Below are 57,195 nucleotides of genomic sequence, written 5' to 3'. Positions count from 1 at the left end.
CGAGCTGCTTGACCAGGGGCATGCTCAGCCGCCGGCCCTGCATCAGGTAGTACGGCCCGCGCTCCACACGGGTGTGCCTCGTCAACTCCGCGCCGTCCCGAAGAGCTCGAAGGACACGTGCCTCCGCCTGTGTCAGCACACGGCTCATCAGTCGAGGCCAGCGTGAGCAAGCAACCGCATCGAAGCATGCATTTTCATTGGCCCGGCACCTGCAGGCACAGAAGCCTGAAGAGCACACGCCATACCGGCCGGAAGAGTTCAGGAACTCTTCTTGTTGCCGTCCTTGCCTCCGCCGCTCTCACTGCCATTGCGCCGGCCGTCTCCGTTCTTTTCGTCGGCACTGCCTTTGTTGCCGCCAGGGTGACGTGTACCCTGGCCCTTGCCGTCGTTGGAGGTGCTGTGGTCCTGCGGCTTCGTGTTCCGGGTCATGTCCCAGAGTGAGCGTTGGCTGCCAGGAGCGCGTGAGAGCACGTTCAAGGAGCGTCACGAGCAACCAGATGAACACGCCAGACGTCGTGCATCGACTGCACACCCAGACGTCACGCTCAGGGTGCTGCGTCCTGGCCACAGTAGTAAGTCACCCCGCCGCACAGTCCCTCCTGGGTGTCCGCCACCTGTTGAGTCCGAGTCCAGACGCTGTGCCAGATGCCCCTTGGCCGTACAGCGGTGCTCTGCCGTCTGATCGAGTGGCGGTTTGCTTTTCGTTCGGGACGGCTTGAAGGGCACGAGCGACGCCCGATTCGCCCCGGCTCGGGCGCTCGAACGTGACGCGGGCTCAGGAATTAAGCAGCCACAACCAGGTCTTGAGGCCCAGCGTGAGCGGCATCCAGACCAGGTACGGCAGCAACCACCACAGGGCCCGCTTCTCGTGGCGGGTGTACAGCCAAGCCATCGCGTACGCGCCGATGAGGCCGTTGGCGTCAAGCAGCGTCAGCACCGCCGGGCTGTTTGCGGTGAGGTTGCTCAGCGGCAGGAAGAAGAGGGCGCCCAGGACGTTGAGAGCGTACAGCACGAGTGGGCCGCGCACGTCCGTTTCGCGGCGCCGCCGCCACACCACAAACGTGGCGACGCCCCACGCCGGGTAGATCACGATCCACACCGCCCAGAACACCCACGCGGGCGGCCACAGCGCCGGCAGGATCCCGGCGGGCTCGGCCGCGGTGTGCGCCCCGGCCGTCGCGAAGCTCAGGACCGCAGAGACCATGCCGGACAGCAGGGTGCCGAGGGCAAACACGAGGGCCATCCACGTGGGCGAGGAGGGGTCACGGGTCGGTCGGTCGATCAGGGTCATGGTCGGCTCCGGAGTGGGGAGGGTGGCTGCTCGCGAGGCGGGTGAGGAGGGCGTGGAGGGTGCGGCGCTCGTCGGGCGCGAGGGGGGCGAAGAAGCGGTCGGTGACGTCAGCGTTGACGCGCTCGGCCTGCGCGAGCTTGTCGCGGCCGGTGAGCGTGAGGTGCACTTCGAAGGCGCGGCGATCAGTGGGGTGAGGGCGGCGCTCAACGAGGCCCGACGTCTCCAGGACGTTGAGATGGCCGACGAGGGGGGCCTTGTCGATGCGGGTGCGGGCTGCGAGGCGGTTTTGGTTCATCGGGCCCTCGTCGGCGAGGATCTGGAGGATGGCGACGTGGGGCGGTTGAAGGCCGATGGCTGCCATACCGGTGGCGTAGAGCTGCCCGGCGAGGTCGGTCACCCAGTACAGGGCGTAGCCGGTCCAACGCGCGAGGCTGGGCGGAAGGGGTTCCCAGGCGGGGTCGACGGTCGGGCGCCGGAGACTCGGAGTGGGAGGAGGGCGGGAAGGGTCGCGACGCTTCATGCCACAGAATAGTCCGCAAAACGTTTTTTGTCAAAACGTTTTAAAGGATAATTAAACCGAGATCGCCGCGCAGCGCGCCAGGGCCGCACATCGGCCATGGCCTCAGATCCGCCCTCCACCAGCCGGACCAGCAGCGGTTGGAGCACCTCCCCGGTTTGGGTGAACGACGCGAGCCAGGGCACCCTCGTCAAAGGCGCGCCGCTGCTGAAGCGCCGAGGAACGCCACTCGCCCTCCCGCAGCGTGCCTGCCGGCTGCGGCTGGGTGACGGACGTCATGGTCCCCAGCAGGCCCTCCAGGCTGCTCAGCCGGACCGTCCGGTTCTTCCTGCCAGTCCTTCGCGCAGCTCCGGCAAGGCCGCCATCCAGGGCGTCAGTCGCAGGGCGTTCTCATAAACCGGGCTACCGACGGGCTTCCGGGCAGGTTGCTGTCGAAGAGACCGCTACGCGGTCAGGCACCGGCTCGGCCAGCGGATTCAGGTGCGCGTTCAGGCTCTCCAGCATTTCACGGTCGCGCCCGGCACCGGCGGTCTGGATCGAGGAACCGTACGCGAATGCCAGATTCCCTCACATCAGCCAGGCTCGCCGCACCGTTTGGCTCGGCGCAGACAGTGCAACGCTGGGGAGCCTCAGACGGCATGCTCTGGCTGTCTCACCAAAGTAGACAGTGACCAGATGCCGCGGACGGAACGAACCGGCTGCCCCCGCCCGCACGGCCTGGAATCTGGCGTCACTGAGGCGCCGGGGCAGGGCAGCCGGAGTGTGACCATTCGGGCCGCTGAACAACGAGACGTTCAACGGCCCGGTTCGGACTCCTGCTCTATGCTCGGGCCATGCCCGCCCGCCCACTGATCGGCCTGAGCACCTCGCAGCCCACCGAGGCGTCTGGACTGGGCCGCCGCTTCAGCGGCACGTCTCAGACCTACGCCGAGGGTCTGGCGGCGGTCGGCGCCCTGCCCATCCTGCTTCCACCGCTTCCCGAACTGGCCGGGGACCACGCCCGCATCGTGGACGCCGTTCTTCTGACCGGGGGCGTGGACGTGCACCCCCGGCACTTCGGTGCCCACCCGGTGCGCGGCCTGGGCGAGGTGGACGAGGGCCGCGACCACTACGAGACCGAGCTGTACCGCGCGGCGCGGACGCTGGGCAAACCGGTATTCGGCATCTGCCGGGGCGTGCAGATGATCAACGTGCTGGAAGGCGGCACGTTGTGGCAGCACCTGCCGGATCACGCCCAATTCTGGGTGGACCACGCCCAGGTGGCCCGGCCACCCGCCCTGGGCCACGAGGTGACCTTCGTTCCCGGCAGCACGCTGCACACCACGCACGGCGAGCGTGCCCTGGTGAACTCGTACCACCATCAGGGGATCGACCTCCTGGCGCCCACGCTGCGCGCCGCCGCCCACGCTCCGGATGGTCTGGTCGAGGCGGTCGAGGGCGACGGTCTGGTCGCCGTGCAGTGGCACCCGGAACTGCTGTTCGCAGCCCACCCTCACGCCCTGGGCACCTTTCACGCGTTCATGGCCAAGATGCACGGTCGCAACGCCGTCCAGCCGACGCCGGCCCATTAGCCGCCACATCCAATCAGACCAGCACCTAACCCGATGCCGTGTACTGCACGGCGGCTTGAATGATGTGGCCCGGCACTCGGCGTCACGACCATGGAGAATGCCAAGTTGCGAGTCGTTCCTCCGTTCAAGCTCGATCGCCCGTCAGATTCGTCAGGAACATGGCAAAACGGTGACCGTTCGGCCAACACTGCAGGCTCACTTTAGGCATCTGGGCTGACGCCTGAGGGTCATGCTCAGGGCACAGACCAACGCGTTGTGCCAAGGAGCCGAGATGAATGCACCACACCGTCCGCTGGCCCTCCTCGCCGCCCCCTTCCTCCTCTTCGCCTGCAGTCAGCAGCCGTCACCGGCGGAAAGCGACCCGTACGCGGGTGGGGCCAGTTACCCCTGGTCGTACACCCGGCCCGACGATCAACTCACCGGCCAATCCCTGACCGCCGGCGTCAACACGCTGTACTACGAGCCCATCCTGGCCGCCACCAACGCCTGGGGACCCATCGAGATCAACCGCTCCAACGGCGAGCAGGGCGCCGGGGACGGCCGCACCCTCACCATCGGCGGCGCTCCCTACGCCAAAGGCTATGGTGTCCACGCCAACAGCGAGATGCGCTTCAGCCTCAAGGGCACAAACGCCACCTGCACCCGCTTCACGGTGGATGCTGGGGTGGACGACGAGGTGGGCTCGCTGGGCAGAGTGGTCTTCCAGGTGTACCTCGACGGCGTCAAAGCGTACGACAGCGGCCCCCAGACGGGCAGTGACCCGGCCAGGCGCGTTGACCTGAACATCACTGGAAAACAGGAACTGCGGCTGGTGGTGACCGATGGCGGGGACGGCATCAATTACGACCACGCGGACTGGGCAAACCCGCAGGTGTACTGCCAGGCCACGCAGAACCAACCCCTGACAATGACGGTGGACCCCAGTACGGTGTCGATCTACCACAAGCACACGGCGACGGTGAAGGCCACGTTCAGCGGGACGTTCAACGGCCCAGTGAACCTCAGCCTGCCGCTGGTCAGCCCGGCGACAGGCTCGAAGTTGGTGCTGAAGACGACGCAGGTCTCGCTGCCCGCGAGTGGCACGGGGACGGTGACGCGCGACGTGGTGATTGACGCGCCCGGACTGCCGGACTCGGGGTATGACACGTCTCTGCTCACCGCGAACTACCGGCTGGTGGCGAGCCAGAACGGGCAGGAGACAACCAGTGCGCCGCTCACTGTGACGGAATTGCTACTGAGGGTCGTTCCGGCCTTCACGCCGTCGACCGTGTCGGGACGCTTCGGGGAGACGCGGCGGGTAACCCTGAGCCTCACGGTGTCTCCACCCCTCGCTCAGCCGATTCCGATCGGATTATTTGCGACAACACAAGGAACGGATGAGCAATTCAAGGCGGTGCCGGTCGGCCCGGTGTATGGCGATGGCGGCACGATGAAGCAGGACTACGACATCACGTTAGATCCCAAGTACCTTGGTCAGCCATACACCCGTACGGCCTCGTATGGCGTAAATGGTGGTGATTTCCTGGGGTACCGCACGCCGTATTACGGCACCATTACGGTCGATCTGACCTGGAACGTGGTGCCGTAGCGTCGGCGTCCAACCGCCCCGCCCTGGCTGATGCCGGGAGCGGGGCGGTTCGTCGTTGGGGTCAGTGTGGTCACACCAGCGTTGGCCGGGGCCCGGAGCACCCACGATGAGCAACGACGCTCTGGCAGGGCCGAGGACGTCACGTGCGGCAGGATCGCCGGCGACCCCACAGTACAGTCCAGGCATGCGCCGTCTCTCGCTCCTGCTCGTTCCGCTGCTCCTGACGGCGTGCCCCAGGCTGCCGACCTACGACTACCCGGACCCCCCGGCCACCCTCGACTATGGCCCGCATCCGGCCTTCCTGGGCTCCGCGGTGACCATCACGGGTCCGGCGACGGAATTCGGCAAGGTGGGCGCGCCCATCTACGACGACAAGAACCCGGGCCACGCGCCCTACGGCGAGATGCTCGCGGGCCGGCGCGCCCGGGTCACCTTGCCGGCCACCCCGCCGCCAAACTGGACCACCGGGCCGGTGCGGACGCTGATCCCGAACGTCCTGCCGATCTTTATTTCGGACTTCTGCTCACTGAACACCATTACCGCCAGCGTGGACGCCACCTACGCCGTGCCGAGCTTTTCCACCGCGTCGGCGTCGTACACCGGGCAGCTCAGGGCGCAGATGAGCCCAGGCTCCCCGTACACGCGGGCCTTCCCGGCGACGATCGGCAGCAGCGCCTCGGGCTACCTGCTCACCGGGCGTCTGGTGTATGTCGATCAGGACGTCACGCTCACCGGCAAGATGGTGTGCACCTACCAGGACCCCTCGAACCAGACGCTGGAGGTCAACGTCGAGCTCAGAGCCGGGTGGAACGTGCTCCGGGAGCAGGGACAGGTGGTGGGGAGCCGGGGCGACGCCTACGCCATCACTGGGGGAGCCGCCGACTACACGGTTGAACCCTAAGCCAGTCGTGACCGACGCCAGAGCACCCCAGCCCCCGGCCAGTGCCGGCCGCGAGGGCGTCTGTTGTATCGGTCAGCAGCTGGGAGATGGCCGTCTGGACCGGTCTTTCTCGGGCAGGTGTCGCCTGCCTCGGCCAACCCGGTGTGGGCGATCACGAACCGCTGCGCTGGTTCCGCCGTCCGGGGCCGCTCTGAAGGCGGCGACTGGGTGCCCGAGACGGTACCCTGGTGGCATCCACATGACTTCCGAAACCCGCTCCCCGTTCGACCCGCTGTTCCGTGAGGGCGGTGAAGTGGGCGCCCTCATGCGTGAGCATGACTGGGCCGCCACCGCCCTCGGGCCATCCCACACCTGGCCGGAGGCGCTGCGCACCTCGGTGCGGCTCATGCTCGCGTCCAAACAGCCCATGTACCTCGCGTGGACGTCCGACCTGATCGCGCTGTACAACGACGCCTACCGCCCCATCCTGGGTGCCGACAAGCACCCGGCCGCCCTGGGTGCCCGCACGGCCGACATCTTCGGCCACGACGGCTACCCCGGCCTCAAGGCGGTGTTCGACGCCGCGCTGCGCGGGGAGAGCGCCGCGTTCGAGAACCTGCTGGTCCCCCTGGTGCGCCACGGCTACCTGGAGGAGTGCTACTTCGACGTCAGTTACACCCCGGTGTACGTGGATCAGCACGTTGAAGGCGTGTTCTCCTCCGTGACCGAGACCACCGAGCGGGTGCTCTCCGCGCGCCGCACCCGCACCCTCGCGGCCCTCACCGCCGACCTGCTCGGCGTCAACGACCCTCGGCAGGTCGTTCAGGCAGCCCAGCGTGTCGCCGAGCACAACCCCCACGACCTGCCGTGTCTGCTGCTGTATGTGCCCACCGCCGGGGGAGACCTGCACCTCGGCGGCGTGGCCGGGCTGAGCGACGAGCAGCTGGCGTTCTGGCGTCACACGCCCCACCCGTGGCCGGACGCGCGTGAGGAGCGCATCATTCCGGTGCCGCCCCTGGCCGCCGGGCCGTGGCCACAACCTGTCACGCAGCTGGCGGTCCTGCCGCTCACCCTGTCAGGAGAGGCCCGGCCGCTGGGGGTGCTCGCGGTCGGCCTCAATCCGCGCAAGCATCTCGACGACGCGTACCGGGACTTTCTGCACCTGTGCTGCGGGCAGCTCACGTCGGCCCTGCACACGGCCCGGCTCGCGGCGGACGTGCAGCGCCAGCATGCCGAGCTCGACGCGCGCAGCCGGGCCCTGGAGGCCTTCGAGGAGTGGACGCGCGACCTCACCATCGACCTGAACCCCGACGACCTGATCGGGCGGGCGCAGGCGCGGATCGGGAGCCTGATTCCGCTGGACGCCGCCGTGTACTACGAATTGGAGGGCGAGCGCTGGTTCGTGAAGCGGATGCGGGGCGAGTACGGCGATGCAGAGCTCCAGCGCGCGCACGAGGAGGGCCTGCCGCACGCCAGCACTGGAAATCTGCGCACGCCGTTAGAGACAGGTGAACCCTACTACCAGGACGTGTACGACGAGACCACCGACCACATGGCGCCCTACATGACGCACGTGACCGCCACGGCCATGGTCCCGCTGCGGACCACCCGGGGGGTGCGGGGCATCTTTGGGTTGGCGGCCTTCGGTCGCGTCGGCTGGTCGGCCGTGGACCGAGCTGTCATCGAGACCGTGGGGCGCAGCCTGAGCCTGGCGCTTGACCGGGCGGAGCAGGTGGCGGATCTGGCGCTGGAACGCGAACGGCTCGCCGGTCAGACCGCGGCGCTCGCGAGCGCCAACGAGGAACTCGAGGCGTTCGCGTACAGCGTCTCGCACGACCTGCGCACCCCGGTACGCCACATCCAGGGGTTCACCGACCTGCTGCGCAAATCCTTCGGCGCCGGCCTGGACCCCAAGGCGACCCGCCACCTCGAGGTGATCGGTGACGCGGCGGCGCGGATGAACACCCTGATCGACGCGATGCTCGACCTGTCGCGCACGTCCCGCCATCCCTTACGCGTGGGGGTGGTCGATCTCGGGGCGCTGGTGGCGTCTGTGCGTGGCGAGGTGGAGATGGACGTTCTGGACCGGCGCGTCACCTGGCACGTGCAGCCGTTGCCGCTGGTCATGGGCGATCACGCCCTGCTGCGCCAGGTGATGGTGAACCTGCTCTCCAACGCGCTGAAGTACACGCGTGGTCGGGAGGAGGCGGTGATCGAGGTGTGGGCAGAAGGGCGCCCGGACGGGTGGGCGGTGTTCGTGCGGGACAACGGCGTGGGCTTTGATCCCCGGTATCAGGACAAGCTGTTCAGCATCTTCCAGCGGCTGCACCGCGCCGAGGAATTCGAGGGCACCGGAGTGGGCCTCGCGAACGTCCGCCGGATCATCACCCGGCATGGCGGGCAGGTCTCGGCAAACGGAGCCCTGGATCAGGGGGCAACATTCGGGTTCACGCTGCCCAGCGTCCGCTGATCCCTCTGGCGTCGTGGTCTCCAGAACGGAGTGCTGATGTCGATGCAAACCAGTCAGGTTGGGGAGACCCGCAGGCTGACGGGCCGCAAACTGGCAAGCGCGGCCTCACACGGCTGATGCGTGGGCGCGTCCAGGTCATTGATCTGAAGTGGCGCTGACATACGGAGCCAGCTTTGACGTGGTCACCAGCTCGATGGGCGCGATGTTCGGGGACCTGTTCTGACGTCTGAACGTCATTGAATGGGTGGCAGGTCGCCTGAAGCGCTCTCGGAGAATCGCCACCCGGTTTGTGAAGCGGACGTGCCGCTGCAGAGTGATGGTCAGGAGCGCTGTTGTGAGTGCGTTGCGCTGAGGGGTTGCCGGCACTCCCTCGGCCCAGCACTCCCCATGCGGCCACGCCTCCTGCTTCCTTACAGTTCTACCCGTCTGCCTTCCCGCGCGGAATGCAGCAGCGCGTCCAGCACCCTGGCCTGCTGCACCGCGTCTTCCGGTGGATACAGCGCCGCTTCCTCCCCCCGCGCCACCCGCTGAAAATGGGCGGCCATCAGCGCGTAGCCGTTGCCGGGGTCGATGGCCTCCCGCTGACCGTCGCGGGTCAGGATGAACTCAGGCTCATCGCTGAAAAACGCCCGATCCAGTTCCATCACCCCGCCCGTCCCCAGCACCTGCGAGCGGCCGATCCGGCCTCCGGACAGCCAGTCAAAGCCGCAATCGATCGTGGCCAGCGCCCCACGGCCGACATGGCTGTAATCCAGGACAGCGGACATGGAAACGTCCACGCCGTCGGGCGTCCAGCGCGCCTGGGCGGTGACGGCCAGGGGTTCACCCAGCAGCATCCGGGCCTCGTTGACTGGATAACAGCCGATGTCGTAGAGCGCACCGCCCCCCAGCGCGGGATGCAGGCGAATATCTCCGGCATTGCGCACGGTGAAGCCGAAGGCCCCCCGGTAGGCCCGGACCTCACCGAGGTCACCGCCACGGACCGCGTCCAGCAGGGCGCGGTGCTGCGGCGTGAAGCGGTAGGCGAAGCCTTCGAGCAGGGTCCGCCCGCTGGCCTCGGCGACCCCGGCCAACTCGCGCGCCTCCTGGGCCGTCAGGGTCAGCGGTTTCTCGGTCAGCACATGTTTGCCGGCCCGAAGGCCGGCGGCACTCCAGGGAAGGTGCAGGGCGTTGGGAAGCGCGATGTACACCGCGTCCAGGTCGGCATCGATGACGTCCTGGTAACTGCCGGTGGCGGGGACCCGCCAGTCACTGGCGAAGGTGTGCACGCGGGCCGACTGCGGCTCCCGGGCGCCGAGCATCGTGACCTCACCTCCAGCGGCGCGGATGGCTGGAATGAAGGCCCGGGCGATGCGGGCCGCGCCAAGAATGCCCCAGCGAAAGGTCATGTCCGTACCATAGCGAGTGCGCGTTCTCCACGGCCACCGCTGCTGTCGTCACCTCAGAGCATGGAGTGAACCGGCAGCGCGCAGTGACCAGCGAACCTCCCGGTGGTTCACGGAACGGAGCAGTCCCGGCATCAGAGCCGCCGTATTCCTGTGCCGCGAGCTCGCCACTCTGGACCAGTGCGGCGCCATGTGACAATGCCCCATGCCCTCCTCGCGCGCAATGGCCCTGCTCAAGGTGGACTGCCTCCAGATTCCTGTTCCGGATCTGGACGCGGGTCTGCGCTTCTACCGCGACCAGTTGGGGCATGACCTGATCTGGCGAACGGCGAGCGCCGCAGGCTTACGACTGCCCGAGACAGACACCGAGCTGGTGCTCCAGACCCAGCGGCCGGAACTGGAGGTGAACCTTCTGGTGTCATCGGTGGACAGCGCCATTGCAACCATCGTGCAGGCGGGCGGGAGCGTCGCTGAGCCGCCCTTCGATCTTCAGGTGGGCCGCGGCGCCGTCGTGCAGGACCCCTGGGGGAACCGGCTGGTCATCCTGGACCTGAGCAAGGGCCTGCTGTCCACGGATGACCACGGCAACGTGATCGAGTCCGCAGACCCCTGGAGCCCGGCGCCGCCCTATGATTGACCGTCAGCGAGGCTCAGCAGTACGGGTCCACGATCGTCCCCACCGGAGTGATCACGTCACGGCTCGCCACCTCGCTGTTGACCTGCTTGAGCGACCGGAGCCGTGGGAAAAACTCCCCGGGCCCGACGCGCGAGCAGCTCGTGTGAACGTCGGGGTCGTACAGGAACCCGGGCCTATAGGTGAACCCAGTGATCACCGAAAGCGGCATCGCCGCCCACGACCCGAACTGTCCGTCGTCCTCCACGCCCACCGTGCTCCAGCAGCCCCAACCACGCCATCGGGAAACGGTGCAGGAAGACCTGCATCAGCGCATATCACACCTGCCACCTCCAGCGTCCATCCCCCCACACCACGCCGTGAAGCGGGATGGGCGCTACTCCGGGAGTCTTGCCTCACTTCACCGAGACGACCACCTTGACGACCGCCGGGATGCGCGAGGCGTTCTGGCCAGCGATGTACAGGTTCTGTCCATCCGAGAACAGGTTCGCTGCGCTCGGCAGGTTGCTCAGCTTGGCCGGCGCGGTGGCCCACACGTCCTTCACCAGGTCGTAGATGTACACGGTCTCACCCTGCAGGATGTACAGGTCGTCGCCGAGAACCGCGGTGTAAATGCTGTCGTACGACGCGTTGACCGTGAACGGCGTATCTGCCAGTGGCGTCCAGGTGTTGGTGCTGGTCGAGAAGGAGGCCATTTTCTTGGCGGCATTCGTGCCGCCGAGGACGTAGATTCGGTCCTTGTACACGGCCATCTGACTTCTGTTCGTGGCGTAGAGGTAATTGGGGGCGGTGAACCACGAGTTCTGAGCGATGCTGTAGTACTTGAACAGGTTGCTCGGGGTCCGCCCACCGAGATAGTAGATGTTGCCGTTGTAGTACGTCACGCCCGCTTCGCCCGCATTGTCCCTGGCGGTCGTCGGGTAATTGATGGTCGTCCAGGTGTTTGATGACGCCGTGTACTTGGTGGCGTCGTTGGCGATGTAGAAGATGTTGACGCCGTCGCTGACGAGTTTGCTGCTGTAGCCGCAGAAGCAGACGTTGGTCGAAACGGCCAGGGGCGACGAGAACGTATTGGAGGACAGGTCGTACCGGGTGAGGAACTGAGTCGTTCCCGAGTTCGATCCGTTCCCGAAGTAAATGCTGGCCCCGACCAGCACGGACATCAAGGGGTAGGTGCCGGCATCGAACGTGGTCAAGGGCAGACTCAGCTGGGTCGGGGTGAGCACGATGTCGTTCACCGTCTTCGTGGGCGTCGGTGTCGGCGTGGGAGACGAACTTCCACAGGCAGTCAGGCCCAGCAGCAACGCACCGGTAAGCAGGTTCTTCACCGCAGATCACTCCCCCTGATGTACGTGACGACGAGATGGTCACTGGCCACAGCTGGTGGGCCGCCGCCACCAGCATTACCCGTCATGGCGATCAAGACAAGGCCACAGGTGATATCAGGTCAGATTCAGCGGCACGGCCTATCGGCTGGCGTCCCACCAGTTCAAGGGCGGCATTCATTCGTGATGCGACCCGGGTGCGTGAGGGCAGTCCAATGGAACGCGTGGATTCGGTCCGGAGTGGACTGATGCCTTCGGGGCCCAGACAGAACGTGCAGCGCTGCTGAGCGCTGACGCACTACACGGAGCAGGACTTGGCCTGATCCAGTCTTCGGGCAAGGGTGATGAGAGCCCGACTCGGCCGAATCTCGCTCCTCCGGTACTGTCCAAGAAACTATACACAATTCCAGTTATGGATAGTTTCGGAAGGAGTCGCCAACGTGAGGCCGGTTCACGGACCAACTGGTCCTGACACTCTCTCCTATTCACGCCGAACCCTGCGACGCTGAAGAACTGGTCACTGACCACGGGCGAGTTCAATGACAGCGGTCGCCGAGATGCGGCGCCGTGGCTGCAACCGGGGCAATCACGGTGTCCAGCAGATGCCACCCGATCTCCTCACACCGGCCGGGCGCACGCACCGCGACCACACCTATATATAAGGTGGGCACCTCACATGGTGTCAGCCCAACCTGGGCGTCCAGGTTTGGCGGTTTAACCAGCTGTGGCCCGATCCTAAGACTCAAGACAGCGCTGACGTCGTCGCCGCGCGTCAGTTCTTGCTGCGCCCGCAGACCCTGTCGGTTTGCCTGGGCTTCATGCTGGACTCCCGTGTCGACCAAGTGGACCTCCGCCACGGGGACCCCAGCCTGCACGCTCTCAGCGGTCAGTGGGTCGAGTGGGGTGACGCACCCTTCAGCGCGAGCCCACATCCGCGAGCAGCGCGCGTCGTCTTCCCAGGACTGCGGCTGCTCGCGGCGCAGGTATGCGTTGGCGGCTTCAGGGCGAGGCCAAACGGCAGGCCGGCACCAGATCCGGCAGCTCGAACGGCCTCGTCAGCCGTAGACGCCAACGTGCTCGGGACGCTTCAAGACATCAAGGTCGCCCTCGGACGCGATCCGTTCAACGATGACGATGCTCAAAGTTCCACGCCCGGGTATGTGCTCATCTCGCCGTCCGATTCAACTGGGTGAAGGCCAGCACCGCGCCGAGAAGCGCCAGGACCGCTCCGATCCCCAGCGTGACGTCCACGCCCGTGAGGAAGGCACTTCGCGCCCGCTCCAGGAGAGCGCCGCCATCCGCTCCGGCCGTCGCGGCCACGGATTGCGCCTGGGCAAAACTTTCCCGCGCGGCCCGCCACGCTGCCGGCAGATCCCGGAGGGCGCTGGTGTATCCGGCACCCAGGGCACTGCCCAGCACCGCAACACCGAGGACGTTCCCCAGTTCGACGGCCGTCTCGTTCACGCTGGACGCACTCCCCGCGTGCTCGGCCGGGGCCGCAGACAGCACCGCCGCCGTTGCGGCGGTGTAAGCCAGGCCAATCCCGGCCGCCACGAGGCTCACCACGAGCGCCACGGGCAGGTAGCCCACGGCTGGCGTCAGCATGGTGAACAGAACGAGCCCCAGGGCGGTGAGCCCCAGCCCGCCGGTGACCACAGCCCGTGTCCCCAAGCGCGTCGTCAGTGGCCCAGCCAGGACGCTGGCGATCAGTACCGTCACCGCCAGCGGCAGGGTCGCCGCGCCCGCCTGGAAGGGCGTGTAGTTCAGCACGTACTGGAAGTACTGCGTGAGGATCAGCGCGAAGCCGGCCATGGCGATGAACGCGACCGCCACAGCCACGCTGCCGCCCCGGAAGGCGGGCCGGGTGAAGAGCCGAAGGTCCAGCATCGGGTGCGGGGTCCGGCGTTCCCAGCCCACGAACGCCAGCAGGAGCGCGAGGCCGCCGAGCACGACGGCGAGGGTGGCAGGGCTGGTCCAGCCCCACTTGGGTCCTTCGATGATGCCCAACACGACCCCACCGATGCCGCAAAGAGACAGCAGGGTGCCCACCACGTCAACGGGCGTGCGTCGGCGGGCCTGGGTGACCGGGATCAGGACGGGGGCCGCCAGGAGGCCAAGAACAACGATCGGCACGTTGACGAGAAAAATTGCCCCCCAGGACGCGTGTTCCAGGAGGTAACCGCCCAGGAGGGGGCCGGCGGCGACCCCCACGCTGCTGGTGGCGCCCCAGAGGCCAATGGCGAGGGGGCGCTCACGGTCGTCGAAGAGGTGCTTGATGAGGCCCAGGGTGCCGGGCATGATCAGCGCTCCACCCACCCCCATCGCGGCGCGCGCCGCGATCAGGAGCGCGGCATTCGGCGCGAATGCGCCGGCCAGTGACGCGAGCCCGAAGAGGCCCAGGCCCCACAGCAGGGCGGCGCGGATGCCGAGCCGGTCCGTCAGGGCGCCGCCGGTGAGCAGCAGGGCGGCAAACATCAGGGAGTACGCTTCGACCATCCACAGGGTGGTGCTGGCGCTGGTGCCAAACACGCGGGCCAGGGTGGGCAGCGCCACATTGAGAATGAGGTTGTCCAGCGTCACGACGAACAGGGCGAGGCAGGCAACCGCGAGCGCCCACCAGCGGCCAGGGTGTCCGGCCTCAGCAGGGGTCATGGCCGGCTCCCCAGCCCCTCGATAAAGGTCAAGCGCAGGACGCGCGGGGCGTCCAGCCGGGCCAGGTGGCCGGCGTGGACGGCGTTCCACGTGGCCCAGAGGAGCATGCCGTAGGTTTCGAGGTACCACGCGGCGGGCACGTCGGCGCGCAACGTGCCGTCATCCCGCGCACGGGTCAGGAGGGCGTGGAGGGAGGCTTCCAGTGCGGCGCCGCGGGGCTGGAGGTCGGGGTCCCGGTCGAGGGTGGGTTCGGTGAGGAGAAAGTGGTAGCGGTGGCCGAGGGGAAGGAGTGCAAGGGTCACCCGGTCCAGGGCCTCGAGCGCCGGGCCCTCGTCGGGCTGGGCGGCGTGGAGGGCTCGTTCGGTGAGCGTGAGGGCCTCCTCGGCAATGGCGTGGATCAGGGCGTCGCGGGTGGGGTAGTGGCGGTGGAGGGTGGCCCGGCCAATACCGAGAGTGCTGGCGAGGCCAGCTTGGGTGAGGGTACGGTCGTGGTTGAGGGCCTGGGTGGCATCGTTCAGCAGGTCGGGGGTCGCCATAGTCTCTCCTGAGACAATATTGTCTCATATGAGACTGTGTAGTTTCAACAGGCCAGGCATTCAGCAGCGATGACCATTGCCCCCTGGCTCGCCGTTCCATACGCACGCCGCGCTGAGGAGACCAGCCGACGACCCGACCGTCCCACCTGGACCGGGCTCAGTCCGACTGGGAGGTCGCACCCCGCGCCCCGGTGGGCGGCTTGAACCCAGAGACGCCGCTGTGGTCCCCGTGTCCTGGAGGCTTCTCCCGGGTTCGCTGGACTGGCCTCCTCAGCGGATACGCTCCCAATACTCAGGGTCAGGGACGGTATCAAGCGTCGGGACGGCGCTCCGAAGCCGGCTCACGTCCGGGACACCCAGGTCAACGCCTGCTGGCCCGCCTGAACGTACTCGCGGCGCTCGTGTGCGAGGCCGTAAGCAACGTCACCCACCGCCCGGCACGCCGCGAACCAGTGCGCCCGCCGAAGGCACGCGTCATCCACGGGTCCGTACCTGGGGAGGGCAGCCTGCAGCAGGGCCTCCCCACCCCAGTGCAGCAGGCCAGCCAGGTCACGGGCTGGGTCCCCCACCGCGGCGTCACTCCAGTCGATCACCCCCGTCGGTCGACCCCGATCGTCGGTCAGGACATGCTCAGCGGCAAAGTCACCGTGGATGACGCAGCGAACGCCGTGCGCAGGAGCAGGGGGAGTGCGCAGGTAGTGTTCCCAGTGGCTCCTGGCCGCTTCAGCAAGTCCGCCGCCGGTGATGGACACGGACAGGTCATCGACCGCTGACCGGGCCCACTCCTCCAGCAGAGGGTCGTCGTCGTCCGGAAGCCCCAGCGCGCGGGCATCGTCGACCCCCGCGCCGTGCACCTGCTTCAGGAACGTCCCCAGTGTGGACGCTCCTGCGAGGACCTGGTCGTTCTGGAGTGGAGCGAGCAGTGCCGGAACGCCGGGAAGCAGCGGGTACCCGGCAACCGTCACACGGGCGTTCAGTCGCGCGTCACCGAGCACGGTGGAAGCGGGAACAGCGAGGGAGAGCTGCGGCGCGAGCCACGCCAGCAGTCTGGCTTCCGTGTGGACGGCGGCAGCCGCCTCACCCCGCCGTGCCACGCGGACGACGTACTGGCCGCCCACGTCCAGGGCAAGGTGGTCGCTGCCTTCACCCAGAAGGGTGATGTCAAGGTGGCCGAACTGGGGGAGCGCCGCGCGGATGACGGTGACGGCGCTCGCGAAGTCGACATCGCTCGGCAGCGGGATCACACGGTCAGCGTACCGCTCGGAGGGCTGAGCCAGTCGGCCGGTGGTCAGGGACCCCACTACGCTGTGATGGAGTTCGGGTGCAACCGGTCCAGCGTCCCACGACATGCGACGTCACTGTGCTAAGCCAGCCGAACATGTACGCAATGAGGTGCGCGGCGCGCTCGCTGACTGACCAGCTCACCCACCGGCAAGTGCGGCCGCGTGTTCTTCAGTCCATCTGATGTTTCCAGCCAGTTCGTCCACCGCCCCTCGCCGGTCCATCTCCACTTCCCACTCGGAGCCCTCAGTGACGAGTCGGCGGACGTGATCCAACAAGCCCTGCATTCGCTCGATGCCCGCCTGAATCACATCCACGCCCGACTCGAGCCCATACGCATCGAGCAGCAACCGGAACCGACGGGCCTTCTCGGCCACGCCGGTCGGCAGCCCGGCAAGCTGACACACCGCATCCGGCCAGAACGGCACCCACACGCAGGCAATGAGCCCAAGGTCGCATGCACGCGGACCCGGTGCGGCCGTATCCCAGTCGATGAACGCGACTGGGACGCCGTCCCGAAAGACCGTGTTCCACGGGAACACCTCGTTGTGGCAGATCGTCTCGACTGGCTGGCGGGTCTCAAGCAACCATGTCCTTCCCTCCCACGGGAAGTTCGCTGCGGCATCGTGGTATGACCGGATGAGCTTGCCGAGGTGGACGAGCACGTCGTCGTGCCAGACATGGTGTGGGAGGTCACCCCCTCCGAGCTGACCGGGCCGGAGCGGTGCGGCGACCTCACCCTCGACAAACGACAGGATCTCCCGCCCCTGATCGTCAAATCCCAGGGCACGAGGAGCGCCGCTGAACCCGGCCTGCCCTATATGCGTCAGCAGATCGAACACGGACACGGAGATAGCCCGGTCCCGGCTCAGGCGCCGGACGGTCTGGCCTATCCGCACAACCTTCGAGTGAGAACCACCGCTGAGGGCAATTTCAAGGTCATCCAACGCCTCTTCTCCTGTTGACGGGTAGATCAGCTGACCCACCACACCCATCCACCGTACACCGAGGTCAGTGGGGCGCGGCGGCTGGCACGACCCCCTGGCGCCGCACGGTGTCAGGTCAGTGGTGCGGGTCCGCGCCCCTGCGGAACTGGCCCAGGCCTTCTCCGGACTCCACCTGCACGTCCTTCCCTGTCAGCACCTGGCGGGGCCGGACAGGCGGGTTGACCTGCCGCAGCGCCGCTCACGGGAACCTGGGCGGACGGGCGATCACGGCTACAGTTGCAACCCTGACGAGCGACCCCACAGCCGCCGCGTTGGCGTGCGGGTCGCGTGGCGAGAAGTGGCGGCGTCCAGCAGCACCGGGGCCAGATACAGCTCGGGCGGCAGGTCCACGCAGGGCGCGCCCAGCAGGAGGGCAACCAGCGTGCCCCACCACCGGGAGGGTGGGATAGGAAATGTCCGGCTGCTGGGCGACCGTCGGTTGCGTGGCCGCGCCCGGGCGGGGCGGTGGTTCGTCGGCTTCGTACGCTCAGGTGGAGCGGACCGGCCTGGACAGCGTGCGGTTGAACCGCCGGAACGTCACCTGCGCCCGCCTCCGCCCAACTAGCCTTCAGATGCCGTACATAACCGCCTGGGCGGCGAGAACGAGCGGGCGGTGGTGGATTGACGGAAAGGACGGAGCGCCCTCAATTCAAGCCAGAGCGGTGTGGGGGGCGGTGCCTGTGACAGGGGCCGGCTCGACATTGTCTCGCCCGACCGTCCGCTCGAGATCATCGAAGATGACCCGCTCAGCCACCGACAGCGTGACGTCGTTCATGCTGACCACAACGGAGCCCTTGAGGTAGAGCGCGGCGGGCGAGTGGGGTTTGAGGAAGCTGATCTTCGCCAGGGACACGACGAATGTCCGACCCCACAGGGTGAACTGAACCGTGTGCATGGTGCCGGGCACCCAACGTAAGGTGACCGAAACCGGACGACGCGTGGGACTGGGCATACACCCTCCAGAGGGAAAAAACAGGGCACCACATCCGTTGTAGTGAGTCTGCTCAGCGTACTCCCGCCTGATGTGGCCTGGGTGTGCATCTCCTGTCGGACGTCTGCTGGGACCTCCGGCCCCCCCGCGCTGCACCGGAGCGGCCAAGTGTCGAGGAACAGCCGGTGGTGGTTTCGAGGGCGCGGTACGCTTGAGGGATGACCCACCCCCGCAAGCTGGATCAGATCGGCATCACCCTGGTCGATGCCACCATCTCCGCCGTCCACATCCGGAAAGGTGATCAGAAGCCGGCTGAACACAGCGTGACCGAGATCATCGGATATCCCGGCACCTACCGGCTCGGCAAGACGTACTTTGACGATCAGGGACGGCGCTGCGTGAAGGTCACGCGCCTGCACTGAGCCTGCACACAGCCGATCGACCGCCCCGCTCCCGGCATCAGCCAAGGCAGGGCGGTGTGGCTTCAGGTGCAGGCCACCGCGGCCACAGGTCCGCTCTGTGGTCGGCCGATCTCCCGGTCATCACCCGAACCCGGCCACTCCAGGGGCGCTGGGCGGCCGAACAGATATCCCTGCAGGTAGGTGCATCCCACCTCACGCAACAGTTCGGCCTGCACGCTGGTTTCCACGCCCTCGGCCACCGTCGGCAGTCCGTAGGCGTCGGCCACCATCACCATGCCCCGCAGCGCCTTGAAGGCGCGCGCTCCCGCCGGGCCACGCGCTTCAAGCGGGGCGATAAAACTCCGGTCGATCTTGAGCAGCTGAATCGGCAGGCTCGCCAGGGCCGTCAGGCTGCTGTAGCCGGTGCCAAAATCGTCGAGCGCCACAGCGACGCCCAGCTGCGCAATGTCTTCCAGGACGGTGGTCAACCGGTGTGGATCCAGCAGAGTGCTTTCCGTCAACTCCAGGACGAGGCTGTGGGGATGGATGCCCGTGTCGGCCAGCACGCGGGCGAGCGCCGGGACGTAGTCCGGCTGCTGAAGCTCAAGGCCACTGACATTGATCGATACGCGTTTGAGGACGCCGCGCCGCACCGCGTCGGCGGCCTTGCCCAACACCCACCGGCCAATTGGGACGATCAGCCCGGCCGTTTCCGCCAGGGCGATGAAGTCCGTGGGCGGGACCAGCCCGGACGGCCGCCTCCAGCGCAGCAGCGCTTCATGGCCCACGACCGACGTCGTGCCCGCGTCGACGACGGGCTGAAAGTGGAGTTCAAGTTCCCCGCGGGGGATGGCGTGATGAAGCGCTGCGAGCAGTTCCACATCCTGAACGGGCAGGTCATCGAGCTGCGCGTTGAACACCGCGTATCCGCCGCCGGTGCGCTTGGCCCGGTACATGGCCTGATCCGCGTGCCTGAGCAGCGTGGCGACGTCATGCGTCGCCGGTTCACCACCGCTCAGCCCCAGGCTGCACGGCACGTACACCTCATGCCCTTCCAGAACGAACGGCTCCTGAAATGCCCGGCAGATGCGCTCAGCGACGCGTTCCGCGTCACCTGCTGCCGTGACATCGGCGAGCAGCACCGTGAACTCGTCACCGCCCATGCGGGCCACAATGTCGCCCGTGGACGTCACGTGCCTGAGACGCTCGGCGGCCAGTTGCAGGAGGTGATCTCCCGCGGCGTGACCGAGCGTGTCGTTCACCAGCTTGAACCGGTCGAGGTCCAGCAGTCCAAGCACCAGGCGCTCGCCGGCGTGCTGGGCATGGGTCAACGCCTGGCCGAGCAGTTGCCGGAACTGGAGTCGGTTGGGCAGGCCTGTCAGACTGTCGTGCAGGGCCAGGCGGCCGAGACGATCTGTGGCCTGGCGCAGCGCGAGTTCGTCCATGACGAGCGTCGCGAGCAACGTGAGGGCCCGTTCGTCCTTGTGGCCGAAGTCCCGTGGTCGGGTGTCGAGGACACAGAGCGCGCCGACCTTGAAGCCGTCGGGAGTGACGAGCGGCGCTCCTGCGTAGAACCGGGCCTGTTCGGTGCCGAGTGCGCCTACGTGGTCTCGGGTGCGCGGATCACAGGCAGCATCCTGGATCACCAGGACGTTGTCCTGGGCAATGGTGTGGGTGCAGTAGGACTCGTTTCGTGGCACCTCGGGGTGTGCCATACCGTAGGCGGCTTTCACCCATTGACGCTTGTGGTCCAGAAAAGTGATCAGGGCGCCAGGCGTATCGAAGTACTGCGCGGCCAGTTCAACGATCCGGTCGAATTGAGGTTCGGGCACAGAATCGAGGATGTCGAGCCTGTCCAGGGCGTCCAGCCGCAACGCTTCGCCCGCCGGGATGGTCGTCGGCCTGCTCTGGCGGAGAGTCATACGGTCAAGGTAAGCAGCGCCTGTCACAGGGCTCTAACGTTAAACTCATAATAGGTACGGACCACTGTCCGCCGTTCAGGACAGCAGCGAGATGACCGAGGGTTACCGTCCTGACCGCGATATACGGGACGGTGTAGGGTGTCCAGAACGGCCTGACAGCGAGCGTTGAGGTTTGGTGGCTTGCGGTCGAGCGGCGAGGCACTTGAATGGCTGAACTGCAGCAGCTGCCAGTCAGCGCACGCGGTACAGGCCCGGCTCAGCACGCAGGACGTCCAGGTGCCCGTACCGTGTCAGGAACGCGGCGGCATCTCGGGTGACCGGCAGACCATCGCCTGCGCCGACGTGAGGTGCGGGCTCATCGATGAGCTGTGCGATTACGTGATCGCTCAGCTCCGTTCCCAGCGCCAGACCGAGGACGATGCGGAGCGCGGTAGCCTTGATCATGCTCCCAGTCACACGGCCGCTGTGTGAAGCCGGCCTGTGCCCTGCGCGTGAATTCCTGACATTCAAAGCATGAATGGCGAACAGATGAACATCATCCGGTCAGCGTAAGCACTTCCTCACCTTGTCAGCGCGCGCCTGCACCACACCAAGGGGAGTCATACCAGGTGGGGCGCGAACCTCACGTCGTCCATGTGTCACCGCCTTGACGGAGGTCAAGCACCCCTGAGCGCTTGACCCGGCTGTGGGCTGTTGAGAACAGCGCGACGGTCTGAAGCCCGGCGACCTGTCGGCGACGTCCGGCCGGTGCTCGAGGTGCTGTGGCACCGAGATGGAGCTTCAGGGCGGAGTGACGATGTCACGGAGAGGATCCGGTCCTAAGAGAACGGAATGAACGCGGGTCGAGCACCCATATTTGCCCGCGCAACGGTCATGGAGCCAGGTAATGGATCTCCAGACCAGGAGCACGGGCCGCGTCCTCGGCCGTGGCGAACTCGGCGAAGCCGTAATTGCCCTCAGGCTGATCCTTCGGGAACCGCAGACGGAACTGGGCCCGGTTCCCCCGGTCGGCCCGGTTGGCGAGGTCGTTACGAATCTGGGCCAGCACATCCGCACTTCGCCGGGTGTAGGTGGCGTCGGTCGAGAAGGAGGAGGTGACCAGATCCAGCGCCGGGGTGCCGAAATCCGACGTGGTGAGCTGAGCGCCGTAGTTCACGTGTTCGAGAATCAGATGTTCGGCCGCCGTGCTCATATTGGCGTAGGCGGTCGCCGGATACACGTTGACCTGCTCCAGGCTCAGCGTGGCGGCCGAGATGTCGTCCGGAGCAACGCTGAGTGGCACCCCAGACAGATCGAAACTGTAGAACGCCCGCACTGAGACCGTGGCGCTTCCAACGTCCGGCAGCATGTCCGTCATGCCTCCGGTCCGGGCTGGGCTGAATCCGACCACGTTGTTCGAATACGCCGCCTCGTGACCGGAGGTGTACCCGTCCAGGGCGGCCTGGCTGCCCAGCGTGGCCGTGAAGCGCCGGGCCGTCTTGAAACTGGCCTCGGTCTCGTTCAGGGTCTTCCCGGACTGGCCAGCGGCGCTCGCCCCCACCAGGAACGCGTAGGTGATCGGGGCGGCGGTGCCGTCGGCGTACTTGAGGTCGGTCTTCGGGTCGATCGTGACCTTCGTGCTGTTGGCGTTCCACACGAACGTGACCTGCTCACGGCGCAGGCCCTCCGAGAACGACACGTACGCCGCTTCGACGGAGGCGCGGTTCATGGACTGGCTGAAACTCAGCTCGATGTTCGTGTCGTTGTGCACGCCCACCGCCCCGTCGGCGGGACTGATGGCCAGAAGTTCCGGCGCGCCGCTTGTGGGGCCGGACGTTCCTCCACCACACGCGCTCAGAGTGAGGCCCAGGAGCAGCAGTGCCGGCGTGCGACCTTCGTTCATCGTGATCACTCCTCGCAAGAGGCGTCATGCCTCGACGACGTATGCGACCTCTGACGCGTGCTGCGGGCCCCTCCTGTCCGGTTCTTCAGCCCCCGGGCAGGAAAGCGTCTCAGCCCCGTCTCCCCTGCTCCACCTTATACCTGCAGGCACCAGTGGACAGCCACAGGGTTCCGTGCCGCTGGCGTGCAGGTCAAGGCGCCGAGATTTGAAAGTGGGCATCCTCACCGTGCCCGCATGAGGTCTTGCACTCGGGTTCGTTCGGCGCCCATCGGACGCTCGTGCAGCGCTGCGCTCACCCCACTGCCCCTCACCGGTACCCACTCATTGCGGAACCACAGTCTTTCCCAGGAGGCGCGCCGCCGAGTCGGGGTCGTGGGTCGGCAGATACACGAGTGGGCGCTCGTGGGCAAGGACCCGGATCCGGGCCAGCGTGGCCCGGGCCTGCCCCTCATCCGGACTGACGCCGTCCACCTGCCCAGTCAACAGCGCATCCTGCGTGTATGACGCGTCGCCCGCCAGCAGGATATCCACGTCGCCGCGCACGACCACCGAGACGTGGTGTGGTGTGTGGCCGGGCGTCGGTATGGCCAGTACATCCCCAGCCTGCGTGATCGGCGCGGTGCGGTCGAACGGACCGAAACGCGCGTCTGTCCACGTCAAGGCGTGCGGACGAAACGCTGGGCCCCACTGGCCCGGCAGGTAGCCCTGAAGCCTCCCGGCAAGGCCGTGAGCCGCGCGCAGTTCGCCTTCATGCACGAGCGTCGGTCGTCCCGCCAGGTGCGGCAGGCCTGCGCCGTGATCCATGTGCAGGTGCGTGAGAACGACGTTCGCCACATCGCGCGCCTCGATACCGAGGGCGCGCAGGTGCGGTCCGAGTTCGTCCTGAGGCCCGACCTGGAAGCGCACGTCGAAGCGGTGGTAGGGGTGCCAGGACCTCAGGTGCGCGTCGCCCGAGGCCGAGCCGGTGTCAACGACGATGACGCCCTCGGGGTGCTCGATGACCCATGCGAGGGTCGGCAGCCACTCCGTCCAGGTGGGATCGAGAAAGGGGCGCACCCTTCGGGCGAGCCCGTGTCCCACCCCGAGTTGTTGGGAACGCTTGATCTGCACGAAGCCGGTACGGACGGCGTGGATACGCATAGCTGACCTCCGCCCTGAGCTTCGCGCTAGCCTACTTCCAATGCCTCACTATGATGGAAGTAGCGGGCTTTTTCAGGTGCACGACGCGCGACAGGCTGAGTTGCTCTTCGACGAGCGGACGCGGCGCCTGCTGGCTCCATTCGTAGGGCACGACCGGACGGCGAGCCAGGTGGCCGCGCTCCTGGGGACGCCCCTCAACTCACTGCTGCGCGGCGTGCGTCTCCTGCTCGACGCTGGCCTGCTCACCGTAACCCGCGAGGAGAAACGGGCCGGGCGACCTGTTCGGCACTACCGGGCGGTGGCCGAACGCTTCGCCCTGCCCTACGCGCTCACGCCCGCTGAGACGCCCGAAGCGCTGCTGGCCGCAGAGCACGCCGGGCCGGAGGCGCGGCTGCGCCAGGGTCTGGTAGGAGCGGGCCTGGAACTCGTGCGGCAGCAGCAGGGCGTCGTGGGCGTCCATGCCGTGATGGATGGGCCGCGGCTCGTGCTCAGGAACGCCGTGGGTCCGGACGCGCCCTGGAACTTCCTCGACCCGGCCGCACCGGCGATGGTGGACTACTGGCTGGAAGACCTGCGGCTCGATTTCGAGGAGGCCAAAGCCCTGCAGGCCGAGTTGTGCGAGCTGTTCGCGCGCTACCGACGCCGGACGGGCCAACAGGCGTACACGCTGCGTCTGGCGCTGGCCCCGCAAGCGCCCACGTAGCGACGTGCGTATCGCTGTCCACCTGGAGGGTCGCGCTGAACGACAGGTGAGAACCGCTGGGAGTCGACCTCCCGCCTGCTGTGGCAGGGTGCCGTGTGGGCGCAGCGACGGTACGCGCAGCGTCCGGGCCGGCTCTGGGCAGTGCTGCGCCTGGCTGCAGTCTGGGGCGTGGGCTTGGTGTTGCGGTATGGCACGCCTCCGGCGGCGCGCGTCCTTGACGGCACGTCGGTGATGAAGCGCTGGCCATACTGAAGGACCGCCCCCCCGTCACCGACATCCGCCACGGCGCGGCCAGGTGAAGCAGCGGCTGTGACATCAGGTGGTGGGCCCGTGGTGTGCTTGCGCAAGCCAGTCCAGCGCGAAGGTCGTCGGCTGGATGCGTGGCCACAGATCGTCGTGCAGGGGCACTGGGCCATCCCACCGCCAGGGGCCGGTGTACAGCGGCACCACGCTATCCCGGCAGGCGGTCGAGCGCATGACACTCAGATCGGCACCATAGCGGTCAAGGACATAGCGCCACAGCGCGTCCACTGCGTCTGGGTTGATCTCATGGTGCGCGGGAATGACCAGCACGAGGGTTGGTTTGATGTCTTCCAGAGGGGATCCGTTGCCTCTCTGCCTGCGCCTGGCGTTGCGGCGACCGGCGCTCATCCGTCGAGGTCGCTCAGGCCTTCGAATGCCTGGTCGACCCACCCCTGCACCCTGCTCTGGACGGCACTCGCCTTCTCGCCGAAGTTGCCGTTCACCCGGATGCCCGGCACGCGCGACGCCGTGATCAGCAGTTCAGTGTGACTCCCGTGGTGGTCAACGATCTGACGTTCCAGAACCGGCCGGATGGCCGCGATGATCCGGTCCATGTCAGGAGCGGGGTCACGCACGGGTTTGCCCTTCTCGTAGCGCACCTGGGGGGCAGGCATGGCCAGGCGCACCTCGATCCGCCGCGTGTAGGTCGGCTCCAAGGCCCCACTCGGCTGATCCTCCTCGCGGTTCAAGGGCGCTCCCAGCGGCTCCAGTTCAGGAGCCACGTCCTGGCCGTCCAAATCCGGCGCCGCCTTGATTCTGTCGTGAGACGACTTTGTCATAAGATTTCACCTCGCAGATAGGTTGACACGAGTTAACCCCTGAATGCAATCTGGAGCATGAGGCCCCTCCCCCTCCCCGAGGTCACGCCATGCCCCCCGAACTCACCCCCACCCGCCTCCAGCTCCTGAGCGTGATCCTGCGCCTCGGATCCCGCGCCACCCTCACGCAGGTCGCCCGCGACCGCGGTGTCAGCAAACCCGCCATCTCCAAGCAGATCGCCGCGCTGCAGACCCTGGGCTACCTCGAGGCCAACCCCGACCGCTACGGTCCCCTGACGCTGACCGACCTCGCCCGCCGCACGCTGGACGTCGGCATCCCCATCTACGGACAGATCGCCGCCGGCCGGCCGACCCTCGCTGACCAGGCCCCCGACGACCGCACGCCCGACCTCGAGACGCTGCTCGGCATGCGCGACGGGGACTTCCTGCTGCGGGTCACCGGCGACAGCATGACCGGCATCGGCGTGCTCGACGGCGATTACGTGATCATCCGCCCTACCGAACAGGTCAACGACGGTGAGGTCGCGGTCGTCCTGATTCCCGGTGACAACGCCGCGACCCTCAAGCGCCTGTACCACTTCGGGCAGGACATCATCCTGCGCTCGGAGAACCCGGCCATGGTGCAGATGAGCTTCCCGGCGGATCAGGTGCGGGTGCAGGGCCGCATGGTCGGCCGGGTGGGGGTCGGCGTGCCGCGCGTGAGCGCCCGGCGGGAGTGAGCGCGGTGTCCGGCCAGACGCGCGTCGCCTGCGTCCTGCTCGCGCCGTGGGTCCTGACGCTGGTCGAGCGCGAGCACCCCGGTTTGCCGGTGGCGGTGTTGAACGAGGCCGGGAAGGTCGTGCACGCTAACGCCGCGGCGACGCTCAGCGGCGTGAACGTGGGCATGAAGGAGGCGGCCGCGCTCTCCCGCTGCCCGGAGCTGCACGCCGAGGTGGTGAGGGCCCCCAGCGCCCAGGCCGCGTGGACGGAACTGCTCGAGACGCTGTATGCGCGGTACTCCGACCGGGTGGAGGGCCGGGAGCCGGGCGTCGCCTACCTGGCGCTGGGTGTCCAGGGGGCACGTGACCTCGCTGCGGCGCTCCACGCTCCGGTGGGTCACGCTGGCAGCGTGGAGGTCGCGCACCTCGCCGCACTGCGCGCCAGACCGGGTGAGGTGCGCGAGGTCGCATCACAGCCGGCTGGAAAGGCGGAAGAGGCGTTCCTGGCCCTGACGCCCCTCGAGCATCTCCCTGCCCTGGGGCTCACGCCCGCCCATGTCGAGCGCCTGCGCTTCCTGGGCCTACGGGGTCTGGCCGACCTGCTGAAGTGGAGCGCGGCCCAGCGCGAGGCGTTCCTCGGTGTGGATATCGCCAGGGGGCTGCAGCGCTTTCTGAAAGGCCAGCGGACAACAGTCGTGGGCCGGCACACGCCCGGCCAGGTCATCGAGGCCAGCCTGAGCACCGATCAGCCGCTGATGGAGCCGGGCGAGGCCCAGGCGGCCCTCGCGGAACTCGTCCCCATCGTCTGGGCCGAGCTGCGGGGGCGGACGTGCGCGTACCTCACCCTGCACGCGGACACCATGGGAGGGCGGCTCAGCGTCACCAGGCGGCTCAAGTGGCCACTTGATGGGACCGGCCTGGAACGGCTGGTAGTGCAGGGGCTCCAGAGCTCCGACGCGCTCTCCCTGGGCGTGGACCGGATCACCGTGCAGCTGAGCGGCCTCGCGCAGCCCTCGCGGATGGTCAGCCTGTGGACGGGCGTGGCCGAGTTGCAGGTCACGACCGACGTCCTGCAGCGCTTTCCCGACGCGCTGGTCAAGGTGCACTGGCTGGATCCCTTCGCGTACATCGCGGACGCCCGGTACGAGTGGGTGGACTGGCTCACCGGGGAGGTACGGCCCACGCCGCTCACGCCTCCGCGGCCGGCACCGGCGAGCCGTGCAAGGCGCCACGAGACTGCCGTGAACCGCGTGCTGGCCTTCTTCGAGGGGGCTTCTCTGTGAAAGCGACGCAACAGGAGGTGCAGGTCACCCTCACTGGCACAGGTCAGCCGCATGTGCTCCTGCTGGACGGCCGAGCACTCCCCATCCGGGAGGTCATCGACCGCTGGCGCTATGGGGGCCGCTGGTGGCTGGGCGAGGTGCCCCGCGAGTGCTTCCTGGTCCAGGCCGGCCCCCTGACGGCCGAACTCCATCACGCGGCACCACCGGACGGGCGCTGGTGGCTCGCGCGGGTACAGGACTGATGGATGGACTGGGCACCCTGCTCGCGTGCCAGTCGTATTTCAGCGAGGGCCGCGCCACGGTCAGCCCGGGCCGACTGGTACGGCAGGCGAAGGCCGCCGGCTTCACTGCGGTCAGCCTGGTGGACTGGTGCAGCGTGGCCGGCGCCGTCGAACTCTGCGCGGCCGCGAAGGGCACTGGGATACGGGCCATTATCGGCACGACGCTGCCGATCCTGTTCCCCGGCCACGGCAACGCTCCACCAGAAGTCTTCCCGCTGGTGCTGCTCGCCACGAACCGGGACGGGTACGCGGCGCTGTGCCACCTGATCACCGAAGCCCGGCAGGCCGATCCCTTCCACGTGTCGCTGGAACAGGTGGACGTGGTCGCGGGAGCGTGCCCCAACGGCCTCGTGTGCCTCACAGGTGGGCGGCTGGGGTTCCCTACGGTGCTGGGCGAGCGCCGGGACTTGGCCCGGGCGACGGACCTCCTGCGGCGGTTACGTCTGACGTTCCGGTTCCGGCTGTACGTGCAGCTGTTTCACGGCGAGGCGCCGCAGGAGCGCCGCCGGCTCGCGTACCTGCGGGGCCTGGCACGCGACCTCGAACTGCCAGTGGTGGCCGCGCCGGAGGTCTGCATGGCCGAGGCAGAGGATTACCCGCTGCTGGACGCGTTGACGTGCGCCCGGCTGGGCATCGACGTCGACACGCCGCACGTCGAGCGGCCACGAAATGAGGCGCGGGCGGTCGGGACACCGGCGGACTGGGGGGCGCTCCTGCCCTTCCCGGACGCGCTGGAGAACGCCGAGAAGCTGGCCCAGGAGTGCGTGTTCGAGTTGCTACCCGAGAGGCTGCACAGCCCGCCACCGCTGCTGCGGCCGTTCCAGACCGCTCAGAACGCCCTGGAAGAGCGTGTTTACGCCGCCCTAGAGTTGTACCCACCTGATCGGCGCGTGGACGCCACCGTACGTCTTCGCCATGAACTGGACACCGTCGCTCAGCTCGACATGGCCGGGTTCTTCCTGACAGCGGCCGAGGTCACCGATTACTGCCGGCAGCACGGGATTCTCGCCGCCGGGCGGGGTTCGGCCGCAGGCTCCATGCTGTGCCACCTCCTCGGCATCACGCTGAGCGATCCCCTGAAGCACAACCTGCTCTTCGAGCGCTTCCTCCACACGGGGCGCACGTCCATGCCCGACGTGGACATCGACATCGCAAGCTCGCGGCGCGACCAGGTCCTGCGGTGGGTCGAAGAGCGCTGGGGCGCCGAGGGGGCGGGCGAGGCCATGGTCGCCAACCGCATCACGTACCGCCTGCCCTCAGCCGTGCAGGATCTGGGCCGGGCGCTCGGACTGCCGCCCGAACTGCGTGACCGGCTGAGTCGGGCCCTTGGGCGGGACTACCGGCACCACCGCCCCCACCGCGCGCGGCAGGCCACGGTCGTCTTCGACGAGGTGCTCGGCGACGCCCCCGTGAAGACCGCTCTCCTGAACTTGCTCGAGCGCATGGAGCCAAAGTTCGTGCGGCACCTCGCGCCGCACTCCGGCGGCGTGGTGCTGGGCGGCGAGGCGCTGACCCGCTACAGCCCACTGACCCGGTCCAGCGGCGGGATCCGGATGCTGACGTTCGATAAGGATGATGTAGAAGCGCTCGGCCTGATCAAGCTCGACCTGTTGGGATTGCGGATGCTCGCCGCTCTGGAGCGCGCCCGTGAAGAGGTGCTCCGACTGACCGGGACCTGGCTGCCCTTTGGTGACCTGCCCGATGATCCTGGTGTGTGGCAGGAGATCTCGTCCGGCGACACCATGGGCCTGTTTCAGATCGAGAGCCCGGCCCAGGTGCAGATGACGGCGCGGTTGCAGCCACGCGACATGACCCAGCTCGCCCACCAGATCGCCCTGGTCAGGCCCGGCCCGATCCAGTCCGGAACCGTGCACCCGTACGTGCGGCGCGCGCGCGGCGAGGAGCCTGTCCCGGAGCAGCCCGAACCGCTGAGGTCCATCCTGGCCGCCACGTACGGCACGCTGATGTTCCAGGAGCAGATCCTGCGGATCGCGGTGCATTACGCGGGCTACAGCTGGCCGGACTCCGACCGGTTCAGAAGCCGCCTGAGCAAGACCGAAGATGAGACGGAACTGACCGAGCTGAAAACCATCTTCGTCAGTGGGGCGGCACTGACCTGCGGAGCGTTCCCAGACGAAGCCGAAGCCGTCTTCGACATGTGCGCGGCGTTCAGGGGCTATGGGTTTGCCGAGTCGCATGCACACGCCTTCGCGCAGCACGCGTATGCGTCCGCCTACCTGCGCCGGCATCACCCGGCCGCGTTCCTGGCCGGGCTGCTGACCGAGGCACCGGGCATGTGGTCGGCCGGTACTATCAGCCAGGACTTCCGCCGGCGTGGGGTGCAGCTCAGGCCCGTGTGCGTGAATCGCTCAGGCGTGTCGTACCGCGCCGAGTCCGCGCGCGCCGTCCGAGTGCCGCTGACCGCCGTAGATGGCCTGAGTGCTGACACGGCGCGCGCCATCGTGCAGGAGCGGCTGGTGCACGGTAAGTTCTCGTCCGTCGAGGACTTCTACGACCGCGTGGCGGTGAAGCGCGATGCCCTAGAGCAGTTGGTGAAGGCCGGAGCTTTCGATGCCATCGACACCCAGCACAACCGGCGGGAGGCGTACTACGTGCTGCACACGCTCGTCAACGCGCGGCCATCTGGCACGAACAGCCTGCTCGTGCCGATCGTGGATCCCCCGACGCTCCCTGAACTGGCGCCAGGCGACGTGCTACTGCTCGACCTGCGAACCAAGGGAGTCAGTGAGACGGGGCGGCATCCCCTGGATGCGCACCGCGCGCGATTGCGTGATCTGGGCTGCGAGGCATTGGCTGGTCTGAAGCACGGCGCTGAGGTCTGGGCGGCGGGCGTGATCGTGGCGAAGCAGCGACCTCCGACGGCCAAAGGGTTCGCGTTCTACGTGCTGGAGGACAGCTCCGGCCGCGTGCAGGCGATCATCAGCCCGGATCTGTGGGAGACGCACCGTATCCTGCTCCGCGACGCGCAGGCGCTGATCGTGCAGGGGCAGGTCACGCGCATGGGGCGGGCAGTGACGCTCAAAGTCGGGCGCGTGACTGAACTGCCGCTGGGCCGCCTCCAGCCAGCCGACGCTGCGGACTGAGGCGCCTGCGTTTGGGCTCTGGCAACTTACGGCCCATGGAACCGGAGGAACTCAGGGGTTAAGCACGCCTATCAAAACCTTAGGTTGGGTGTGCAAGGTGAAGCATGGCCAGGCCTGTCATCAGCGACGAGCTGTGGCAGCGGATCCATCCGCTACTCCCACCTGAACGCCCGAAACCCAAAGGTGGTCGACCCCGGGTGCCCGATCGAGCTGCACTGGAGGGCATCCTCTACGTGCTCAAGACGGGCATCGGCTGGGAACACCTCCCACACGAGCTCGGCTACGGCAGCGGCATGACCTGCTGGCGACGTCTCCGTGACTGGCACGCGGCGGGTGTCTTCACCCGCCTGCACCAGGTGCTCCTTGACCGGATGGCTCAGGCGAATCAACTCGACTGAACCCGCGCATGTGTGGACAGTACGAGCGTTCCCGCAGCCCGGGCGCCCAAACAGACTCGAAGCCCACGGATCGCTGTCGGCCCGGCAGCACACGTCATGTGATCGTGGACGCTCTGGGGACACCACTGGCGGTGCTGATCTCACCAGCGAACCGGCATGACAGCATGCTGTTCGAACCCCTTCTGAATGCTGTGCCGCCCATTCATCACGGGCTGGGAGGCCGGCCCCCCAGCCGTCCGGAGCGGCTGCATGTGAACAAGGCGTATGACATTCCCCGATGCCGCCTAGCGTGCCACAGGCGCGGCATCACGGTGCGCACTGCTCGCCGGGGTCGGGAGTCCAGTGAACGGTTGGGCCGACACCGCTGGATGGTGGAGCGGACCCTGGCGTGGTTCAGCCGCTTCCGTCGGCTGGGGGTGAGGTATGCGGTGCGGGCGGACGTCCACTTGGCATTCACGCGATTGGTCTGCTGTCTGATCACGCTCAGGCAGCACCAACGGTGTTGTTATGCGTTCCAAGAGGAATGGGAGGGATAGGTGACCCCCTTGACACTTATCGACTCTTGGGGAATAATCGATCCAAACGAGATAACGTTATCTGAGGTGAAGATGTCTAGGACCGTGAAGCTGTCCGACGTCGCACACCACGCCGGGGTCTCGGTTCCCACTGTGAGCCGTGTGCTCCGGGGGGTGCCGAATGTCGCCCCCGAACTCAAGGCAAAAGTCGAACACTCCGTGACTGTCCTGGGCTACCGGCCCAATCGCCTCGCCAAGAGCCTGCGAGAACAACGCACCAACATCATCGGATACCTCACCGCCGGCACCGTCGCCACATTCCACAACATCCTCGCACAGGGCATCCAGGACGCCGCCATCGAACAGGGCTACGCGGTCATCACCGGTCACGGCAGCTCCGTCGAGCGCGAGATCATGTACGCGCAGATCTTCGAGGGCTACCAGGTGGACGGGCTGATCGTCGTGCCCTCCTCCGATACCGATCCCTACCTGGAAGTTGTTTCTGGCTACCTCCCCGTCGTCGAAGTCGACCGCACCATCGGCTCGTTCAGCTGTCACGCGGTGCTGCTCGACAACCGGGGGGCCATCGGCCAGGCCGTCGATCACCTCGTGGAGCTCGGACACCGCAACATCGGTCTGATCTACGGTGACGCGCCCGTCAGCACGGAAGTCGAGCGGCGTGAAGGCTTCCTGGAGCGCCTGGCCGTCCACGGCCTGCCCGTCAACCCGGCCCACCTCGCCTCGGACGTGTTCTCCGAGGACGGTGGCGTGCGCGCCGCCACTCACCTGCTCACGCAGAAATCGCCCCCCACTGCCCTGATCACCACTACCAACGAAATGCTGGCCGGCGCCGTTCAGGCCATCCGGCACCTCGGCCTGCGACTGCCCCACGACGTTTCCCTCATCGGTATGGACGACACCCGCTGGGCCAGACTGATGGACCCACCCCTCACAGTCATCGCGCAGCCCGCATACGACATGGGCTATAAGGCCGGCCAACTTCTTATCAAGGCTCTCGACGACTCGGCAGCACATCCCGCTGAACCCCGCGTCCAACGGCTTTCCGCTCAACTCATTGTGCGTTCCTCGACAGCGCCCCCAAAGGAGGCTTCTCCGATGACCTCTTAATTTTTTTCCGCACCGAGATAACGTTATCCCGTCATGAAGCCCCCGTATTCCGTCCCGGAGGACACCATGCGCCGTACCCTCACCATCGCTGCCGCCCTCACCGCCACCCTCGCCGCCTCCCTGGCTCAGGCCAAAAACATCACCGTGTGGGTCATCGACGGCACCTCCGAGCGCCCCTACTTCCTCCAACTCGAAAAGGCCTTCAACGCGGCCAATTCCAGCAAGGGCATCACCGCCAAGGTCACGCCCATCCCCAACATCAACGACGCCCTCAAGGCCGGCTTCCTCAGCAAGAAACTCCCCGACGTCATCATGCTCGACGGCCCCAACATGGCCAACTACGTGTGGTCCGGCCAGCTCGCGCCCCTCAACCCCTACCTCGACAAGGCCCTGTTGAGCGACCTGCTTCCGGCCATCAAGGACCAGGGCACGTACAGCCCGGACGGCAAGATGTACTCCATCAGCCCCTACGACTCCACCGTGCTGCTGTGGGGCAACAAGAAGTACCTGAAGGAAGCCGGCGTACGCATCCCCACGAGCGTCAAGGACGCGTGGACGCTCACCGAGTTCCAGGACGCGTTGAGCAAACTCAGCAAGGTCAAGGGTGTCACGTGGCCCCTGGACCTCAAGCTGAACTACAGCGGCGAGTGGCTCAGCTACGGCTTCGCCCCCTTCCTGCAATCCTGCGGGGCCGACCTGATCAACCGCAAGACCTGGCAGGCCACCGGCACGGTGAACTCCCCGGCCGCCATCAAGATCCTCACCACCCTGCAGGACTGGAAAAAGAAGAACTGGATCGTGCCCCAGAGCGGCGGCGACAACCGCTTCTTTGGCGACAAGACCGCGGCCCTCGTGTGGGTGGGCAACTGGATGTGGCGCGATCACAAAGCCGGCCTCAAGGACGACCTGGTGCTGATCCCCGCCCCAAAATTCTGCGGCAACAAGCAGGCCTCGCCGAACGGTGGGTGGAGCTGGGCCATTCCGGCCAGCTCGGCCAACAAGGCGGACGCCGGCACCTTCATCAACTTCGCCATGTCCACCAACCAGGTCGCGCAGTACGCCGACATCACCGGCTACATCCCCGCCCGCAAGTCCGCCACGCCCCTGAGCAAGGTGTACGGCAAGGGCGGCGAGGGCGAACTGATGGCTGAGCAGGCCGCCGCCATCGCCGTGGTGCGCCCTGTGCACCCGGCCTACCCGGTGATCTCGAAGTCGTTCGGGGACGCGGTCCTGAACATCCTGAACGGCGCAGACGTGAAGTCCGAACTCGACAAGGCCGCGGACGCGATCGATAAGGACATCGCCGCGAACAAGGGCTACCCGCCCTTCAACAAGAAGTAAGCCCGGGCGCGGGGAGGCACTGGCTGCCCCCCGCACGCTCACTGCCCTGCTCCAAAGGAGTGAACGTGCAGGACTCAACCACTCAGGTTTCCGTCGTGGGAGCCACGCAGCGGCCCATGCGCGTCCGCCAACCGATCGGCGAGGAACTGCTGCTGCTGGCGCCGGCCACAGTACTGCTGATCCTCTTCCTGCTGCTGCCCTTCGCCATGTCCATCTACCTGTCCTTCACCGACCAGCGCCTGGTCCCCAACCCGGTTCCCACCGCGCTGGTCGGCTTCGACAACTACCGCGCGATCCTCACGGACCCCGCCTTCTGGCAGGCCTTCCGGAACACCGCCTACTTCGCCCTGCTGGTCGTGCCGTTCCAGTGCGCGCTCTCGCTGGCCATCGCCGTCCTGCTGAACAGCAGCTTCCCGCTGCGGTCGTTCTTCCGGAGCGTCGCCATCTTGCCCCTGATGACACCCATGACCGTGGTCATCGTCATCTGGGCCGCCTTCTACCGCATCCCGGACGGCCTGTTCAACAACATCATCAAAGCCTTCGGGGCCTCGACCTACGTGGACTGGCTGGGCAGTCCAGTGTGGGCCATGCCGGCCATCGTGCTCCTCTCCGCGTGGGCCACGTTCCCGTTCCAGATGCTGCTGTACCTGGCGGGGCTTCAGGACATCCCACATGAGCGCTACGAAGCGGCGCGCATCGACGGCGCCAACGGCTGGCAGCAGTTCTGGGCCGTGACCTTCCCCGGACTGCGCAACACGAACATCCTGATCCTGATCACGACGACCATCCAGGCCTTCAAGCTGTTCACGCAGGTGGACATCCTGACGCGTGGGGGGCCGGTCGGCTCGACCAACACCCTGGTGCGGTACATGATTCAGCAGGGCTACACCAGCCAGCTGGTTGGGTACGGCTCGGCGGTGGCCGTGATTTTCGTGCTCATCGTCGGCGCCCTGGCCATCTTCCAGCGCGTCGTGGTCAAAAACGAGTAGGTGACGTATGAATGTCGTGCGACTGATTCTCGGTGTGCTCCTGGCCCTGCTGGTGCTCGGGCCGCTCATGATGATGATCTCCGTCAGCCTGAACCCGGACGAGGCCGCCATCAACAGCATCCTCGGCACCGCCAAGGCCTTCATTCCAACGGCGCTGTCCACCCAGAACTACCAGGAGGTCATCAACGACCCCTACCAGCCGTTCGTGCGGTACCTGTTCAACACGCTGTTCGTGACGGTCTGCACGGTGGGTCTGGGCGTGATGGTCAACTCGTCGGCCGCGTTCGCCCTCGCGTGGGGCCAGGGCGCGTACCGCAAGGTCTACCTGGCAATCATCATCGCCGTCTTCGTCATCCCCGGCGAGGGCCTGCTGATCCCCCTCATCCTGATGATGAGCCGCCTCGGGTGGCTGGACACCTATCAGGTGCAGATCGTGCCCTTCATCGCCAGCGCCTTCTCGGTCTTTCTCTTCTACCAGTTCTTCTCGAAGTTGCCCGCTGAACTCATCGAGGCCGCGCGCATCGACGGAGCGCATCTGCCGACCATTTTCCTGAAGATCGGTCTGCCCCTGAGCAAGCCGGTCATTGCCACCACCGCCATCCTGGGCTTCCTAGACATGTGGAACAGCTACCTGTGGCCCAGCCTGGTGACGCGCGGCGTGGAATTCCGCCCGCTCAGCGTGGCGATGGCCGCGTTCTTCAGCAGTCAGCAGTCGTACTGGGGCAACGTGACGGCCTTCGCCGTGCTGATGGCCCTGCCCGTCATCATCGTCTTCCTGATCTTCCAGCGGTGGTTCGTGGCCTCCGTGGTCGGTTCCGGAGTGAAAGGTTGAATGGCATGACCAAACCTGCCGTCCGCCAGGATCCCTACCGCCCACACGTGCATTACACGCCGGCCGCGAACTGGATCAACGATCCGAACGGCCTCGTGTACTTCGGCGGTGTGTACCACCTGTTCTACCAGTACAACCCGTACGCCAGCAGCCACGGCCACATGCACTGGGGACACGCGGTCAGCACGGATCTGGTGCACTGGCACGAACAGGACATCGCTCTGGCGGAAGGCGAGCACCAGATCTTCTCCGGCAGCGCCGTGGTGGACTGGCAGAACACCAGCGGTCTGGGCGACGGCACGTCTCCCCCCCTGGTGGCCTGCTACACCGGGCACACCAGCAGCAACCAGGCGCAGTACCTGGCGAGCAGCCAGGATGGCGGGACCTCGTGGACCCTCCACCCGGACGCGGTGCTGGACCGCGGGAAGCTGGACTTCCGTGATCCGAAGGTGTTCTGGCATGCACCAACGGCCTCGTGGATCATGGCGGTGGTCCATCCGGTCGAGCGGGAAATCGAACTGCTGCGGTCCACAGATCTGCGCGCGTGGACGTCCCTGAGCATCTTCGGCCCCGCGGGCGCGACGGGGGGCATCTGGGAGGTGCCAGACCTCTTCCCGGTGCTGGACGACGCCGGGCACGAGCACTGGGTGCTGAAGGTGGACCTGAATCCCGGCGGACCGTACGGCGGGTCAGGCGTGCAGTACTGGCTGGGCGACTTCGACGGTCAGACCTTCATGCCGCGCACGCCTGCCTGGTGGGTCGATCATGGGCAGGACTTCTACGCCGCAATCACGTGGCATGACCTCCCGGAGCGCCGGGTCTGGCTCAGCTGGATGAGCAACTGGCAGTACGCCCATCACGTTCCGACGGCGGCTGCGGGGTGGCGTGGGGCCATGAGTCTGCCCCGTGAGGTGGGGGTCCGCGTCGATCTGGACGGGCCGGTGCTGGTGCAGCGGCCTGTGCCCGAGCTCCAGGCCCTGAGACAGGCTGAGCGGCCAATATCTGCCGGCATTACGCCCTTCGAGACCGATCAGGCGCACGAGTTCCTCCTGCGCTGGCCCGGCTCCAATTCCTTCCGAGTGCAGTTGGAGTTCCGATCGGAGGCGGGCATCGAGGTGAGCGTGGAGGTCACGCCGCGCGAGGTGGCCGTGCGGCGGCCCGAGACCGCTGTCACGGCTGGGCTGACCGGGTACGCGGGAGAGCACCGCGCGCCTTTGCCGCCGATGGAGGATCACGAGTTACGCCTTTTTCTAGACGCGAGCTCGCTCGAGGTCTTTGTCGGCGGCGGCCGGGCGGTCCTGACCGACCTGCTGTTTCCCGCTCAATCCATTCGTGAGGTGTGGTGCATCACCGAAGGGCTGGATCATAGGGAGGCCATGGGCTCGCTGTGGCCCTTGAGCCCGACTTCTGAGCGCTAATTGCGAGATGGATGGCACCACGCGGGTGCGACAGAGGTCGACCCACGCGGAGCCCCCAACTTGCACCGTGACCAGTTACCACCGCCGTCGCCGTCGGCCTGCAGTTGGAACCGGAATCCGCCACCCAGGAAAAGGGGTCGGCACCGGGGTGCATGAATTGACCAGATCTGCATACCGCGCTATCTTAGAGAAATCAAAGGCGGCCTCCGGGTCGCCTTCTTCCATTGCACTCCTGGGTTACCGGCGTGCTCGCGCTTCCATCCAACACGTGTGGGCCGGGCGAATGTTGCTGCGTTTGCGCCCCAGCCCCTGCCTGGCGCGCCGCACCAGCCGCCGGATCTCAGCCGGCGTGTCCGAGCTCCCCATCCAGTAGGTTTCCGCCAGCGGCGCGACCCCGTGCACAAGGGCGATCACCTGCGGCGGCAGCACGTCCGCCAGCGCCACCAAAGCGTGAACGCCCGTTGCCGGTGGCGACGCCGAAGATGCGCTGGAACGGTGCGGCGGGCCGAATCATGCAGAAATCGGCCGTGACGCTGCTAGTGCAGGCCGCCGTGCTGGGCGACCTGCTCGCGTGACAGACTGGTCATTTCCAGATAGCTCACAGCGCCCAGCAGCGTGGCGAACGTGTGGCGGCTGTGATCCGCGTGATCGGTGACGTCCACGTGAGTGGCGTACACAGTGACGGTGAACTGCGCCATGGGCGGGCCCGCAGGCGGCGGAACGCTGGTCGGCATGAGTGAGGATGGCCTGCGTGCCGTTGCGGTCGCGTTGCGTCCATGCGGGCACGGTCCGGCTGCGCTCGCTAAACTGACCGCATGCTCATCACTCTCACCCGCGCGCCGGCCCACGTGAAGGACCGGCCGCCCATGCTGCTGGCGGTGCCCGCCCTGGGTGGTCCGCGGGAGCGCGGCGCACTGGCGACGCTGCTGTGGGAGGACTCGGCACATGCCCGCTCGAACCTGCGGGTGGAACTCTACCGCATGGCCCGCGGGCCATTCGCCGGCGCCCTGACGACGACCGGCATGCATGTGGACATCGCTGACGGCGTGGTGTGCGACATGGGCCGGGCACGGCATCTGGCCGCAGCGGGCGACGCGGCGGGCGCTCTCTCGGCCGCTGGGCCAGACGTGCTGCCCTGGGTGGTGGACGTGACCGGCGGACTGGGCGAGTGGTTGCAGGCGGTGCGGACCGACTGGACCGCGTTCTACCGCAGCGCGCTGCGCGACGCGGCCCAGCATGCGGAGCGCGCCGGTGACCACGCAGGTGCGCGGGCGTTCATCCGCCAGTGGAGTGAGCTCGATCCGCTGTCGGAAGACGCCCGGCAGGAGTGGCTGCGGCTGTGTGTGCTGCTGAACGACGCGCCCGAGGCCCGGCGGGTATACGCGGAGTGTGACGCCATGACCCGGCGGGAATTCAGGCGTGCGCCGCTGGTCACGACCCGGGCCTGGCTGGAGCAGCTCGGCCAGCTGGAAGCCGGGGTGGCCCGTGGGGTCACGCTGCCGCGCCTTCCGCTGGTGGGTCGCGCCGAGGTGATGCGCGCGTTGCAGGGCGGCCCGGTCTGTACCCTGCTGCTGGGCGATCCGGGGGTGGGCAAGACCCGCGTGGCGCTGGAGTTTGCAAAACTCGCGGACCGGGCGGTGGTGGTGTCAGGCGCAGTGGCCGCCGGCCCGCTCTCAGCCGTGATGTTCACGTTGACCGACACGGATGCCGGCGCGCTGTCCGGGCGCTCGAAGGACGCGATCGCCAGCCTGCAGGGCACGTCGTCAGTGCAGATGTACAGCGAGGCGGGCCGGGCAGCGCTGCACGACGCACTGGCCGGCGCCCTGGTGGAGTCCGCCGGTGCCCACGGCTGCGTGGTCCTCGACGACCTGCATGCGGTGGACCCTGCCAGCCTGGACGTGCTGGGCCTGATGCTGCGCCAGGTCGCGGCCCTGGCCCGGGGACGCCGGCCGAGGGTGGTGGCCACCGCCCGGGCCTTCGAGCTGCGCGGCAGCGCCGCCGACGCGTGGGTGCGCTCACAGCGTGCCGCCGGTACGCTGCGCACACTGGACGTCCCGCCGCTCTCCAGCACGGATCTGCTCGCATTGGTCCAGCACCTCAGTACCAGTCCGGGTGGCGCGCAGTTCGCCGCGGCGCTGCAGAAGACGACCGGCGGGAACCCCCTGTTTTTCCTCGAAACGCTGCGCGCATTGATCGGCAGTGGGCACATCCGGGTGGACGAGGGCGGGCGCTGGCATGTTGATTTCCACGCGGCCGGGGGCTACGCGCACCTGCCACTGCCACGCAGCGTGCAGGACGCCATCGTGGACCGCGCCGACCTGCTGGACCGGTCGGTCCGGCGGGTGCTGGATACGCTGAGCGTGCAGGCGCGCCCCCTGAGCGTCCACGTGCTGGCGCAGGCCTGCGGCCTGGGCGAGTGGGAGGTGATGGACGCGGTTCAGGCGCTCGAAGCCGCCGGGTTCGTGCATGAAGTGAGTGCCGGCGTGGCGCTGCGCCACGACCTGCAGCGCGAGGCGCTGCGTCACGCCGTGCCAGAGCAGCGGCGGCGGGGGCTGCACGCCACCGTCGCGAACGCCCTGGCCGCGGTCGGCACGGCGCCGCAGGAGGTCGCGCAGTGCTTCGAGTCGGGAGGGCGCCTCCAGGACGCCGCGCGGTGGTGGGTCCGGGCGGGCGACCACTCGCGCCGCGCGTTTGCCCTGGCCGAGGCGGCGCAGAGCTACGGGCACGCCCTGACGCTGGGGCTGGACGACGCCGCCGCCTTCGACGCGGCGCTCTCGCTGTTCGGCGTGCACCTGCACGCCCTGGGAGACGTGGAACGCGCGCGGAGTACGCTGCCAGCCCTGCGCTCACGGCAGCACGCGGCGGCGCTGGGGCCACCTCAGTACGCGCTGTGCGAAGCGCACATTCACCTGTTCGACGCTGCGTACGCGGACGTCCTGGCGGTCACCGAACAGGTGTTGGGAACGGATCTGCCGGACGCGCTGCGGTCGACCGCGTTGTACCTTCGCGGGAGCGCCCGGTTGAAGCTCGGGCAACTGGCCGCTTCAGAAGCGGACCTGCAGGCCAGCCGTGAGCTGAACCCCCTGTCCGGCAGCGGCCGGGCGTTCCAGGTCACGATGACGCTGGCCCACCTCGCGAGTGCGCGAGGCGACCACCACCTGGCCCGCCAGGAGGGCGAGCGACTGCGCCGACTGGCCCAGGTGATGGGCGATCCCACGTCCCTGACGCAGGCGGACGCGGTCGCCGGGGCCCAGCAGGCCATGGCCGGCGAATTCCCTGCGGCGCGTGACCTCCTGCGCCGTGCAGTCGAGCTGGCGGATCGCCACGGTCTGATGCTGCTGGGCGCCCAGGCGCGCGCCAACCTGGGCGGCGTTCTCATTGAGATAGGAGAGTACGCGGAGGCCGGCGCGACGCTGGCGAGCGCGTTGCCGCACATCCCTGAGCAGGGGCGCCCCACGGTGTTGGGGAATCTGAGTGTGAGCCGCTTTATGACCGGCGATGTCGGCCCTGGTTTGGCGGGCTACAGCGAGGTGGTCGCCCTGGCCCGGACGCGCGGAGAGGCGCTGCTGGTCCTGCGCCGCAGGGCCATCTTGCTGACGATGCAGGTCCGCTGCGGCGCGGTGGTGGACGACGGCGACGTGCTGGCCATGCGCGGCGAGGCAGCCGCACTGGGGAGCCGCGACGTCGATCACATGCTGCAGTGTGTGGCTATACAGTCTGCGCTGCTGCGCGGTCAGGACGCCAGCGACGCGGCCCGGACGCTGGCCGCCCTGACGCCGGACCCGGACGAGCTCGAGCGTCACGCGTTCACGCTGGCATGGAACGCGTTGCGGCGTGGCGACGCGTGTGGCGTGGCTCAGTACACGGCTGGCATGCCTGCGAGCGCCCGCATCAGTGCCGTGCGGCTGCTCGCCCGGCTGGAGGACGTGGATCCCGGCCGCGACGCGCGGGCGCCGGCCGTCGACGCCCTGGTGCTGGCGCATGCCCGCGCACTCAGGAACCACGCCGACGCGTCTGCGGAGGTGGCGGCGCTGCAGCAGGCGCTGGAGGCCTCGTGGCCCGAGCACGGGGGCGCGTTCAGCCGCCTGCGCGCGTCTCTGCTGTTCCCGGAGCGCGTTCGGGCACCCTGACCCGGGCGAGACCGGGGTCGCTCGGCACGCGGCTTGAGAATCAGGTCGTGTGCCAGATCGCTTCTGATCCGGCGTGGTCGGTACACCTGGGGGCAGTGGCAACGGCCGTTCGGGCCCGACAGAGAGGTTCAGAACTCGGGCGTGAAGCGCGGGGCCGTTCGGCGTTCATCGTCGTTCGCTGATCCATGCTCGCAGTCCTTCGCACCCTCGCTGTGCTGTAGAGCATGTCCAGGTCGTGTCCGCCGCTGGACGGAACACCCTGATCAAGACGTCCGGCGGCTACCGGTCATGCCGGCTCCACACCCACGGTGGGTGGCGCGGCCATTCAGTGCCCAGTCAGATGTCAGACTGAGCGCCGAGTCATGCCCCCGACCCCCGATCCCCAGCTGAACCCCACCGAGCTCCAGGCCATCATCGACACCAGCACCGACTGCATCAAGGTGCTCGATCTGGACGCGCGCGTCCTGTCCATGAACCCGGGCGGCCTGGAGGTCATGGAGATCGACGATTTCAGCGTCTGCCAGAACGTCCCGTGGCCCACCCTCTGGGACGGCCTGGGCCGCGGGCACGTGGAACGCGCTCTGGAGGCAGCGCGCTCGGGGAACAGCACGACCTTCGAAGGTGAGGCCAGGACGTTTGCAGGCACCCCGAAGTGGTGGGAGGTCCGCGTGTCCCCGCTGTGGGCCCCAGACGGCAGTGTGACCCGCCTGCTGGCGATCTCCCGGGACATCACGGCGCGCAAGGTCGCCGAACAGCACCTGCACGACACGCAGCAACTGCTGAGGGACCACGCGCAGACGCTCGAGGTGCGGGTCAGCCAACAGGAACGCGCGCTCGACGCCTTCGTGCGCTTCACGACCCAGGTGGCCAGCAGCACGGACCTCGCGGACCTCGCCACGGCGGCCGGGGACATCATTCAGGACGCGGTCAGCGGGGCCACGAGCGGCCTGTACCTCATTCAGGGCCAGACGGCGTTCCCAGCCGCCTTCTCACGCAACACGCCCCCCGCCGTTCGGGCTGCCCGTCAGGCAGGCGTCCCGCTGGGAACACCCCTGGTCGCGGACGCCCTCACCGCCCGCCGGACCGTATTTGCCCAGGGCGATGAAGGCCGGGTGCAGTCGGTGGGATATGCCAGCGCCCTGAGCGTCACCCCCTACTTCCATGGCGATCAGCCCTACGCCCTGTTCGCCACGGGGACTGGACGACCCGTGTGGACGGTGCAGGAGCAGGCCGTCATCGAATCCGTGGGGCGCGGCCTGGGGCTGGCTCTCGAGCGCGCGGAGCAGACACAGCGCCTGCAGGAGCGCACGGCCAGCCTGGACGCGTTCGTGGCGTTCAGCGAGGCGGTCGGCAGCCAGGAAGGGCAACGCGACCTCGCCCGGCGGGCCTGTGAGGTGCTGCACGCGACCTTCGAGGACGGCACTGCCGTGTACTACGAGCCGGATGGGGAGCTGTGGCGCGGCGTCGCGTGGGCCGGCGACCTGCCGGCCGCGACCCTCGCGCTCGTCCGGCAGGGGGTGCCGGGGAGCACGGTGGGCATCGCACAGAGCGTCGCGGCCCGTGACGCGGTGTTCATCGACGGCTGGCGAGACGAGGTGGACGACACCGCCCAGCAGACCCGCGAGTACGGCGCGGCTGGGTTCTTCCCCGTGATGGTCGACGGGGAGGTGGTGGGGCTGTTGACCACAGGCCTCAAGACGCGCGCCTACTGGAACGCGAGCGATCAGGCGGTGATGCGGGGGGTGGGGCGCGGTCTGACCCTGGCTGCCGAACGTGCGGGATCCGTGCGGGCGCTGCGCGAGCAGGCGGAGGTGGTGGAGGCGCGCAACCGGGCGCTGGAGGGCTTCGCGGTGCTCGCGCGCGACCTCGCCTTCGAGACCGATCCGCTGGTGCTGGTGAAGCGGGCACAGGAGATCGTGCTGGAAGTGTTGCCCGAGGGCTTCGGGCTGTACTACCGGCCCGAGGGTGGCCTGTGGCGGCTCCGGGTGCAGACGGGAGACCTGGGCAACGACGAGCTGCAGGCCGTGGTGGACGCGGGGCTGCCCCTCGAAGAGACCCGCAACCTCTGGATTCCCTTCCAGAGCGGCGCCCCCTACTACCAGGACAGCTACGACACGAACACCGACGGACTGGGTGAGCTGGTGTCGGAGGTGGGAGCGACCGCGTGCCTGCCGGTGCACGCAGACGGCTCGGTCGTGGGGGTGCTGGCGGTGGGCCTGTTCGGCTCCCACCGCTGGTCGGCGGTCGACCACGCCCTGCTGGAGACGGCGGTGCTCATGCTGGAACTCGCCTTCGAGCGCTCGGCCGCCGCCCGGCAGCTCGCCGAGCAGCAGGCCCAGCTCCGGGCCGCGAACGAGGAGCTGGGGGCCTTCGCGTATACGGTGTCGCACGACCTGCGCGCCCCGGTGAGGCACGTCGGGAGTTTCGCGGGACTTCTGCGCAGGAAGATCGGCGACACTCCTGGCCTGCTCAAGTACGTGGACCAGATCGAGAGTGCGGCGTCCCGCATGGAGGTGCTCACCGACGCGCTGCTGGGCCTGGCCCGGGCAGGCGCTGCCCAACTGGTCAAGACGGATGTGGACCTGAACGTACTCTTCGCCGCCGCACGGTCCGACCTCACCCCGGAGCTGGACGGGCGAACCGTGACCTGGCGGATCGGTGAGCTGCCGGTGGTGCGTGCCGACGCGGGGCTGCTGCGCCAGGTCCTCGCCAACCTGCTGGGCAACGCCGTGAAGTACAGCGGGGGCCGTGAGGAGGCGGTGATCGACGTCTGGGCCGAGGACGCGCCGGGCGAGGTGATGATCGCGGTGCGGGACAACGGAGCGGGGTTCGAGCCTCAGTACGCCTCCAAGCTGTTTGGGGTGTTCCAGCGGCTGCACCACCAGAGCGAATTTGAGGGCACCGGGGTGGGGCTGGCGAACGTGAAGCGCATCGTGGAGAAGCACGGCGGGCGAGTGTGGGCTGAGGGCCGACCTGGGGAGGGCGCCACCTTCTTCTTCAGCCTGCCGCAGGCCTGAGGAGCTCCGGCCAAGGGTTCTGGCAACGTATCGGTGGGTGGTGAGCTGTGAGTGACCGGAGGCCCTACCCCCTCTGTTGTCCCTCGAGTGGAGTTCTGGATATCCCTAGAACCGCAGCAGGCGGCTTGATCTTCTGCGCGCCTGCTGCGGAGCGTTTAACGCCGAACATAGACACGCGCGCCGGCACACGGCCCCAGAGACCGTATCGCTCCTGATCACCACCAGGAGCGCGCCGCAGGGGTCTGTGGGCACACCTCGGCGCGCGTGCGTTCCACGTCCCGAACGGGTTACCCCGCACCTGCCCGCCCAGGCGGCTGTAGTCATCCTCGGCCCGCACCGACAATAGCCAGCGTCCTCACGGGCATCCGTTCTGTCTGAGACTCAATGAGGTCGCAACTGACCAGATGACTGTGGGAATATTCGTTTCTCTACGTGTAGGACGCCCAAATACTTGGGCCATGACATGTCGAGATGACATCCTCGAGGTCATCCGCGAACTGGTGCAGGGCCGGACCGATCAGACGTTTGGTGCCGCAGACGTCGTCGCAGGCATGAAGGCGCGCGGTCACCAGTACAAGGAGTTGTCGATCCGCACGTACGTCACGAGCACCCTTTGCGCGCCGGCGCCCGACCCCACTGGACGGCGTACCCAGGACCTGGAGCGCGTGACGCGCGGCCGGTACCGCCTGCGAGACGTCTGAATGCGGAGCCTCTGAGGTCGCCAGCCATGCCGGCCGCGCGACTTCGGGAAGTCGCTTCGGCCAAATCCGCCAACTGGAGGAGGCAATCCCGACTGCGGTGTGGCAACTGAGGAACGCCGCCAGCGCGTCCGGAGCAGGATCAATGATTCGCTCGCGGATGACGACCGCACCCTGGCCGGTGGACTGGGGGTTGAGCGGCTGAACTCATGGGTCGACCGTAGCCTGATGGCCTGTCGTGCCGAGCCCGCCTGCGGCGTCCACGTGACGGAGGAATAGGGCGCGTGCTGCCTAGTCCACTGGTCCCGGATACCTGACCTGTCGTCATGGCCGCTGGAGGCGGACCGGTAAGGTGAGAGTCATGCGACCTCGCCTCCTGCGCGCGGCCATCGTCCGCGAGGTCGCCCTGACGTGGCTGGACGAACCCGGGCATGCGTTCGACGCGCGCACCTTCGCGCAGGTCCACCGCGTCTCGGCCCTTGAGGTCGGCCGAGTCCTGGTGGACCTGCGTGACGCGGGCCAGGTCTTCCTGCGCCGCGAGGACGATACCTGCGCGCCGCACACCGTGACGCTGACGCGGGAGGGTCAGCGCATGTGGATGCAGGAGCAGGCCGAGTCGTGTCTGCCGGGCATCCGCCAGCAGCTGCGGGCGGTGTATCAGGTCCTGCAGACCGCTGACCGGCCGCTGAGCGTGGCGCAGCTGGAGACGGAGGTGCCGTTCACGGCGCGGCGGGTGCGTCAGGTGCTGCTGATCATGCACAGCCTCGGGACGATGCAGGCCACGCTCGGGCAGGACGGGGCGTTCGCGGACATCCACGTGCCAGGGTCGCTGGGGGCAATACAGACCGGGTGACGCGCAGAGGCCAGTGCCTTCCCGGATCCGAGGACGCGCTGTCACCTGGCCCGCCACTGGCCAGAGCTCGCCCAGACTGCGCGGTGTCAGACGACCACATCGATCTGGCTCCACCCGTTGAACATCTGCTGGGGGTTTGAACGTGGCGATGCTCGTGTTCTTCAGGAAGCTGACCGGGCGCAGCACCGGCTGGCCTGTCCGCTCGATCGCCGTCCGTGGCCTTCACCGGGGCAGACGCCACAGTGCGACGCACTTCGGCAGCCGGGCCTGAACCCCCCGCACCTTGTCACCTTGACCATGACCGGGCAGGCAGCACTGGCGACCCTTCTTGGACGCCGTCTTTCGTTTAACGTCGTCACGATTCCGTCAGAGCTCAACCGGTACCGTCCAGGCACCACCCGCCGGAGGGCCATGCTCACGACCCTGTTCCTCAACCTGTGCATCCTGACGTCCTGCGCGTTCATGCTGGGCTTCACGTATCGCCGCTGGCCCGTGCAGGGCCGGGGGCCGTGGTTCTGGGCGCGCTCCGCCGGCCTGGCCGCCACCGGCCTGCTGCTGATGCAGTTCCCCGCCACGGTTGTTCCAGGCGTCTTCGCCGACCTCCGTGCGGTGCCTGTCGTGTTCACGGTGCTGCACAGCGGCCCCGTAGCGGGCCTGGCCGTCGCGCTGCCTCTGATGCTCTACCGGCTCCACCTCGGCGGCATCGGTGCGCCCATCATGGTGCTCAGCACCATCAGCATGCTCCTGGTCGGCACCGTGGTCCGCCGCCTGGACTCCATGCCGGGCTTCGAGGTCAGCTGGCGACGCCGCGTCACCCGCAGCCTGCTGACCCTGCTGCCCAACGGGGTGGGTCTCCTGCTGCTGCCGAACGGCCAGACGCTGTTCGCCCAGACGTACCTGCCACTCCTGCTGCTGAGTCTGGCCGGCTACGTCGTCGTCATGATGATCGTGGACTCACGGCTCACCACACTGCGGCTCCTGAGCACCCTGGAAGGCCAGGCGCTGCTGGACCCCCTCACGGACGTGGCCAACCGCCGGCAGTTCGAGCACGACCTGCCCGGGCTGACCGTGGGCGACGCCGTGGTGATGGTGGACATTGACCACTTCAAGGCACTGAATGACACCTACGGCCACCCGATGGGAGACGCAGCGCTCCGCGAGGTCGCACAGCGCCTCAGAGGGGAACTTCGCGGGGGGGACCGGGCCTACCGGTACGGCGGCGAGGAGTTCGCGGTGATCCTGCGGGACGTTGGGGCCACGTCCCTGCCAGTGGTGGCGGAGCGGCTGCGCGCGGCCGTGGGCCGCGATCCCCTGTCCAGCGTGGACGTGCCGGTGACCGTGAGCGTGGGGGCAGCGCTGATGGTGACGGGCGATCCGAGGCAGGTCGTGGGCCGGGCGGATCAGGCGCTGTATCAGGCCAAGGCCGCAGGCCGCAACTGCACGGTGATGAGCGTGGGAGCTGACTTCCAGCAATCGGGACAGCCTGGCTCACGGTCGGAGCACAGTCCTGCCAGCTCGGCGGCACAGGCCTGACGCTCAGCGCCGCTGGCGGACCAGGTCGCGCAGGATGGCCGCGATGTCCCGGTGTCAGGCATGCCTGGCCCTCTCTGGCGGGAAGGTGTTCTGCTGGTACAGCCATGCAGTGTGGCCAGGTACCGCACCGGGGAACCGGGAGCCAGGAGGTTCCTGGCCACTCAGCATGGCGCCCCGCCACCGCAACGCCTCGCCACAACCGTTGAGGTTGAGCTTCAGCGTCTGTCACGTACGTCCACCAGCCACGACATCGACGGTCCCGCTCCTGAGCCGGCTGTTCGGCGAAGGCCAGCCATCAACGCAGGGAAATCGCGGCCAGTGCCAATCCCGCCATGCCCGCGGCCAGGCCCAGGGCACGGAGCACGATCACACTGTCCCAGCGCCTCTGGAGCGGCCGCGAAGCCAGCGCAACGTTTCCCTGCGCCGCCGCTGCCGTGAGGATCGTATTCACAGGCCTGGCGACCACCACGTACGCCGCGAGTTGCGTCAGCAGTCCGGCAAGTGCGACGAGCGCCCAGGTGCTGGCGGCCGAGCCGAAGCCCGCGGCAAACACCAGCCCGAGGGTGGACAGCAGACCGAGCGCGCCGAACACAGGCATCCGCGCGTCCCCATACCTGTGCAGCCTCCCCATCACGTCCGTCACGCTCTCGTCCCTGGCCTCTTCCAACGCCGCACGCCCGACCACTGCGAAGAACACATCGGTGCCGTACACCACCCCGGCAGACATCAGGGCGGTCACGACCAGCACGTCGCTCAGCATCACGCCGTCACCTCCGTGGACACCACGCTCGCTGCCCCGAGGTGGAGAGAGAAGTCGAGGGTGTTCAGCGCGTCCCAGTGCTCCTGGAGGTGCCCGCGGCACACCCGCCGGATCTCAATGGAGTGCATTTCCACCGCCTGTCCCGTTGGCGGGTGGCCCATCAAGGGCCCGGTGAAGGTGCCGCGGTACCGGAAGCGGCCGATCACGGTCTCGCCGTCCTCGTACATGGCCTCTACTGTGACCGTGAGGTCCTGAAAGGCGTCTGGGAACCGCTGGAACACGGCGATACTGCCCGCCTCGCCCGGCGCCGCGTAGGCGGTGTGATTGACGTACCCGTCGTGCAGCAGGTCGGCGTAGGCGTTCATGTCACGTTCGAGGAGGGACTGGGCGAGGTGCTGGTCGGACATGGCGGACTCCTTGAGCGGCGACAACGCAGCTCCCCGAGAACCACGCTGGGTGGCCCGGTGTGGGTGGATGAATGTGGCCCCAGCGCGACTGCTTTGAGCCGTCAGCGACTCAGCTGCGTGGCTCGAAGTGCCCATAGTGTCCCGCTGAAGGCGCACGTCGTCCAATAGACCGTTTGCACGTCCCATCAAGAAAATGGATGACGGACCGCCTCCACAGGTAGGCTGAGCCGTGGAACTCCGGCACCTGCACGTCTTCGTCGCCGTCGCGGAGACCGGCAACTTCACCCGCGCGGCCGAGCGCGTGAATCTGTCCCAACCCGCCCTGACCCACCGCATCCAGCAACTCGAGGACGAGATCGGCGCGCCCCTGTTCGAGCGCACCTCACGCGGGGCCAGACTCACGCCCGCGGGCGAATCCCTGCTGCCCGACGCGCGTCGGGTGCTCGCGGACGCCAAAGACAGCGTGCGGCGGGCCCAGCAGGCCGCGGGGCTGAGGGACGGGGTGCTGCGGGTGGGCTTCGACTTCGTGGAATTCGGCAGCGTGGGGCTCATGCCGTCGCTGCTGGGGGCCTTCCGCGAGCGGTTTCCAGAGGCGGAGGTGCGGCTGGAGACGAAAAGCGAGGACGATCTGGAGCGCGCGCTTCTGGACGACCGCCTGGACATCGCGTTTTTACTGGGACCGCCCGAGCGCACTGAGCTGCGCTTCTGGCCCCTGCTGCAGGGGGAGTACGCCCTGCTCCTGCCCGCCACACACCCGCTCACAGTTCACGACACCGTGCCTCGCGGCGCTCTGGCCTCGGTTCGCGTGCTCGTCCCCCGGTTGCGGGCGCGGGATGACGCCGCCCTCCTGACCGGCCTGGGCACAGCGAAACCCAGCCCTCACGTGGTGTCCACAGGGGCGGAGATCGCAGCGATGACGGGGCTGGTCGCCGCGGGAGTAGGGGTGGCGGTGTTGCCGTCGGGCCTGCTCACAGCCCGCTCGGGAGGCGGGACGGTGGTCCGGGCGCTGGATGGACCGCCGCTGCCCTGGGTGTTCGGGATGGCGTGGCGGGCAGAGCAGCCGACGCCGATGGCCCACCTGGCCCTGCGGCAGCTTCGGCAGATAGGTCCGAAGCCGACCGTGATCTGAACCGCCTGTGGATCGGTGGCGCCTGCGCGGTGACATCGTCCGGAGGTGGTCGGTCCATTCCTGGCACCCTGTCGGCCACGGGCGGGCGATAGGGAATGACCTGTGTGAATCTCCGATCGACCCGGGACGGTCAGACCTGAGGCTGGACACCCGGCGGACGGTGCATGCTGGCTCGGCTCGGATGACACGTCTGCGCCCGCTTCCACGGCGGACCTGCTGGTCCGCTCATATCTTCGCGCCGCATGGTCACCGTGCTCCGGCAGTTTGCACATCCTGACACGCTTGAGGAGCAGTCTCCCCGCTGGAGTCATCACCCTCATGGCGGTTGGGCCGACAGAACCTTGTCCGCGCAGTGTCAGTTCGGACAATAGTTGTTATTGACAACGATATGGAACCTGAGTACGCTCATTCCATGACCGTTGCCAATGACAACGAAGTCGCAGCGCCGGCGCAGGCAGGCCCGCTGCTTCGGACCGTGACGCGGCAGTTCACGGAACTCCAGCAGCGCAACTTCGCGTGCTGCGACGTCCAGTCCGCCACCCAGTGCGCCATCCTCACCACCCTGGAGCGCGAGGGCGACCAGTCCCTCAGCGCCCTGACCCGCACGCTGAACCTGGACAAGGCGTGGCTCAGCCGCAGCACCGACGACCTCGTGGAACAGGGCCGCTTGGTCAAGGCCCCCCACCCCAGTGACCGCCGTGCCCTCCTCCTGCGCCTGACGGACGCCGGGCACCAGGCCGCCCAGGATCTCGATTTGCAGCTCAACGCCCAGTCCGCCCGCGTGCTGGCCCGTCTTCCTAAGGCAGACCAGGCGACGGCCCTCCGGGTGCTGGCCAGCCTGAGCGCAGCCCTCCAGGCGGAGCTCAACGGCGAGGAGGGCTGCGGATGCTGATCCGCAGCGCTGAACTTGGCGATCTCCTCGCCATCTCCGCCCTGCTGTCGGATCTCGGCCTCCCTTCAGCCGGCATTGAGGAGCATTTGAGCGGGATGCGGGTCACTGAGAAGGACGGCGTGGTGGCACTGGCTGGTCTGGAGACGCACGGCACCGTGGGCCTGCTGCGGTCAGTTGCGGTGACTCCTGGCGAGCAGGGGCAGGGCCTTGCCGCGCGGCTCGTGCGTGAAGTTCTGGACGCCGCACGCCAGCAGCACCTGGACGCCGTCTACCTGCTGACCACGACCGCCGAGACCTACTTCCCGCGCTTCGGCTTCACGCCCGTCCCCCGCTCCGCGGCCCCGGCCGCCCTGCTCGCGTCCCGCGAGTTTCAGGATGCGTGCCCCGCCACCGCCACCCTGATGCGCCTCCCCCTCAAGGAGCCCACCATGACCCGGACCATCCCCGGCCTTACCGACCAGACCTCGACCGCCGCGCTCACAGGCGCCCTGCGCGCTCCGTCGCAGCGCCCCCTGGAGTTCTGGTTGCAGGGCCGGCTGCTGATCGGCCCTGGCTACCACGTGACCGAGGTCAAGGCCGTGAGCATCGAGGCGATGGACTGCGGGGGCCAGGCCGCGAGCTGGCGTGAGACCGTCATCCAGCTCATGGATGGCAGCGCCCAGGAAGCCGTGGCCGGCTTCATGACCACCCGGAAGTTCTTGGCCATCTACGACCGTGTCACCCGCCGCATTCCAGTTCGGGACGAGGCCGAGGTGCGCTTCGAGTACGGAAACGCAACCACGCCTGCCATGCAGTACCACGTCAGCCACATTGAGGCGCAGGACGCGCGGGTGATCGTGCACCTGCGGACGCCGGGTGTGCAGTGCAAGGCTGGGGACGCCTGCGGGGAGCCGGCGGCCACGGCCCAGGGTGGCAGTTGTGCGCCGGCCAGCAGTTGCTGCACGCCAGTGGCGGCTGACCTCATCACGCTGGGCTGATGGTCCACGGTCCGCGCCAACGTCCCCTGATCTGGACGTTGGCGCGGCTGTAGATCTTCGGCTACGGCGCGCTGTACTCTGCGCAGCCGCTCCTTCCAGATCAGCTGGTCTTCACCCTGGCACTGCTCACCACCGCGACGCTCGGCGCTATCGCCAGGGTCGGTCGAACCCTGCACCCATCCCTCTGGACTTCATGGCGTGCTGGCGCTCGTGGGCGTGGCAGTCAGATCCGCCGTAAAGCGTTCGCGCCCACCCTGCTCCTCACGTGTCGTGTTTTTACAAGTGCGCGCCGGGGCGGCGTGGCTATTGTGCCCGCATGACCCAGACTGCCGACCTTCAGCCGCCTGCACCCACGCGTCCCCCCATCCTCTTCCTGCTTGCCACCGCCTTCCTGTTCTCCATCGGCATGTCGCTGGTGTTCCCCGTGCTGCCCTTCGTGGTGGCCAGGTATGTCCCGGAGGTCCACCAGCAGGCCAGCGTGATCGGCGCGCTGACCGCCATCTTCGCGCTGCTCACCTTCTTCTCCTCCCCGGTGCTCGGCGCCCTCAGCGACGCCTACGGGCGGCGGCCCATCCTGATGCTCTCGCTGTTCGGCTCGGCCATCGGCTACGTGATCTTCGGCATTGGTGGCAGCCTGTGGATGCTGTTCCTCGGCCGCGGCATCGACGGCCTGACCGCCGGTGGCCTGAGCGCGCTCTTCGGCTACGTGGGCGACACGACTCCCGAGGAGGAGCGCGGGAAGGTCTTCGGGCAGATCGGCGCGACCATCGGTGCGGGCTTCATCATCGGTCCGGCCATCGGCGGGCTGCTGTCGCACGTAAGCCCCAGTGCGCCGTTCTACGCGGCGGCGCTGGTCAGCATGCTGAACCTGCTGTGGGGCTCCTTCATCCTGCCCGAGAGCCTCAGCCCCGCGCGGCGCACCAGGCACTTCGACGCCGCGCACCTCAATCCCCTCACGCAGCTCAAGGGCGCCCTGGAACTGCCGGTCGTGCGCCGCCTGGTGACCGTGAGCGTGCTGTTCATCCTGCCGTTCTCGCTGATGCAGGTGGTGCTGTCGATCATGGCCCGCGACACCCTGGCCTGGGGGCCGGGAGAGGTCAGCACGGTGTTCATGGTGGTGGGTGTGTGCGACATCGTGGCGCAGGGGCTGCTGCTGCCCATCCTGCTCAAGCGATTCGGTGACCGGCGGGTGTCGCAGCTGGGCCTGTCGATGGGCGTGGTGGGCATGGGCCTGCTGGCCTTCGTACCGGCCACCCACGTGGCAGCGCTGCTGTACGCCGGCGTGATCCTGTTCGCCTCAGGCGAGGGCATCTTCAATGCCACGCTGGCGTCGCTGCTGTCGGCCTCGGCTCCTGCGGAAGCACAGGGGCGCGTGCAGGGCGGTGCCCAGGGCGTGCAGTCCCTGGCACAGGTGGCCGGGCCGCTGATCGGCGGCACCCTGTATTCACGGGTGGGCGGCACCCCGACCTTCGCCGCGGGCGCCGTGGTGGTGGCGTTCGCGCTGGCCGTCCTGACCGGCAGCCGCACGCCTAGTCCCGAACGTGTGGCCGCGATCGAGGGTTAGAACGGTTGTCGGGTACGGGAAAGCAGCAGGACCCCACACGGGCAGGCGACTTGAACTTCAGGTCGCCTGCTTCCTGGTTTCCAACCATGTTTTAGCGGCGGCCGGGAAGGGCTTCACGCCGCGCCCGGCCAACTTGCCAGCATCGTTCCGGCAGCCGATGCCCTGCCACAACCGGCGAAACAACCGAATCGCAGTACTGCTCATGTCCGTGGTGGTAGAGCGACGGGCAGCTTGACGGTCAGGCCGCCTGTTGAGCAGCGTTCGGCCTTCGGAGGGTGCGTTGCCAGTACTGATGCCTGTCAATCAGGGCAGGACAGGGCCGCTCAGTGGAGCATCATCGGCCTTCCAGTAGAGCAGCCCAGCGGTTCAGCACCAGCGGCGCGTCGTACCGGGCGGCGTCCTCAAACGCCGCGTCACTCATCGCCGCGCGCGTGGCGTCGTCCCGCAGCAAGGTGCGCAGGGTGCTTGCAAACGCCGGCACGTCACCGTCCGGCACAAGGTGACCGCCGCCGCGGATGATCTCAGCTGGCCCGGTCCGGCAGTCGAAGGCGACAGCCGGAATGCCCTGTGCCTGACTCTCGATGAGGACCATCGGCAGTCCTTCGTGCCGGGAACTCAGGGCGTAGGCACCGGCCCGAGCGTACACGTCGTGAATATTCGCCGTCGGGGGATGCAGCGCGACCCTCTGGACGCCCAAACGCTGCATCTGCGCGCGCAGGGTGTCTTCATCGGGGCCGTGACCGTACACGGCCAGCGACCAGTCCGGCACGTCCTGCTCGATAAGCGCCCACGCATCCATCAGCCGGTCAAATCCTTTCTGGCCGTCCAACCGGCCGGCCGCGATCACGAGCCGGCGGGACGTGCCGTCCACGCCGTAGGGGTTGCGGGTTGGCCGGGGCGTGGGGAGCGAATTGGGCATGGCGTGAAGGCGAGCCCTGGCCCAGGGGAACGCGGCGCGCCACGCGCCGGCATCGTCGAGCGTCAGGGTGAGGACATCGTGGCTGATCAACGCGGCGATGGGCCGGGCGAGCGCCCTGGAGCGCATGTTCAGGTTGGTGCCGAGGTTGAAGTGCTCCCATGCGACGCGCCGCACACGCGTTCCCAACAGGGCCGGGAACGTGAACGGCACCAGGAACGAGTCCACTGCCACGAGGACGTCTGGTGGATCGGCCACCACGTGGCGGCGCACCGCTCGCAGAATGGGCACCGTTTCCTGGCGCAGCCGCAGCGTGCCGGCTGGAAAGCCGAGTGGCGTGAGGGTCACGCCGGGCGGAAGCGGGAATGCGCTGCGCGTTCCACGCAGACACACGATCCGCACGCGATACCCCAGATCGTGCAGACCCGTGGCGATGGTGGCCGTCGCGCGTTCCATGCCGGCAAGCGCCTCCATCGACTCGATCAGGAAGTCGATACGGCGGGGTGCGGCCACCGTGCCGGTCACGCAGCCACCCGCGAAGCTCCGAGGGGATGGTCAGGGGAAGACGGCCAGAGTGGACGAGACGTGAGGCAGACCTGACTCCAGGACGTGCACCGAGAAGCGAGAACACGGACGAGGAACCGGAGGGAAGAACGCAACGTTGACACCAGCAATCTCCTGAAGCTTGGCGGGCACCGCAGGGCAATCTGTGGTGCTGGGCGAAGCGGAGCGGCGCAGCCCGCATGACGGCAGATGCGGTCACCCGGCGAGTCTAGGCGGCCTTCCGCCCGGTCACCAGTGCACATGCCGTCCTGACCCATGGGTATGACCAGGTGTTGGGCTACGTCGACGTGATGCTGGGTGGATAGCAGCTCCCCGGCATCGGTTCTCACGCCACGTGGCCTGCCACCAACTCTCTTCATCGACAAGGACGTCGAGGGATCGCTTCTGAAGCGCGCCATCCTTGCCATCCGCGAGTCCAGCCGCGCGTGGCGTCATTCAGTTCGTGCCTTGATCGGCTCCCAAACGACACATGAGCTGCCCAGGACGTGAAGATCACGTGAACACGACACAAATCACTACCGGGCGTGGCGCTCGCCTATAGTTTCGGCAACAAACGCGAAAAAGCCCGTCCAGTACCTGTTCTGGAGGTCAGTTCAGTCAGGAGTGAGCCATGTTCCTGCGGCACGTCACGCCAGTATCCATCCTCAACTGTGTATCAGGTCAGTACCAACGGAATGTCACAGGTCCTACTGACTGCAGAGCAGACGCCACAGCCGTCCGGCTCTCCGGCTCAGGGGGTCGGCGCCGATGACCTGACACCTCTCCACCTGCTCGGGCGTCCGCTGGCGCTCCCCCTCACGATCACTCGACGCAGTAATGCAAAGCTCGCCCTCTCCCCCACCAGGAGGCTGTCTATGAAGCGCACCGTTAGCCTGACCCTGCTCCTCGCCACCGGCACGTCCCTGGCCGCCTACAGCGGCCCGAAGGTGCAGCTGACGTATCTTCACGGCTTCACCGGCCCGGACCGGCCGATCATGGAAAAGCTCATCACCCAGTTCAACGCGTCCCACCCGAACATCCAGGTCAAGGGGCAGGCCCAGCCGTGGGGCACCACGTGGCAACAACTGGGGCCCCTGGTCGCTTCGGGACGTGCGGCGGACATCGTCGCCATCAACGAGGATCAGGTCACCGGCTTCATCGCGCGTGGCGCCCTGACGCCCCTGACGCCCACCGAGCTGAGCGCCGCCGGCATCGACAAGGCGCGGTTCTATGGGCCGCTGTGGGCCACCGCCGACTACAAGGGCATGTCCTACGGCGTTCCCGTGCACTCGGTGGCGCTGGCGATGTATTACAACAAGGACCTGCTCGCCAAGGCTGGCGTGACCAAGGTGCCCACCAACCGCAGTGAGTACCTCGCGGCGGCGCAGAAGTGCACGGTGGACAAGGCGGGCAAACACCCGGGCGACGCCGGCTTCGACGCCAAGAACCTGAACACCTGGGCCGCCGGAGTCGTGAACGGCTGGATGGGCGGCACCATCGCGTACTCGGTGTCGCGCCAGAACGGGGCCGACCTCGTGGACAAGGAGCAGAACGCGGCCTTCACCAGCCCAGGGGCCCAGGAAGCCCTGCAGTTCCTGGTCGATCAGGTGCAGAAGTACCACGTGTCCCCCGCGAACGCCACCGAGCAGAGCGAGATCGCGGCCTTCCGCCAGGGCAAGGCCTGTTTCAACTTCAACGGCGTGTGGATGCTCGAGCAGTACAAGGGGCAGACCGGCCTGAACTTCGGGGTCACGCCGGTGCCGCAGCTGGGCACCAAGATGAACGCCGCGTGGGGCGGCTCCAGCCACCTGACCCTGCCCCGGCAGCGGGCGAACTACGACAAGAACAAGCGCGCGGCAGCGCTGGAATTCATTGCCTGGATGACGCAGCCCGCGCAGAACCTGACGTGGACGGCGGCGGGCGGCCTGCCCACCCAGCCGGTGGTGGCCAAGGACAAGAGCTACGACAACAACCCCGTCTCCGGCCTCTTCGAGGGGCTGCCCAACGTCTACGCGACCAGTGGCTACCCGTGGGTCGGCCAGGTGCGCGGCGCGTGGGACGGCGCGGTCGAGGCCGCGGTGCTCGGGAAGAAGTCGGTGACCCAGGCCCTGAGCGACGCGCAGAAGGAAGCCGCCAAGCAGATCGAACAGGCCCGCAAGACCATCAAGTAAGGACGCGCCCTGCGTCCGCCCTTCCCGGAGGTATGTGATGACGACCACCCACCCCCGCGCTCCGGGCGGCCGGCGGGGCCTGCACGACAACCACCCGCTGGTGCCGTACCTGTTCCTGCTCCCGCACGCCGTCTTCTTCCTGGTGTTCCTGGTGTACCCGATCGTGTTCGGGCTCTACATCAGCGTGCACCGCTGGGATCCGCTGTCGGACACCCAGCCCTTCGTGGGGGCCGAGTTCTACCTGAACCTCTTCCGGGACACCCCGCAGCGCGACTTCTTCTGGCGCACGCTGATCAACACGCTCCTGTTCACGGCGATCAGCGTGCCGCTCCTGGTGGCGACCGCGCTGGGGCTGGCGCAGCTCCTGTTCCGGCCCATTGCGCTGCGCACGGTGTTCCGCTCGATCTTCTTCATGCCCGGCATCCTCAGCGTCTCGGTGAT

General features: G+C 67.6%; 49 protein-coding genes and 1 pseudogene (2 of these 50 running past the window's edge). 28 read left to right on the top strand and 22 right to left on the bottom strand.

The features are described 5' to 3' along the window. The 4 genes from HNQ07_RS17830 to HNQ07_RS17815 form a co-directional block, all read right to left on the bottom strand. A protein-coding gene (locus HNQ07_RS17830) for a hypothetical protein (protein ID WP_184114256.1) crosses the window boundary here: on the bottom strand, positions 1 to 148 show its 5' portion. 107 nt of this gene lie to the left of the window's left edge; only the first 148 of its 255 coding nucleotides appear in the window; its start codon is at positions 146 to 148; its stop codon lies off the left edge, out of view. Between the two features lie 110 nt (positions 149 to 258). Next, positions 259 to 429 (bottom strand): hypothetical protein, encoded by a 171-nt coding sequence (locus tag HNQ07_RS17825; protein WP_184114254.1) that lies wholly within the window; start codon positions 427 to 429, stop codon positions 259 to 261. 346 nt (positions 430 to 775) lie between these two features. Continuing rightward, the gene (locus tag HNQ07_RS17820; RefSeq protein WP_184114252.1) at positions 776 to 1,291 is read right to left on the bottom strand and encodes a tryptophan-rich sensory protein; all 516 of its coding nucleotides are present in this window, start codon (positions 1,289 to 1,291) and stop codon (positions 776 to 778) included. After that, complete coding sequence (locus HNQ07_RS17815) at positions 1,263 to 1,688, bottom strand: MarR family winged helix-turn-helix transcriptional regulator (RefSeq protein ID WP_184114251.1); 426 nt, start codon at positions 1,686 to 1,688, stop codon at positions 1,263 to 1,265. The genes HNQ07_RS17820 and HNQ07_RS17815 overlap by 29 nt, the downstream gene beginning before the upstream one ends. Before the next feature lie 953 nt (positions 1,689 to 2,641). Here HNQ07_RS17815 and HNQ07_RS17810 point away from each other — a divergent pair. The 4 genes from HNQ07_RS17810 to HNQ07_RS17795 all read left to right on the top strand — a co-directional run bounded on the left by HNQ07_RS17810 (position 2,642) and on the right by HNQ07_RS17795 (position 8,317). Then, positions 2,642 to 3,379 carry a gamma-glutamyl-gamma-aminobutyrate hydrolase family protein gene (locus HNQ07_RS17810; protein ID WP_184114249.1) on the top strand — a complete coding sequence of 246 codons (738 nt, stop codon included), beginning with the start codon at positions 2,642 to 2,644 and terminating at the stop codon, positions 3,377 to 3,379. 271 nt (positions 3,380 to 3,650) lie between these two features. Continuing rightward, a complete protein-coding gene (locus HNQ07_RS17805) occupies positions 3,651 to 4,967 on the top strand; it encodes an NPCBM/NEW2 domain-containing protein (RefSeq protein WP_184114247.1) in 1,317 nt (438 codons plus the stop codon). Between the two features lie 184 nt (positions 4,968 to 5,151). Then, positions 5,152 to 5,868, top strand: a complete 717-nt coding sequence (locus tag HNQ07_RS17800; protein ID WP_184114245.1) for a hypothetical protein — start codon at positions 5,152 to 5,154, stop codon at positions 5,866 to 5,868. A gap of 238 nt (positions 5,869 to 6,106) precedes the next feature. Then, complete coding sequence (locus HNQ07_RS17795; protein ID WP_184114243.1) at positions 6,107 to 8,317, top strand: sensor histidine kinase; 2,211 nt, start codon at positions 6,107 to 6,109, stop codon at positions 8,315 to 8,317. Between the two features lie 410 nt (positions 8,318 to 8,727). Here the strand turns inward: HNQ07_RS17795 and HNQ07_RS17790 are convergent, their stop codons facing one another. Next, positions 8,728 to 9,705 (bottom strand): Gfo/Idh/MocA family protein, encoded by a 978-nt coding sequence (locus HNQ07_RS17790; RefSeq protein ID WP_184114241.1) that lies wholly within the window; start codon positions 9,703 to 9,705, stop codon positions 8,728 to 8,730. A 202-nt stretch (positions 9,706 to 9,907) separates the two neighbouring features. On the opposite strand from HNQ07_RS17790, the gene HNQ07_RS17785 reads away from it, so the two are divergent. Next, positions 9,908 to 10,339, top strand: a complete 432-nt coding sequence (locus HNQ07_RS17785) for a VOC family protein (protein ID WP_184114239.1) — start codon at positions 9,908 to 9,910, stop codon at positions 10,337 to 10,339. A gap of 13 nt (positions 10,340 to 10,352) precedes the next feature. On the opposite strand, the gene HNQ07_RS17780 is transcribed toward HNQ07_RS17785, so the two are convergent. The 7 genes from HNQ07_RS17780 to HNQ07_RS17750 all read right to left on the bottom strand — a co-directional run bounded on the left by HNQ07_RS17780 (position 10,353) and on the right by HNQ07_RS17750 (position 18,068). Then, the gene (locus tag HNQ07_RS17780; protein ID WP_184114237.1) at positions 10,353 to 10,589 is read right to left on the bottom strand and encodes a hypothetical protein; all 237 of its coding nucleotides are present in this window, start codon (positions 10,587 to 10,589) and stop codon (positions 10,353 to 10,355) included. Between the two features lie 142 nt (positions 10,590 to 10,731). After that, positions 10,732 to 11,664, bottom strand: a complete 933-nt coding sequence (locus HNQ07_RS17775; protein WP_184114235.1) for a Kelch repeat-containing protein — start codon at positions 11,662 to 11,664, stop codon at positions 10,732 to 10,734. A gap of 1,161 nt (positions 11,665 to 12,825) precedes the next feature. Then, positions 12,826 to 14,313 carry a DHA2 family efflux MFS transporter permease subunit gene (locus HNQ07_RS17770; RefSeq protein WP_184114233.1) on the bottom strand — a complete coding sequence of 496 codons (1,488 nt, stop codon included), beginning with the start codon at positions 14,311 to 14,313 and terminating at the stop codon, positions 12,826 to 12,828. Continuing rightward, entirely contained in the window at positions 14,310 to 14,849 is a 540-nt protein-coding gene (locus HNQ07_RS17765) for a TetR/AcrR family transcriptional regulator (protein WP_184114230.1), read from the bottom strand. Before HNQ07_RS17765 ends, HNQ07_RS17770 begins: the two co-directional genes overlap by 4 nt. 341 nt (positions 14,850 to 15,190) lie before the next feature. After that, on the bottom strand, positions 15,191 to 16,093 hold the full coding sequence (locus tag HNQ07_RS17760; RefSeq protein ID WP_184114228.1) for a phosphotransferase: 903 nt from the start codon (positions 16,091 to 16,093) through the stop codon (positions 15,191 to 15,193). A 177-nt stretch (positions 16,094 to 16,270) separates the two neighbouring features. After that, the gene (locus HNQ07_RS17755; protein ID WP_221275182.1) at positions 16,271 to 17,116 is read right to left on the bottom strand and encodes a phosphotransferase; all 846 of its coding nucleotides are present in this window, start codon (positions 17,114 to 17,116) and stop codon (positions 16,271 to 16,273) included. A gap of 649 nt (positions 17,117 to 17,765) precedes the next feature. Next, the gene (locus tag HNQ07_RS17750; protein ID WP_184114226.1) at positions 17,766 to 18,068 is read right to left on the bottom strand and encodes a hypothetical protein; all 303 of its coding nucleotides are present in this window, start codon (positions 18,066 to 18,068) and stop codon (positions 17,766 to 17,768) included. A gap of 197 nt (positions 18,069 to 18,265) precedes the next feature. Here HNQ07_RS17750 and HNQ07_RS17745 point away from each other — a divergent pair, with 197 nt between their 5' ends. Further along, on the top strand, positions 18,266 to 18,469 hold the full coding sequence (locus tag HNQ07_RS17745; RefSeq protein ID WP_184114224.1) for a hypothetical protein: 204 nt from the start codon (positions 18,266 to 18,268) through the stop codon (positions 18,467 to 18,469). Positions 18,470 to 18,531: 62 nt separating this feature from the next. Here HNQ07_RS17745 and HNQ07_RS17740 read toward each other — a convergent pair whose 3' ends face one another. From HNQ07_RS17740 to HNQ07_RS17725, 4 genes are all read right to left on the bottom strand, one after another. Then, entirely contained in the window at positions 18,532 to 20,370 is a 1,839-nt protein-coding gene (locus HNQ07_RS17740) for a putative bifunctional diguanylate cyclase/phosphodiesterase (protein WP_184114222.1), read from the bottom strand. 231 nt (positions 20,371 to 20,601) lie between these two features. Continuing rightward, positions 20,602 to 20,814 carry a hypothetical protein gene (locus HNQ07_RS17735; protein WP_184114220.1) on the bottom strand — a complete coding sequence of 71 codons (213 nt, stop codon included), beginning with the start codon at positions 20,812 to 20,814 and terminating at the stop codon, positions 20,602 to 20,604. A gap of 427 nt (positions 20,815 to 21,241) precedes the next feature. Then, complete coding sequence (locus tag HNQ07_RS17730) at positions 21,242 to 22,252, bottom strand: Ig-like domain-containing domain (RefSeq protein WP_184114218.1); 1,011 nt, start codon at positions 22,250 to 22,252, stop codon at positions 21,242 to 21,244. Positions 22,253 to 22,573: 321 nt separating this feature from the next. After that, positions 22,574 to 23,392, bottom strand: coding sequence for an N-acyl homoserine lactonase family protein (locus HNQ07_RS17725; protein ID WP_184114216.1), 819 nt, complete (start codon positions 23,390 to 23,392; stop codon positions 22,574 to 22,576). A gap of 40 nt (positions 23,393 to 23,432) precedes the next feature. Between HNQ07_RS17725 and HNQ07_RS17720 the strand changes: the two genes are divergently transcribed. After that, a complete protein-coding gene (locus HNQ07_RS17720) occupies positions 23,433 to 24,095 on the top strand; it encodes a winged helix-turn-helix domain-containing protein (RefSeq protein ID WP_184114214.1) in 663 nt (220 codons plus the stop codon). A gap of 315 nt (positions 24,096 to 24,410) precedes the next feature. Here the strand turns inward: HNQ07_RS17720 and HNQ07_RS17715 are convergent, their stop codons facing one another. Beyond that, positions 24,411 to 24,746: a hypothetical protein gene (locus HNQ07_RS17715; RefSeq protein ID WP_184114212.1), complete on the bottom strand. Its 336-nt coding sequence runs from the start codon at positions 24,744 to 24,746 to the stop codon at positions 24,411 to 24,413. Next, positions 24,743 to 25,177 carry a hypothetical protein gene (locus HNQ07_RS17710; RefSeq protein ID WP_184114210.1) on the bottom strand — a complete coding sequence of 145 codons (435 nt, stop codon included), beginning with the start codon at positions 25,175 to 25,177 and terminating at the stop codon, positions 24,743 to 24,745. Before HNQ07_RS17710 ends, HNQ07_RS17715 begins: the two co-directional genes overlap by 4 nt. An 89-nt stretch (positions 25,178 to 25,266) precedes the next feature. Here HNQ07_RS17710 and HNQ07_RS17705 point away from each other — a divergent pair, with 89 nt between their 5' ends. From HNQ07_RS17705 to HNQ07_RS17660, 10 genes and pseudogenes are all read left to right on the top strand, one after another. After that, complete coding sequence (locus HNQ07_RS17705) at positions 25,267 to 25,896, top strand: LexA family protein (RefSeq protein ID WP_184114207.1); 630 nt, start codon at positions 25,267 to 25,269, stop codon at positions 25,894 to 25,896. Then, complete coding sequence (locus tag HNQ07_RS17700; RefSeq protein WP_229832109.1) at positions 25,893 to 27,158, top strand: Y-family DNA polymerase; 1,266 nt, start codon at positions 25,893 to 25,895, stop codon at positions 27,156 to 27,158. The genes HNQ07_RS17705 and HNQ07_RS17700 overlap by 4 nt, the downstream gene beginning before the upstream one ends. Then, the gene (locus HNQ07_RS17695; RefSeq protein ID WP_184114205.1) at positions 27,155 to 27,400 is read left to right on the top strand and encodes a hypothetical protein; all 246 of its coding nucleotides are present in this window, start codon (positions 27,155 to 27,157) and stop codon (positions 27,398 to 27,400) included. Before HNQ07_RS17700 ends, HNQ07_RS17695 begins: the two co-directional genes overlap by 4 nt. Then, a complete protein-coding gene (dnaE, locus tag HNQ07_RS17690) occupies positions 27,400 to 30,543 on the top strand; it encodes a DNA polymerase III subunit alpha (RefSeq protein ID WP_184114203.1) in 3,144 nt (1,047 codons plus the stop codon). The genes HNQ07_RS17695 and dnaE overlap by 1 nt, the downstream gene beginning before the upstream one ends. A gap of 104 nt (positions 30,544 to 30,647) precedes the next feature. After that, positions 30,648 to 31,477, top strand: a pseudogene (locus HNQ07_RS17685) (IS5 family transposase). Positions 31,478 to 31,561: 84 nt separating this feature from the next. Beyond that, positions 31,562 to 32,584, top strand: coding sequence for a LacI family DNA-binding transcriptional regulator (locus HNQ07_RS17680; protein ID WP_184114201.1), 1,023 nt, complete (start codon positions 31,562 to 31,564; stop codon positions 32,582 to 32,584). Between the two features lie 66 nt (positions 32,585 to 32,650). Then, on the top strand, positions 32,651 to 33,925 hold the full coding sequence (locus tag HNQ07_RS17675) for an ABC transporter substrate-binding protein (protein WP_184114199.1): 1,275 nt from the start codon (positions 32,651 to 32,653) through the stop codon (positions 33,923 to 33,925). A 116-nt stretch (positions 33,926 to 34,041) separates the two neighbouring features. Beyond that, entirely contained in the window at positions 34,042 to 34,914 is an 873-nt protein-coding gene (locus tag HNQ07_RS17670) for a carbohydrate ABC transporter permease (RefSeq protein WP_221275181.1), read from the top strand. Positions 34,915 to 34,921: 7 nt separating this feature from the next. Continuing rightward, on the top strand, positions 34,922 to 35,746 hold the full coding sequence (locus HNQ07_RS17665) for a carbohydrate ABC transporter permease (RefSeq protein ID WP_184114197.1): 825 nt from the start codon (positions 34,922 to 34,924) through the stop codon (positions 35,744 to 35,746). A gap of 5 nt (positions 35,747 to 35,751) precedes the next feature. Next, positions 35,752 to 37,164: a glycoside hydrolase family 32 protein gene (locus tag HNQ07_RS17660; protein WP_184114195.1), complete on the top strand. Its 1,413-nt coding sequence runs from the start codon at positions 35,752 to 35,754 to the stop codon at positions 37,162 to 37,164. Positions 37,165 to 37,700: 536 nt separating this feature from the next. Here the strand turns inward: HNQ07_RS17660 and HNQ07_RS17655 are convergent. Next, a complete protein-coding gene (locus HNQ07_RS17655) occupies positions 37,701 to 37,898 on the bottom strand; it encodes a hypothetical protein (RefSeq protein WP_184114193.1) in 198 nt (65 codons plus the stop codon). Between the two features lie 81 nt (positions 37,899 to 37,979). Here HNQ07_RS17655 and HNQ07_RS17650 point away from each other — a divergent pair, with 81 nt between their 5' ends. From HNQ07_RS17650 to HNQ07_RS17630, 5 genes are all read left to right on the top strand, one after another. Continuing rightward, positions 37,980 to 41,294, top strand: a complete 3,315-nt coding sequence (locus tag HNQ07_RS17650; protein WP_184114191.1) for an AAA family ATPase — start codon at positions 37,980 to 37,982, stop codon at positions 41,292 to 41,294. Between the two features lie 362 nt (positions 41,295 to 41,656). Then, complete coding sequence (locus HNQ07_RS17645; protein ID WP_184114189.1) at positions 41,657 to 44,311, top strand: ATP-binding protein; 2,655 nt, start codon at positions 41,657 to 41,659, stop codon at positions 44,309 to 44,311. Positions 44,312 to 44,769: 458 nt separating this feature from the next. After that, positions 44,770 to 45,012 carry a DUF7669 domain-containing protein gene (locus HNQ07_RS17640; RefSeq protein ID WP_184114187.1) on the top strand — a complete coding sequence of 81 codons (243 nt, stop codon included), beginning with the start codon at positions 44,770 to 44,772 and terminating at the stop codon, positions 45,010 to 45,012. Between the two features lie 358 nt (positions 45,013 to 45,370). Further along, complete coding sequence (locus HNQ07_RS17635) at positions 45,371 to 45,862, top strand: hypothetical protein (RefSeq protein WP_184114185.1); 492 nt, start codon at positions 45,371 to 45,373, stop codon at positions 45,860 to 45,862. 411 nt (positions 45,863 to 46,273) lie between these two features. Beyond that, on the top strand, positions 46,274 to 47,395 hold the full coding sequence (locus HNQ07_RS17630) for a diguanylate cyclase (RefSeq protein WP_184114183.1): 1,122 nt from the start codon (positions 46,274 to 46,276) through the stop codon (positions 47,393 to 47,395). A gap of 295 nt (positions 47,396 to 47,690) precedes the next feature. Here HNQ07_RS17630 and HNQ07_RS17625 read toward each other — a convergent pair whose 3' ends face one another. Both HNQ07_RS17625 and HNQ07_RS17620 read right to left on the bottom strand, forming a co-directional pair. Further along, complete coding sequence (locus tag HNQ07_RS17625) at positions 47,691 to 48,158, bottom strand: DUF1772 domain-containing protein (protein ID WP_221275180.1); 468 nt, start codon at positions 48,156 to 48,158, stop codon at positions 47,691 to 47,693. Further along, positions 48,155 to 48,562 carry an ester cyclase gene (locus HNQ07_RS17620; RefSeq protein ID WP_184114181.1) on the bottom strand — a complete coding sequence of 136 codons (408 nt, stop codon included), beginning with the start codon at positions 48,560 to 48,562 and terminating at the stop codon, positions 48,155 to 48,157. Before HNQ07_RS17620 ends, HNQ07_RS17625 begins: the two co-directional genes overlap by 4 nt. A gap of 229 nt (positions 48,563 to 48,791) precedes the next feature. On the opposite strand from HNQ07_RS17620, the gene HNQ07_RS17615 reads away from it, so the two are divergent. From HNQ07_RS17615 to HNQ07_RS17600, 4 genes are all read left to right on the top strand, one after another. Then, positions 48,792 to 49,691, top strand: a complete 900-nt coding sequence (locus tag HNQ07_RS17615; protein WP_184114179.1) for a LysR family transcriptional regulator — start codon at positions 48,792 to 48,794, stop codon at positions 49,689 to 49,691. A gap of 412 nt (positions 49,692 to 50,103) precedes the next feature. Further along, on the top strand, positions 50,104 to 50,583 hold the full coding sequence (locus HNQ07_RS17610) for a MarR family winged helix-turn-helix transcriptional regulator (RefSeq protein WP_184114177.1): 480 nt from the start codon (positions 50,104 to 50,106) through the stop codon (positions 50,581 to 50,583). Further along, entirely contained in the window at positions 50,577 to 51,560 is a 984-nt protein-coding gene (gene arsN2, locus HNQ07_RS17605; RefSeq protein WP_221275179.1) for an arsenic resistance N-acetyltransferase ArsN2, read from the top strand. The genes HNQ07_RS17610 and arsN2 overlap by 7 nt, the downstream gene beginning before the upstream one ends. Positions 51,561 to 51,876: 316 nt before the next feature. Further along, the gene (locus tag HNQ07_RS17600; RefSeq protein ID WP_184114175.1) at positions 51,877 to 53,124 is read left to right on the top strand and encodes an MFS transporter; all 1,248 of its coding nucleotides are present in this window, start codon (positions 51,877 to 51,879) and stop codon (positions 53,122 to 53,124) included. A gap of 334 nt (positions 53,125 to 53,458) precedes the next feature. Here the strand turns inward: HNQ07_RS17600 and HNQ07_RS17595 are convergent, their stop codons facing one another. Further along, a complete protein-coding gene (locus tag HNQ07_RS17595) occupies positions 53,459 to 54,565 on the bottom strand; it encodes a glycosyltransferase family 4 protein (protein ID WP_184114173.1) in 1,107 nt (368 codons plus the stop codon). A gap of 893 nt (positions 54,566 to 55,458) precedes the next feature. On the opposite strand from HNQ07_RS17595, the gene HNQ07_RS17590 reads away from it, so the two are divergent. Together HNQ07_RS17590 and HNQ07_RS17585 are read left to right on the top strand one after the other, a co-directional pair. After that, positions 55,459 to 56,754 (top strand): ABC transporter substrate-binding protein, encoded by a 1,296-nt coding sequence (locus HNQ07_RS17590; protein WP_184114171.1) that lies wholly within the window; start codon positions 55,459 to 55,461, stop codon positions 56,752 to 56,754. Positions 56,755 to 56,791: 37 nt separating this feature from the next. Continuing rightward, a protein-coding gene (locus HNQ07_RS17585; protein ID WP_184114169.1) for a carbohydrate ABC transporter permease crosses the window boundary here: on the top strand, positions 56,792 to 57,195 show its 5' portion. 532 nt of this gene lie beyond the right edge of the window; only the first 404 of its 936 coding nucleotides appear in the window; it begins with the start codon at positions 56,792 to 56,794; its stop codon lies off the right edge, out of view.

The sequence above is a fragment of the Deinococcus metalli genome, assembly GCF_014201805.1.
In the GTDB taxonomy this organism is placed as follows: domain Bacteria; phylum Deinococcota; class Deinococci; order Deinococcales; family Deinococcaceae; genus Deinococcus; species Deinococcus metalli.
This window is presented reverse-complemented; position numbering and strand designations above follow the sequence as displayed.

Excerpts from the sequence above, each read along its gene's own strand:
- HNQ07_RS17740 (WP_184114222.1), bottom strand. The coding sequence starts at position 20,370 with ATGACTCTCCGCCAGAGCAGGCCGACGACCATCCCGGCGGGCGAAGCG.
- HNQ07_RS17620 (WP_184114181.1), bottom strand. The coding sequence starts at position 48,562 with ATGTCCGACCAGCACCTCGCCCAGTCCCTCCTCGAACGTGACATGAAC.
- HNQ07_RS17820 (WP_184114252.1), bottom strand. The coding sequence starts at position 1,291 with ATGACCCTGATCGACCGACCGACCCGTGACCCCTCCTCGCCCACGTGG.
- HNQ07_RS17675 (WP_184114199.1), top strand. The coding sequence starts at position 32,651 with ATGCGCCGTACCCTCACCATCGCTGCCGCCCTCACCGCCACCCTCGCC.
- HNQ07_RS17660 (WP_184114195.1), top strand. The coding sequence starts at position 35,752 with ATGACCAAACCTGCCGTCCGCCAGGATCCCTACCGCCCACACGTGCAT.
- HNQ07_RS17825 (WP_184114254.1), bottom strand. The coding sequence starts at position 429 with ATGACCCGGAACACGAAGCCGCAGGACCACAGCACCTCCAACGACGGC.
- HNQ07_RS17720 (WP_184114214.1), top strand. The coding sequence starts at position 23,433 with ATGCCTCACTATGATGGAAGTAGCGGGCTTTTTCAGGTGCACGACGCG.
- HNQ07_RS17640 (WP_184114187.1), top strand. The coding sequence starts at position 44,770 with ATGACATGTCGAGATGACATCCTCGAGGTCATCCGCGAACTGGTGCAG.
- arsN2 (WP_221275179.1), top strand. The coding sequence starts at position 50,577 with ATGCTGATCCGCAGCGCTGAACTTGGCGATCTCCTCGCCATCTCCGCC.
- HNQ07_RS17670 (WP_221275181.1), top strand. The coding sequence starts at position 34,042 with ATGCGCGTCCGCCAACCGATCGGCGAGGAACTGCTGCTGCTGGCGCCG.
- HNQ07_RS17725 (WP_184114216.1), bottom strand. The coding sequence starts at position 23,392 with ATGCGTATCCACGCCGTCCGTACCGGCTTCGTGCAGATCAAGCGTTCC.
- HNQ07_RS17650 (WP_184114191.1), top strand. The coding sequence starts at position 37,980 with ATGCTCATCACTCTCACCCGCGCGCCGGCCCACGTGAAGGACCGGCCG.
- HNQ07_RS17795 (WP_184114243.1), top strand. The coding sequence starts at position 6,107 with ATGACTTCCGAAACCCGCTCCCCGTTCGACCCGCTGTTCCGTGAGGGC.
- HNQ07_RS17800 (WP_184114245.1), top strand. The coding sequence starts at position 5,152 with ATGCGCCGTCTCTCGCTCCTGCTCGTTCCGCTGCTCCTGACGGCGTGC.
- HNQ07_RS17645 (WP_184114189.1), top strand. The coding sequence starts at position 41,657 with ATGCCCCCGACCCCCGATCCCCAGCTGAACCCCACCGAGCTCCAGGCC.
- HNQ07_RS17730 (WP_184114218.1), bottom strand. The coding sequence starts at position 22,252 with ATGAACGAAGGTCGCACGCCGGCACTGCTGCTCCTGGGCCTCACTCTG.
- HNQ07_RS17610 (WP_184114177.1), top strand. The coding sequence starts at position 50,104 with ATGACCGTTGCCAATGACAACGAAGTCGCAGCGCCGGCGCAGGCAGGC.
- HNQ07_RS17785 (WP_184114239.1), top strand. The coding sequence starts at position 9,908 with ATGCCCTCCTCGCGCGCAATGGCCCTGCTCAAGGTGGACTGCCTCCAG.
- HNQ07_RS17810 (WP_184114249.1), top strand. The coding sequence starts at position 2,642 with ATGCCCGCCCGCCCACTGATCGGCCTGAGCACCTCGCAGCCCACCGAG.
- HNQ07_RS17770 (WP_184114233.1), bottom strand. The coding sequence starts at position 14,313 with ATGACCCCTGCTGAGGCCGGACACCCTGGCCGCTGGTGGGCGCTCGCG.
- HNQ07_RS17665 (WP_184114197.1), top strand. The coding sequence starts at position 34,922 with ATGAATGTCGTGCGACTGATTCTCGGTGTGCTCCTGGCCCTGCTGGTG.
- HNQ07_RS17750 (WP_184114226.1), bottom strand. The coding sequence starts at position 18,068 with ATGCCCAGTCCCACGCGTCGTCCGGTTTCGGTCACCTTACGTTGGGTG.
- HNQ07_RS17590 (WP_184114171.1), top strand. The coding sequence starts at position 55,459 with ATGAAGCGCACCGTTAGCCTGACCCTGCTCCTCGCCACCGGCACGTCC.
- HNQ07_RS17630 (WP_184114183.1), top strand. The coding sequence starts at position 46,274 with ATGCTCACGACCCTGTTCCTCAACCTGTGCATCCTGACGTCCTGCGCG.
- HNQ07_RS17745 (WP_184114224.1), top strand. The coding sequence starts at position 18,266 with ATGACCCACCCCCGCAAGCTGGATCAGATCGGCATCACCCTGGTCGAT.
- HNQ07_RS17635 (WP_184114185.1), top strand. The coding sequence starts at position 45,371 with ATGCGACCTCGCCTCCTGCGCGCGGCCATCGTCCGCGAGGTCGCCCTG.
- HNQ07_RS17705 (WP_184114207.1), top strand. The coding sequence starts at position 25,267 with ATGCCCCCCGAACTCACCCCCACCCGCCTCCAGCTCCTGAGCGTGATC.
- HNQ07_RS17655 (WP_184114193.1), bottom strand. The coding sequence starts at position 37,898 with ATGCCGACCAGCGTTCCGCCGCCTGCGGGCCCGCCCATGGCGCAGTTC.
- HNQ07_RS17710 (WP_184114210.1), bottom strand. The coding sequence starts at position 25,177 with ATGACAAAGTCGTCTCACGACAGAATCAAGGCGGCGCCGGATTTGGAC.
- HNQ07_RS17805 (WP_184114247.1), top strand. The coding sequence starts at position 3,651 with ATGAATGCACCACACCGTCCGCTGGCCCTCCTCGCCGCCCCCTTCCTC.
- HNQ07_RS17715 (WP_184114212.1), bottom strand. The coding sequence starts at position 24,746 with ATGAGCGCCGGTCGCCGCAACGCCAGGCGCAGGCAGAGAGGCAACGGA.
- HNQ07_RS17735 (WP_184114220.1), bottom strand. The coding sequence starts at position 20,814 with ATGATCAAGGCTACCGCGCTCCGCATCGTCCTCGGTCTGGCGCTGGGA.
- dnaE (WP_184114203.1), top strand. The coding sequence starts at position 27,400 with ATGGATGGACTGGGCACCCTGCTCGCGTGCCAGTCGTATTTCAGCGAG.
- HNQ07_RS17790 (WP_184114241.1), bottom strand. The coding sequence starts at position 9,705 with ATGACCTTTCGCTGGGGCATTCTTGGCGCGGCCCGCATCGCCCGGGCC.
- HNQ07_RS17600 (WP_184114175.1), top strand. The coding sequence starts at position 51,877 with ATGACCCAGACTGCCGACCTTCAGCCGCCTGCACCCACGCGTCCCCCC.
- HNQ07_RS17765 (WP_184114230.1), bottom strand. The coding sequence starts at position 14,849 with ATGGCGACCCCCGACCTGCTGAACGATGCCACCCAGGCCCTCAACCAC.